Annotated in this window: 52 protein-coding genes (1 of these 52 running past the window's edge); 25 read left to right on the plus strand and 27 right to left on the minus strand. The window is 62.7% G+C overall.

Translation table 11 applies throughout. The features are described from left to right. The first annotated feature begins 162 nt into the window (after positions 1-162). From JHD64_RS12690 to JHD64_RS12700, 3 genes are read left to right on the plus strand one after another with little or no spacing between them, the layout of a single operon-like run. Positions 163-1,560, plus strand: a complete 1,398-nt coding sequence (locus JHD64_RS12690; RefSeq protein WP_199053454.1) for an MATE family efflux transporter — start codon at positions 163-165, stop codon at positions 1,558-1,560. Between the two features lie 2 nt (positions 1,561-1,562). Further along, positions 1,563-2,588 (plus strand): UDP-N-acetylmuramate dehydrogenase, encoded by a 1,026-nt coding sequence (gene murB, locus JHD64_RS12695; RefSeq protein WP_199053455.1) that lies wholly within the window; start codon positions 1,563-1,565, stop codon positions 2,586-2,588. Positions 2,589-2,615: 27 nt separating this feature from the next. Beyond that, on the plus strand, positions 2,616-3,245 hold the full coding sequence (locus JHD64_RS12700; protein WP_110313216.1) for an HAD family hydrolase: 630 nt from the start codon (positions 2,616-2,618) through the stop codon (positions 3,243-3,245). A gap of 13 nt (positions 3,246-3,258) precedes the next feature. On the opposite strand, the gene JHD64_RS12705 is transcribed toward JHD64_RS12700, so the two are convergent. Next, positions 3,259-3,639, minus strand: a complete 381-nt coding sequence (locus JHD64_RS12705; protein WP_059286572.1) for an MAPEG family protein — start codon at positions 3,637-3,639, stop codon at positions 3,259-3,261. 46 nt (positions 3,640-3,685) lie between these two features. Further along, on the minus strand, positions 3,686-4,357 hold the full coding sequence (locus JHD64_RS12710; protein WP_110313217.1) for an energy-coupling factor ABC transporter permease: 672 nt from the start codon (positions 4,355-4,357) through the stop codon (positions 3,686-3,688). A gap of 107 nt (positions 4,358-4,464) precedes the next feature. On the opposite strand from JHD64_RS12710, the gene nadC reads away from it, so the two are divergent. Beyond that, positions 4,465-5,304: a carboxylating nicotinate-nucleotide diphosphorylase gene (gene nadC / locus JHD64_RS12715; RefSeq protein WP_199053456.1), complete on the plus strand. Its 840-nt coding sequence runs from the start codon at positions 4,465-4,467 to the stop codon at positions 5,302-5,304. Positions 5,305-5,428: 124 nt separating this feature from the next. Beyond that, complete coding sequence (locus tag JHD64_RS12720; protein WP_199053457.1) at positions 5,429-7,297, plus strand: diguanylate cyclase domain-containing protein; 1,869 nt, start codon at positions 5,429-5,431, stop codon at positions 7,295-7,297. A gap of 3 nt (positions 7,298-7,300) precedes the next feature. Here the strand turns inward: JHD64_RS12720 and JHD64_RS12725 are convergent, their stop codons facing one another. The 8 genes from JHD64_RS12725 to JHD64_RS12760 all read right to left on the minus strand — a co-directional run bounded on the left by JHD64_RS12725 (position 7,301) and on the right by JHD64_RS12760 (position 15,956). Beyond that, positions 7,301-7,909, minus strand: coding sequence for a CoA pyrophosphatase (locus tag JHD64_RS12725; RefSeq protein ID WP_199053458.1), 609 nt, complete (start codon positions 7,907-7,909; stop codon positions 7,301-7,303). Between the two features lie 14 nt (positions 7,910-7,923). After that, positions 7,924-8,562 (minus strand): trimeric intracellular cation channel family protein, encoded by a 639-nt coding sequence (locus JHD64_RS12730; RefSeq protein WP_059287586.1) that lies wholly within the window; start codon positions 8,560-8,562, stop codon positions 7,924-7,926. A gap of 90 nt (positions 8,563-8,652) precedes the next feature. After that, the gene (gene rho / locus JHD64_RS12735; RefSeq protein WP_103522856.1) at positions 8,653-9,909 is read right to left on the minus strand and encodes a transcription termination factor Rho; all 1,257 of its coding nucleotides are present in this window, start codon (positions 9,907-9,909) and stop codon (positions 8,653-8,655) included. A gap of 122 nt (positions 9,910-10,031) precedes the next feature. After that, on the minus strand, positions 10,032-10,358 hold the full coding sequence (gene trxA, locus JHD64_RS12740) for a thioredoxin TrxA (RefSeq protein WP_045847065.1): 327 nt from the start codon (positions 10,356-10,358) through the stop codon (positions 10,032-10,034). Positions 10,359-10,515: 157 nt separating this feature from the next. After that, positions 10,516-12,087 carry an ABC transporter ATP-binding protein gene (locus JHD64_RS12745; RefSeq protein WP_199053459.1) on the minus strand — a complete coding sequence of 524 codons (1,572 nt, stop codon included), beginning with the start codon at positions 12,085-12,087 and terminating at the stop codon, positions 10,516-10,518. Between the two features lies 1 nt (position 12,088). Next, positions 12,089-13,120 carry an ABC transporter permease gene (locus tag JHD64_RS12750; protein WP_110313221.1) on the minus strand — a complete coding sequence of 344 codons (1,032 nt, stop codon included), beginning with the start codon at positions 13,118-13,120 and terminating at the stop codon, positions 12,089-12,091. Continuing rightward, positions 13,117-14,166, minus strand: a complete 1,050-nt coding sequence (locus JHD64_RS12755; protein WP_059284731.1) for a microcin C ABC transporter permease YejB — start codon at positions 14,164-14,166, stop codon at positions 13,117-13,119. Before JHD64_RS12755 ends, JHD64_RS12750 begins: the two co-directional genes overlap by 4 nt. A 2-nt stretch (positions 14,167-14,168) precedes the next feature. Next, positions 14,169-15,956, minus strand: a complete 1,788-nt coding sequence (locus JHD64_RS12760) for an extracellular solute-binding protein (RefSeq protein WP_199053460.1) — start codon at positions 15,954-15,956, stop codon at positions 14,169-14,171. A gap of 330 nt (positions 15,957-16,286) precedes the next feature. Between JHD64_RS12760 and fabI the strand changes: the two genes are divergently transcribed. From fabI to JHD64_RS12775, 3 genes are all read left to right on the plus strand, one after another. Further along, positions 16,287-17,075 carry an enoyl-ACP reductase FabI gene (gene fabI, locus JHD64_RS12765; RefSeq protein WP_059284729.1) on the plus strand — a complete coding sequence of 263 codons (789 nt, stop codon included), beginning with the start codon at positions 16,287-16,289 and terminating at the stop codon, positions 17,073-17,075. Between the two features lie 175 nt (positions 17,076-17,250). Further along, entirely contained in the window at positions 17,251-18,084 is an 834-nt protein-coding gene (locus JHD64_RS12770) for a MoaF C-terminal domain-containing protein (protein WP_199053461.1), read from the plus strand. Between the two features lie 9 nt (positions 18,085-18,093). Further along, on the plus strand, positions 18,094-18,873 hold the full coding sequence (locus JHD64_RS12775) for an SDR family oxidoreductase (protein WP_199053462.1): 780 nt from the start codon (positions 18,094-18,096) through the stop codon (positions 18,871-18,873). Between the two features lie 161 nt (positions 18,874-19,034). Here JHD64_RS12775 and JHD64_RS12780 read toward each other — a convergent pair whose 3' ends face one another. Continuing rightward, complete coding sequence (locus tag JHD64_RS12780) at positions 19,035-19,823, minus strand: SDR family NAD(P)-dependent oxidoreductase (RefSeq protein WP_199053463.1); 789 nt, start codon at positions 19,821-19,823, stop codon at positions 19,035-19,037. 128 nt (positions 19,824-19,951) lie between these two features. Here JHD64_RS12780 and hpaR point away from each other — a divergent pair, with 128 nt between their 5' ends. Beyond that, entirely contained in the window at positions 19,952-20,458 is a 507-nt protein-coding gene (hpaR, locus tag JHD64_RS12785) for a homoprotocatechuate degradation operon regulator HpaR (RefSeq protein ID WP_233170481.1), read from the plus strand. Here hpaR and JHD64_RS12790 read toward each other — a convergent pair. The 8 genes from JHD64_RS12790 to JHD64_RS12825 all read right to left on the minus strand — a co-directional run bounded on the left by JHD64_RS12790 (position 20,455) and on the right by JHD64_RS12825 (position 29,712). Then, positions 20,455-21,471, minus strand: coding sequence for a formylglycine-generating enzyme family protein (locus JHD64_RS12790; protein ID WP_199053464.1), 1,017 nt, complete (start codon positions 21,469-21,471; stop codon positions 20,455-20,457). The two genes, hpaR and JHD64_RS12790, sit on opposite strands and share 4 nt — an antisense overlap. A gap of 1 nt (position 21,472) precedes the next feature. Further along, a complete protein-coding gene (locus tag JHD64_RS12795) occupies positions 21,473-23,149 on the minus strand; it encodes an arylsulfatase (RefSeq protein WP_199053465.1) in 1,677 nt (558 codons plus the stop codon). A gap of 37 nt (positions 23,150-23,186) precedes the next feature. Further along, on the minus strand, positions 23,187-23,798 hold the full coding sequence (locus JHD64_RS12800) for a DUF3156 family protein (protein ID WP_199053466.1): 612 nt from the start codon (positions 23,796-23,798) through the stop codon (positions 23,187-23,189). After that, positions 23,779-25,290: an APC family permease gene (locus JHD64_RS12805; protein ID WP_199053467.1), complete on the minus strand. Its 1,512-nt coding sequence runs from the start codon at positions 25,288-25,290 to the stop codon at positions 23,779-23,781. The genes JHD64_RS12800 and JHD64_RS12805 overlap by 20 nt, the downstream gene beginning before the upstream one ends. Positions 25,291-25,409: 119 nt before the next feature. Then, positions 25,410-26,144: a helix-turn-helix transcriptional regulator gene (locus JHD64_RS12810; protein WP_199053468.1), complete on the minus strand. Its 735-nt coding sequence runs from the start codon at positions 26,142-26,144 to the stop codon at positions 25,410-25,412. A gap of 62 nt (positions 26,145-26,206) precedes the next feature. Beyond that, positions 26,207-27,538 (minus strand): aspartate aminotransferase family protein, encoded by a 1,332-nt coding sequence (locus tag JHD64_RS12815; RefSeq protein WP_059285035.1) that lies wholly within the window; start codon positions 27,536-27,538, stop codon positions 26,207-26,209. Between the two features lie 88 nt (positions 27,539-27,626). Further along, entirely contained in the window at positions 27,627-29,126 is a 1,500-nt protein-coding gene (locus tag JHD64_RS12820) for an aldehyde dehydrogenase family protein (protein WP_199053490.1), read from the minus strand. Between the two features lie 148 nt (positions 29,127-29,274). Beyond that, positions 29,275-29,712 (minus strand): hypothetical protein, encoded by a 438-nt coding sequence (locus JHD64_RS12825; RefSeq protein WP_199053469.1) that lies wholly within the window; start codon positions 29,710-29,712, stop codon positions 29,275-29,277. On the opposite strand from JHD64_RS12825, the gene JHD64_RS12830 reads away from it, so the two are divergent. Beyond that, complete coding sequence (locus tag JHD64_RS12830) at positions 29,671-30,621, plus strand: helix-turn-helix domain-containing protein (protein ID WP_199053470.1); 951 nt, start codon at positions 29,671-29,673, stop codon at positions 30,619-30,621. The two genes, JHD64_RS12825 and JHD64_RS12830, sit on opposite strands and share 42 nt — an antisense overlap. Before the next feature lie 7 nt (positions 30,622-30,628). Here the strand turns inward: JHD64_RS12830 and hpaA are convergent, their stop codons facing one another. After that, a complete protein-coding gene (gene hpaA, locus JHD64_RS12835; protein ID WP_199053471.1) occupies positions 30,629-31,516 on the minus strand; it encodes a 4-hydroxyphenylacetate catabolism regulatory protein HpaA in 888 nt (295 codons plus the stop codon). 357 nt (positions 31,517-31,873) lie between these two features. Here hpaA and JHD64_RS12840 point away from each other — a divergent pair, with 357 nt between their 5' ends. From JHD64_RS12840 to JHD64_RS12900, 13 genes are all read left to right on the plus strand, one after another. After that, positions 31,874-32,638: a fumarylacetoacetate hydrolase family protein gene (locus tag JHD64_RS12840; protein WP_199053472.1), complete on the plus strand. Its 765-nt coding sequence runs from the start codon at positions 31,874-31,876 to the stop codon at positions 32,636-32,638. After that, positions 32,635-33,414: a fumarylacetoacetate hydrolase family protein gene (locus JHD64_RS12845; RefSeq protein WP_199053473.1), complete on the plus strand. Its 780-nt coding sequence runs from the start codon at positions 32,635-32,637 to the stop codon at positions 33,412-33,414. The genes JHD64_RS12840 and JHD64_RS12845 overlap by 4 nt, the downstream gene beginning before the upstream one ends. A gap of 53 nt (positions 33,415-33,467) precedes the next feature. Further along, positions 33,468-34,928, plus strand: a complete 1,461-nt coding sequence (gene hpaE / locus JHD64_RS12850; protein WP_199053474.1) for a 5-carboxymethyl-2-hydroxymuconate semialdehyde dehydrogenase — start codon at positions 33,468-33,470, stop codon at positions 34,926-34,928. A gap of 109 nt (positions 34,929-35,037) precedes the next feature. Next, a complete protein-coding gene (hpaD, locus tag JHD64_RS12855; protein WP_103522833.1) occupies positions 35,038-35,886 on the plus strand; it encodes a 3,4-dihydroxyphenylacetate 2,3-dioxygenase in 849 nt (282 codons plus the stop codon). Positions 35,887-35,949: 63 nt separating this feature from the next. Beyond that, positions 35,950-36,330 carry a 5-carboxymethyl-2-hydroxymuconate Delta-isomerase gene (locus tag JHD64_RS12860; RefSeq protein WP_059285042.1) on the plus strand — a complete coding sequence of 127 codons (381 nt, stop codon included), beginning with the start codon at positions 35,950-35,952 and terminating at the stop codon, positions 36,328-36,330. 12 nt (positions 36,331-36,342) lie between these two features. Further along, on the plus strand, positions 36,343-37,536 hold the full coding sequence (locus tag JHD64_RS12865) for a Bcr/CflA family multidrug efflux MFS transporter (RefSeq protein ID WP_199053475.1): 1,194 nt from the start codon (positions 36,343-36,345) through the stop codon (positions 37,534-37,536). After that, entirely contained in the window at positions 37,533-38,990 is a 1,458-nt protein-coding gene (locus tag JHD64_RS12870) for an NAD-dependent succinate-semialdehyde dehydrogenase (RefSeq protein ID WP_199053476.1), read from the plus strand. Before JHD64_RS12865 ends, JHD64_RS12870 begins: the two co-directional genes overlap by 4 nt. 9 nt (positions 38,991-38,999) lie before the next feature. Next, complete coding sequence (hpaH, locus tag JHD64_RS12875) at positions 39,000-39,803, plus strand: 2-oxo-hept-4-ene-1,7-dioate hydratase (protein ID WP_199053477.1); 804 nt, start codon at positions 39,000-39,002, stop codon at positions 39,801-39,803. 177 nt (positions 39,804-39,980) lie between these two features. Next, complete coding sequence (hpaI, locus tag JHD64_RS12880; RefSeq protein ID WP_199053478.1) at positions 39,981-40,781, plus strand: 4-hydroxy-2-oxoheptanedioate aldolase; 801 nt, start codon at positions 39,981-39,983, stop codon at positions 40,779-40,781. Between the two features lie 208 nt (positions 40,782-40,989). After that, the gene (gene hpaX / locus JHD64_RS12885; protein ID WP_199053479.1) at positions 40,990-42,333 is read left to right on the plus strand and encodes a 4-hydroxyphenylacetate permease; all 1,344 of its coding nucleotides are present in this window, start codon (positions 40,990-40,992) and stop codon (positions 42,331-42,333) included. A 104-nt stretch (positions 42,334-42,437) separates the two neighbouring features. Continuing rightward, positions 42,438-43,616: a porin gene (locus tag JHD64_RS12890; protein ID WP_199053480.1), complete on the plus strand. Its 1,179-nt coding sequence runs from the start codon at positions 42,438-42,440 to the stop codon at positions 43,614-43,616. A gap of 313 nt (positions 43,617-43,929) precedes the next feature. Next, the gene (locus JHD64_RS12895; RefSeq protein WP_199053481.1) at positions 43,930-45,096 is read left to right on the plus strand and encodes a p-hydroxyphenylacetate 3-hydroxylase oxygenase component; all 1,167 of its coding nucleotides are present in this window, start codon (positions 43,930-43,932) and stop codon (positions 45,094-45,096) included. A gap of 36 nt (positions 45,097-45,132) precedes the next feature. Next, positions 45,133-46,071 carry a p-hydroxyphenylacetate 3-hydroxylase reductase component gene (locus JHD64_RS12900; protein WP_110313230.1) on the plus strand — a complete coding sequence of 313 codons (939 nt, stop codon included), beginning with the start codon at positions 45,133-45,135 and terminating at the stop codon, positions 46,069-46,071. Positions 46,072-46,136: 65 nt separating this feature from the next. Here JHD64_RS12900 and JHD64_RS12905 read toward each other — a convergent pair whose 3' ends face one another. Next, on the minus strand, positions 46,137-46,961 hold the full coding sequence (locus tag JHD64_RS12905) for a response regulator (protein ID WP_059285050.1): 825 nt from the start codon (positions 46,959-46,961) through the stop codon (positions 46,137-46,139). A 410-nt stretch (positions 46,962-47,371) separates the two neighbouring features. On the opposite strand from JHD64_RS12905, the gene JHD64_RS12910 reads away from it, so the two are divergent. Beyond that, the gene (locus tag JHD64_RS12910) at positions 47,372-48,505 is read left to right on the plus strand and encodes a M14 family metallopeptidase (RefSeq protein ID WP_059285051.1); all 1,134 of its coding nucleotides are present in this window, start codon (positions 47,372-47,374) and stop codon (positions 48,503-48,505) included. An 8-nt stretch (positions 48,506-48,513) separates the two neighbouring features. On the opposite strand, the gene JHD64_RS12915 is transcribed toward JHD64_RS12910, so the two are convergent. From JHD64_RS12915 to putA, 4 genes are all read right to left on the minus strand, one after another. Continuing rightward, positions 48,514-48,873 (minus strand): cysteine-rich CWC family protein, encoded by a 360-nt coding sequence (locus JHD64_RS12915; RefSeq protein WP_199053482.1) that lies wholly within the window; start codon positions 48,871-48,873, stop codon positions 48,514-48,516. 253 nt (positions 48,874-49,126) lie between these two features. Further along, entirely contained in the window at positions 49,127-49,870 is a 744-nt protein-coding gene (locus JHD64_RS12920) for a metallophosphoesterase (protein ID WP_199053483.1), read from the minus strand. Between the two features lie 137 nt (positions 49,871-50,007). Beyond that, positions 50,008-51,237 carry a branched-chain amino acid ABC transporter substrate-binding protein gene (locus JHD64_RS12925; protein ID WP_199053484.1) on the minus strand — a complete coding sequence of 410 codons (1,230 nt, stop codon included), beginning with the start codon at positions 51,235-51,237 and terminating at the stop codon, positions 50,008-50,010. Between the two features lie 203 nt (positions 51,238-51,440). Then, the gene (gene putA, locus JHD64_RS12930; RefSeq protein WP_199053485.1) at positions 51,441-55,037 is read right to left on the minus strand and encodes a trifunctional transcriptional regulator/proline dehydrogenase/L-glutamate gamma-semialdehyde dehydrogenase; all 3,597 of its coding nucleotides are present in this window, start codon (positions 55,035-55,037) and stop codon (positions 51,441-51,443) included. A gap of 289 nt (positions 55,038-55,326) precedes the next feature. Between putA and JHD64_RS12935 the strand changes: the two genes are divergently transcribed. Next, the gene (locus JHD64_RS12935; RefSeq protein WP_059287150.1) at positions 55,327-55,680 is read left to right on the plus strand and encodes a DsrE/DsrF/TusD sulfur relay family protein; all 354 of its coding nucleotides are present in this window, start codon (positions 55,327-55,329) and stop codon (positions 55,678-55,680) included. Positions 55,681-55,746: 66 nt separating this feature from the next. Here the strand turns inward: JHD64_RS12935 and JHD64_RS12940 are convergent, their stop codons facing one another. Both JHD64_RS12940 and JHD64_RS12945 read right to left on the minus strand, forming a co-directional pair. Continuing rightward, positions 55,747-56,148: a BON domain-containing protein gene (locus JHD64_RS12940; protein ID WP_199053486.1), complete on the minus strand. Its 402-nt coding sequence runs from the start codon at positions 56,146-56,148 to the stop codon at positions 55,747-55,749. Positions 56,149-56,316: 168 nt separating this feature from the next. Further along, on the minus strand, positions 56,317-56,840 hold the 3' end of the coding sequence (locus JHD64_RS12945; RefSeq protein ID WP_199053487.1) for a sigma 54-interacting transcriptional regulator. Its footprint extends 823 nt past the window's final position; the window shows 524 of its 1,347 coding nt (coding positions 824-1,347); its start codon lies beyond the right edge, outside the window — the gene reads right to left on this strand; the stop codon is at positions 56,317-56,319.

Here is a 56,840-nt window from a genome sequence, read left to right on the forward strand (position 1 = left end):
ACCCGTGCGTTTCTGAAGCAAAACCGGACACATTCCGGTCAGCCACTGGTCATGGCTGAGCCATAGCCAGTGCAACAGCGGTGTCGCCATTGCACAAGACAGGCCGGGCAGCCGCTCCTTATAATGGAGTGCTTGCCCACCCCGCCGAATTGACGCACCACCATGTTGCAGCAACTGAAAAGCGCCCCACCCGGTGCCATCAGCAGCGAAGCCCGCCAGATCAGCCGCCTCGCCTTGCCGATGATGATTGCCCAGATCGCCCAGGTGGCCACCGGCTTTGTCGATACCGTGATGGCCGGCCGGGTCAGCACCGACGATCTGGCCGCCGTCTCGCTGGGCGCCAGCATTTTCATTACCGTCTATGTCACGCTGATGGGCATGGTGACCGCGCTCAATCCGGTACTGTCCCACCAGCTGGGCGCAGGCCAGACCGAGCAGCTGGGTGAAACCGGCCGCCAGGGCATCTGGTTCGGCCTGTTCGTCGGCCTGCTGGGCGCCGCAGCCATGCTGCTGGCCGAACACCCCTTGCGGCTGTGGCTGCAATTGCCCACCGATGTCGAAGACAAGGTCATGCTGTTCATCACCGGCACCGCCGTCGGCATGCCGGCGGCCATGATGCACCGCGCCCTGCACGCCTATGCCTCCAGCCTGAACCGGCCACGCGTCATCATGGTGGTCAGCCTGATTGCGCTGGCGCTGAACATTCCGCTGAATTACGCGCTGATCCACGGCCTGTTCGGCCTGCCACGGCTGGGAGGCGCCGGCTGTGGCTGGGCCACCGGCATCGTGTTCTGGTTCAACTGCCTCACCCTGTTTGCCTATATCTGCTGGCACCGCCATTTCCGCCCCTATGGCCTGACCCGCCAGATGAGCTGGCCGGACTGGAAGCGCTACGGCGCCTTTCTCAAGCTGGGCCTGCCCATCGGCCTGTCCTTTTTTGTGGAAGTGAGCCTGTTTTCCTTTATCGCCCTGCTGATTGCCAAGCTGGGCATGACGGTGGTGGCCAGCCACCAGTCGGTGCTGAATTTCTCCAGCATCATCTACATGCTGCCGCAAAGCATCTCCACCGCCCTCACCGTGCGCGTGGGCCAGCGTGCCGGTGCCGGCGATTATCGCGGCGCCCGTTTCGTGGCCGGCGTGGGCTTGCTGGTGGGGCTGGTCACCGCCTTGTGCACCATGCTGCTGGTGCTGTGGCTGCGCCAGGACATCATGGCGGTTTACTCGCCAGACCCGCGGGTGATCGCCATGGGCTCGACCCTGCTGCTGTTCGCTGCGGTATTCCAGCTGACCGATGCCGCCCAGACCATCGCCTCCGGCGCACTGCGCGGCTACAAGCTGACCACGGTGCCGATGATCATTCACATCACCGCCTTCTGGGGCATCGGGCTGGGCCTGGGCATCACGCTGGGGCTGACCGACTGGCTGGTGCCGCCGATGGGCATCTACGGCTTCTGGCTGGCACTGGTCTTCAGCCTGAGCATTGCCGCCCTGCTGCTGGTCAGCTATCTGGCGCGTGAGAGCCACCGCCGCCTGCACCGTCAAACCCCACAAGAAAGCTGAAGATGACACTCGCCATTCAGTCGCATATCTCACTCAAGCCGCACAATACCTTTGGCATGGCCGTGCAGGCCGCCCACTTCTGCCAGCTGGATGACACGGCGCAGTTGCCGGCACTGCTGGCCAGCAGCGCCTATCAGGCCGGCCCGGTGTTGTGGCTGGGTGGTGGCAGCAACCTGCTGCTGACGCGCGATTACCCCGGACTGGTGGTCAGGATGGCGCTACGCGGCATCCACCTGCTGGAAGAAAGCGCGGACAGCGTGCTGGTGGAGGCCGCTGCCGGCGAGAACTGGCACGACTTCGTACGCTACAGCCTGCAACAGGGCTGGTACGGGCTGGAAAACCTCAGCCTGATTCCCGGCACCGTGGGAGCCTGCCCGGTACAGAACATCGGCGCTTATGGCGTGGAAGTGAAAGACCGCATCACACAGGTCGTCTGTGCCGATCTGCATGCCCAGGGTGCCAGTGTGGTGCTGGACAATGCCGACTGCCGCTTTGCCTATCGCGACAGCATTTTCAAGCACGAGGCTGCCGGGCGGCTGCTGGTGACTGCCGTGCGCTTTCAGCTATCCCGCCAGCCGCAATTGAAAACCGGCTACGGCGACATCCGCCAGGAGCTGGAAAAGCGCGGCATCAGCCACCCCACCCCGCTCGACGTCAGCGATGTGGTGATGGCCATCCGCGCCAGCAAACTGCCCGACCCGGCGGTGCTGGGCAATGCCGGCAGCTTCTTCAAGAACCCGGTGGTTGAGCAGGGCCAGGCCGATGCCCTGTTGCAGCGCTTCCCGGCCCTGCCGCATTACCCGGCCGGACCGGGCCGGGTGAAACTGGCGGCAGGCTGGCTGATCGAACAGGCCGGTCTGAAAGGCTATCGTCAGGGCGATGCCGGCGTGCATGCGCGCCAGGCCCTGGTGCTGGTCAACCACGGCCAGGCCAGCGGCAGCCAGATGTGGGCACTGGCGCGCCATGTGCAGGATGCGGTACGCCAGCGCTATGGCGTGGAACTGGAAGCCGAACCACTGGTCTGGTAAACCCCGACCCTGACAAAGCGAACCATCATGCAGCAGACACTGACACCGCAACACGCGCCGGTACTGGTCTTCGACCTGGGCGGCGTCCTGGTGGACTGGAACGGGATCGATCCGCTGATGGCCCTGTCGCAGGGCCGCCTCAGCCGTGAACAGGCCAGGCAATTCTGGCTGCACACCCCGGAAGTGGCCCTGCTGGACACCGGCCGGGCCACGCCCGGCGAATTTGCCGCCCTGATGGCGGACAAGCTGCAATTGGGCATCAGCAGCGCCGCCATGCTGCAGGCGCTGGACGACTGGCTGCAAGGGCCGTTTGCCGGCGTCCATGCCTTGCTGCAACAGCTGGGGCAACGCTATCGGCTGGCGGTGCTGAGCAATAACAATGCCCTGCACTGGGGCAAGATCGAGCGCGAATTCGATTTGCTGCAGCACTTCGAAGCCTGCTTTGCCTCCCACCAGATCGGCCTGCGCAAGCCGGATGCCGCCGCTTATCGCCATGTGCAAGATGCACTGCAAGTGGCCGCCGGACAAATCCTGTTTTTCGATGACAACATCGAATGTGTGCAGGCGGCCCGGCAAGCCGGCTGGCAGGCATTTCACACCGTGGGCCTGCCGGCAGTGCAACAGGCTTTGCAGGCGCAGGGCCTGCTGAGCACCTGATGTCGATCTGTGCTTAAAACACCCCGGCCGCACTGACAAACAGCAGCAGCACCATGGCCATGCCACCCAGCCAGCACAGCGAACGCAAGGTGGCCTGATCGGCGATATAACACAGGCCATGCCCCAGCCGCAGCAGCAGGTAGAGCCCGGCCAGCAGGTCCAGCCGGCCGGCCGGCACCTTCATCATCCAGGCCAGCAACATGGCCGCGGCATAGCTGGGGAAAGCCTCCCAGGCATTCTGCTGTGCCCAGTTGGCGCGTTGCCGCCAGCCGGTGGCCGCCGCCAGTCCGACACGCGGCTGGTGGTTGTCATACGGGATGCCCGCCTTGGCCAGCAAGGTCCACAACAGCGGCAACAAGGACACCAGCAAGATACTCCACAGGGCAAAAGGCATGACTGTTTCTCCTGAATAAAGGGTGATTCATCGGCCAGCAGCCGGCTCAGATTTCCGGGCCGCGCCCCAGATAGGCCGCATCATCGAAGCTGGCAACCCACTGCGGCCGGTAGACGATCAGAATGGCCATCACCAGGCCGCTGATGAAAGCCTCGGACCAGGACAGCAAAAAATAAAACGGCAGCGCTTCTTCCAGCAGGTAATCCGCAGCGTAGCCGCCGCTCAGCCCCAGTGCCAGCATGCCGGCAGCACCGCTCAGAAACAGGCTGAGTCCGCCGGCGACAAAGGCATTGAGGAAGACATAGACAAACAGCTGGGCCGGCAGATGTCGCCGTGCCAGCTGCAACAGCAGGCTGCTGAGCGCCACCGGCAGGGCCGCGGCCAGCAACCAGTTCAGCCCCAGCGCCAGCAAGTCGCCATGGCCACCGGCCACCAGTGCCAGCAACAGTAGCGCCATGGCCAGCAAGGCCAGCCAGGGCCCCATCAGCAAGGTGAGCACCGTGGCGCCCAGCATATGGAAGGACAAGCCGGGCTTGAGCCCGCCCTTCATCAGCCACAGCCCCAGCAGCAGCACCACCGCGCCCATCCAGGCATTGCAGGCAGCAGCATCCAGCTGGCGCCAGCGCACCCGGGTGGCAGCAAAACCCAGCACCAGCCCGGCCAGCGCCGCCGCCGCCCACAGCAGCCACAGGGGAAACAACACAGCAGGCAAATCCATGAATACTCCAGCCCGACAAGGTGTTGCGCATGATACCACCACGACGATTAGCCCCACAGCACCGGCATGGCTGGGTACAATAGCGCTTTTGCCATCAGGGTTCCGACATGAAGCAGCCAGCCCACCACCTTATCGCCCAGCAGGTCAGCATTGCGCTGGCCGAGGATATTGGTCAGGCCGACCGGACCGCGCAGCTGATCGGGCAGGCCGAGGAAGGCTGTGCCACCGTCGTGCTGCGCGAAGAGGCCGTACTGTGCGGCAAGGCGTGGTTTGAAGAGTGTTTCCGCCAGGTTGACGAACGCTGCAGCGTCCTCTGGCAAGTCCGCGAAGGCCGCAAGATTGCCGCTGGCAGCGTGCTGTGCGAAATCAGCGGCCCGGCCCGCGCCCTGCTGACCGCAGAGCGTTCGGCGCTCAACTTCCTGCAAACCCTGTCGGCCGTGGCCACCCAGACCCGGCGCTATGTGGATGTGGTGGCCGGCACCCGCGCCCGCATTCTGGACACCCGCAAAACCTTGCCCGGCCTGCGTCTGGCGCAGAAATACGCGGTGACCGTGGGCGGTGGCGACAACCAGCGCATCGGCCTGTACGACGGCATCCTGATCAAGGAAAACCACATCATGGCTGCCGGCGGCATCCGTCAGGCGCTGGAACAGGCTTTCCGCCTCATTCCACCGGGGGTGACACTGCAGATCGAAGTGGAAAACCTGGACGAGCTGCAACAGGCCCTGGATGGCGGTGCCCGGCTTATCCTGCTGGACAATATGTCGCTGGAAGACATGCGTGCCGCGGTGGCGCTGAGCGCCGGCCGCGCCTTGCTCGAAGCCTCCGGCGGCGTGGACATGCACAGCGTGCGTGCCATCGCCGAAACCGGGGTCGACCGCATTTCCATCGGCAAACTCACCAAGGATATCCAGGCCATCGACCTGTCCATGCGCTTTCAGCACTGAGGCCGGCACCGCACCGTGCGCAACGGAAAAGTGTCCATTTGCAGATTGACGGGGTATACCGGATAAAGCATGCCGGTCAGACGGCCATACAGGCCGCGAACAGCTAAACGGGGAAAAGCATATCTTGCGCAAGCAACAACAGGCGAAGGGCAAGCGCGCCAAATGGCTGGCGGCGATCTTTCTGGCCAGCACCTTGCTGGTGGTCGTGCTCGACCTGGCCGGAACCCGTCGTCAGGGTGAAAGCGAGGCACGCAACCAGGCAGCCGGCTTGTCCGAGCTACTGGAAGAGCGGCTATCGTCCGGCTTGCGCGAAACCAGCCTGATCCTGAAAAGCGCCAGCGACAGCACCCTGGTGCAGCTGCTGCTGAACAAGCACATGCTGTCGCAGGAACAGGAGCAGCGCATCGACCTGCAGATGCACGGCAAGCTGCGGCAAATGCCCTATCTGAAGCAGATCGACATTCTGGATAGCTCCTGCTACCTGCTGTATTCCAGCCAGAAGCACAGTCCCTCCTCCCAGCTGAAAACCGACTATTGCCGCTGGTATCACCGCAATGGTGCCCAGGACAGCAGCTTTACCTCCACCCGCCGCGAACAGGGCCAGGATGGCATCGTGCTGGTACAGAAGCTGCTGAACCAGGATGACGAGGCCATCGGCATGGTGGTGGGCGTGCTGGACCGGCATTTCTTTCAGGCTGAAGTCGCCAAGCTGCCGGTCGGCCGTTTCGGCGAAATCCTGGTGCTGGATCAGCGCCAGATGCTGCAAGCCAGCTGGCCTGCCCAGGCAGGCCGGATGGATCAGCCGCTGAACGAGCTGCAAAGCACCGAAGTGCTGGACCGCCACGATAATTACCTGCAGTTTCGCGCCCGCTCCATCCTGGACCAGGAAATGCGGCTTTACAGCTCGCGCCTGATGGAAGGCTTTCCCTTCCGCGTGGTGGTGGGCATTGCCGAACGCGATTTCACCCGCGCCTATAACGACAAGGCCACGCTGGCCGTTCTGGCCTGGCTGTTTACTGCCGGCCTGACCATGCTGACCCTGCGCAACCATCTGGCCAGCATCCGCCAGAACCGCTTGCTGTCCACCAGCGCCGCACGCATCCGCGAAAGCGAGGAGCTGGCCCGGCTCACCCTGGACACCGCGCCGGTGGCGCTGCTGCTGGTGGCGACCGACACCCTGCGCATCCTGCGGGCCAATGCCCCGGCACGCGAGATGCTGCAGCTGCCAGCCGCGCCGCAGCGTGCGGATGGCCAGACAGCGATGCTGGACCTGCCACTGCAGCTGGCCCCGGTCTGCGACTGGCTGCGCAGCGGCGAAATCGTTGCCAACCGCGAAGCCGAGCTGGAACGCGCCGACCAGAGCAAGCTGTGGGCCATCGTCTCGGTCGAGCTGATGCCGCAGCAGCAGATTCCGGCGGCACTGATTGCCCTCTACGACATTTCCGAACGCAAGGCCCTGGAAAACGAGCTGGAAGAAAAGAACCGCCTGCTAAACGAGATGGCCATTACCGACCCGCTGACCCGGCTAAGCAATCGCCGCCATGCCGACCAGACCCTCAAGGAAGAATTGCAGCGCTGCGAACGCTACAGCCAGCCGATGTCGGTGGCCGTGTTCGATATCGACCACTTCAAGCAGTTCAATGACAGCTTTGGCCACCAGGCTGGCGACAATGTGCTGCTGGCCGTGGCCAATGCCGCGGTGGACTGTACCCGCAGCACCGATGTCTGCGCCCGCATCGGTGGCGAAGAATTCCTGGTGATCTTCCCCTGCACCCGCCTGCGCGATGCGGAAAAAGTCATGGCACGGGTACAGCAGGTGCTGGCCGGCACGGTCTTTCCGTTTACCGACGAGAAAGTGACCTTCAGCGGAGGCATTACCGCCTGGCGCCCCGGCGACACGCCGTCCAGCATGCTCAGCCGCGCCGACAAATTGCTTTATCAGGCCAAGATGGCCGGACGCGACCTGATGCTGAGCGACGGCAACCCCGACTGAGTTTCAGCCGGTCGTCTCCAGCGCCTGTGACAGCAGGCGCAGCATGGCGGCCGTGGCCCCCCAGATGGTGAACTGCTGCCACTGCATGGCCAGATAATGCCCGGCCACCCCGTCGCGCACATAGCTGTGCTTTTCATACTGCCGGCCATCCAGCGCCAGTTGCAGCGGCAGTTCGAACACCTCGGCCACCTCGCCCGGTTCCGGACGCAGCTGCAAGGGCGGCTGCAGCATGGCCACCACCGGCGTCACCACAAAGCCGGTGATGGTCACGTACTGCGGCAAAGTGCCCAGCACCACCACCTGCTCTTCCGCCAGACCGATCTCCTCGCGCGCTTCGCGCAGGGCGGCGGCGATGACCGAACGGTCCTCGGCATCCACCTTGCCCCCCGGAAAACTCACCTGGCCGGCATGGGTCGACAAGGACTCGGTACGCCGGGTCAGCAGCACCGTGGGGCCGCTATCGTGCCAGACCAGCGGCACCAGCACGGCCGCCGGTCGCTGGCCCTCCTGCACGCCACGCCAGGGAATGTCACCGGCCTGTCCATCGAAGACAAAACCGGCCAGGCGCTGGCGTATCCAGTCCTGGGCTTTTTCTCTGTCCGCCGGCCACATGGCTGTCATCCTTCTTATTTGGTGTGCGGGCCTATCTTGGGCAGCGCCAGTTCGCTCCAGTGTGCAAACAGGCGCAGCGCCAGTCCACCCAGAAACAACAGCTGCAACAGCAAGGTGCTGACCCAGGTCAGCTGGTCCAGCACAAACAGTCCACCTGCTACCAGTATGGACACCGTTCCGTAAAAATCCTTGTGCAGGATGAAGGGAATGTCATTCACCATCATGTCGCGCACCACGCCGCCACCGACGGCGGTGATGAAACCCAGCAACACCACGCCGAAAGCGTTCAGGTCATACATCAGCCCGACCTGGGCACCGGTGATGCTGAAGGCCACCAGGCCCAGCGAATCGGCAATGATGAACAGCCGCTCCAGCGTGCGGCTTTGCCGCCGGTGCAGGCGCAGCAGCGCCGAAACCAGCAAGGTGGCGGCGATGATGGCCAGACTGGTGTAATCGAAAAACACCAGCGGCACCCTGGCCACCAGCACGTCGCGGATGATGCCGCCGCCGATGGCGGTGAGCAGGGCCACCACCACGATGCCCAGCAGGTCCAGTTGCTTGCGCACGCCGATCAGATAACCGGAAAAGGCAAAGGCAACGGTGCCCAGGGCGGAAAACACTTCCATCTGAAAAAAGCGGCTACTGATTTCCATCACAGACCATCATCAACAAAAACGCCAGACCTTGTCAGGCCCGGCGTCGGGTTTTGCTTATGCATTCCGCGGAATGCCGTTCTTGCCGCCTTAGCGGCGCATGGAATCGAAGAAGGCCAGATTGGACTTGGTGGCCTTGATCTTGTCCTGCAGGAATTCCATCGCCTCGATGTCATCCATCGGGTACAGCAGCTTGCGCAATACCCAGATGCGTTGCAGCTGGTCTTGCGGCACCAGCAGTTCTTCGCGACGGGTACCGGAACGGTTGATGTTGAGTGCCGGGAAGATGCGCTTTTCCGCCATGCGGCGATCCAGGTGGATTTCGCAGTTGCCGGTACCCTTGAATTCTTCGTAGATCACATCGTCCATGCGGCTGCCGGTATCGATCAGCGCGGTGGCGATGATGGTCAGGCTGCCGCCTTCTTCCACATTACGCGCAGCACCAAAGAAACGCTTGGGGCGCTGCAGGGCGTTGGCATCCACACCACCGGTCAGCACCTTGCCGGAGGCCGGCACCACGGTGTTGTAGGCGCGGGCCAGACGGGTCACCGAGTCCAGCAGGATGACCACGTCCTTCTTGTGCTCGACCAGGCGCTTGGCTTTTTCGATCACCATTTCAGCCACTTGCACGTGGCGGGTGGCCGGCTCGTCGAAGGTGGAGGAGACGACCTCGCCCTTTACCGAGCGCTGCATTTCGGTCACTTCTTCCGGACGCTCGTCAATCAGCAGCACAATCATCACCGCTTCCGGGTGATTGGTGGTGATGGCGTGTGCGATGTGCTGCAGCATGACCGTCTTGCCGGACTTCGGCGGTGCCACCAGCAAGGCGCGCTGGCCTTTGCCGATGGGGGCAATCAGGTCGATGATGCGGCTGGTGATGTTTTCCTCGCTGCGGATGTCGCGTTCGAGCTTGAACTGCTCGGTCGGGAACAGCGGCGTGAGGTTTTCAAACAGGATCTTGTGCTTGGAGTTTTCCGGCGGCTCGCCGTTGACCTTGTCCACCTTCACCAGGGCGAAGTAGCGTTCGCCATCCTTGGGCGTGCGGATCTCGCCTTCGATGGAGTCCCCGGTGTGCAGATTGAAGCGGCGAATCTGCGACGGGCTGACATAGATGTCATCCGGGCCAGCCAGATACGAGGTATCCGGGCTGCGCAGGAAACCGAAACCGTCCGGCAGCACTTCCAGGGTGCCCTCGCCGAAGATGCTTTCGCCTTTTTTGGCCTGGTTTTTCAGAAGCGCAAAAATGAGGTCTTGTTTGCGCAGGCGGTTCGCGCCCTCGATCTCGTTGGAAATAGCCATTTCCACGAGCTGGGATACATGAAGGTGTTTGAGATCAGATAAATGCATAGCGGCCGTTGGTCGACTCGTAAAGATTGAGCAGAACGCTGTTTGTGGGGTGTAGATGCGGATACGAAACAGGCGGCTGATGTGCCGCCTGCTTGAAGAATGTTCAGATGAGAATAGACGCTTTAGATGTGGCTGTCAATGAAGGCGGCGAGCTGGCTCTTGGCCAGTGCGCCCACCTTGGTGGCGGCAACCTGGCCGTCCTTGAAAATCATCAGCGTCGGGATGCCGCGAATGCCGAATTTCGGCGGGGTCAGCTCGTTCTGGTCGATGTTGAGCTTGGCCACTTTCAGGCGACCGGCGTATTCCTTGGCCACTTCGTCCAGGATGGGGGCGATCATCTTGCACGGACCGCACCATTCCGCCCAGTAGTCGACCAGTACCGGCACATCGGCCTTCAGGACGTCTTGTTCAAAGGAGTCGTCGGTTACGTGCAGGATAAGATCGCTCATGGCTTCCTCTAGTATTCGGGGTGGTTTGCAGTGTCGTTGACCGCTGATGTTAACAATTGGCTGCCTGCGGGGCAACCGCGGCTTTGCCGCCCTGCCGGCCTGCGCAGTGCGGTCAGCCACGGCCATCCATAGACAATGGGAGCGGCAACGGCGCTTTTCAAGAGTCCGCCAAGGCCGCTGCCAGCAATTGGCGGGTATAGGCCTGCCGTGGCGCCGCGAACAACTGGCCGGCCGCCCCCTGCTCCACCACCCGTCCGCCCTGCAATACCAGCACCTGATGCGCCACCGCGCGGATCACCGCCAGATCATGGCTGATGAACAGATAACTGAGGCCGTATTTGCGCTGCAGGCTGCGCAACAGCTGCAGCACCTGTTTTTGCAAGGTGGCATCCAGCGCACTGGTCGGTTCGTCCAGCAGCAGGAGCTTGGGCTTGAGAATCAATGCCCGGGCAATGGCAATGCGCTGGCGCTGACCGCCGGAGAATTCATGCGGATAGCGCTCCATGCATTCATGATGCAGGCCCACTTCGGCCAGGGTGGCCACCACCTGCTGGCGGATTTCGGCGTGGCTGAGCTGCGGCTGGTGCCGTTCCAGCCCTTCGGCCACGATCTGCCCCACCGTCATGCGTGGCGACAGCGCGGCGAACGGGTCCTGGAATACCACCTGGAAATCCTTGCGTGCCCGGCGCAGTGCGCCGCCGCGCAAGCCCTGCAGATCGACATCATCCAGGCTGATCTCGCCGCGGCACGGCAACAGCCGCAGCAGGGCCAGGCCCAGCGTGGTCTTGCCCGAGCCCGATTCCCCGACAATGCCCAGCGTCCGCCCGGCGGGCACGCTGAGTGACACATCCTGCAACACCGTCTGCTCGCGCCGGCGCAGCAGGCCGCTTTTCTGGACATAGCTGACCGCCAGATTGCGCGCCAGCAGACGCGGCGGCATGACAGGGGCGGCTTCCTCGTCCAGCACATCCGGCCGGCTGGCCAGCAATTCGGCGGTATACGGGTGGGCGGGCTGGCGGAACACCTGTGCCACCTTGCCACTTTCCACCACCAGGCCGCCGCGCATCACCACCACCTTGTCGGCAAAGCGCCGCACCAGGTTGAGGTCGTGGGTGATGAACAGCACCGCCATGCCCAGTTCCTGCTGCAATTCGTCCAGCAGTTGCAGGATTTGCGCCTGCACCGTCACATCCAGTGCCGTGGTGGGCTCATCGGCAATGAGCAAACGCGGCTGGCAGGCCAGCGCCATGGCAATCATCGCGCGCTGGCGCTGGCCGCCGGACAGCTGGAAGGGGTAGCTGTCTATCTTGTCAGCCGCCTCGCTGATGCCGGTACGCAGCAACAGGCGGATGGCCTCGGCCCGCGCTTCACGGGCGGTCAGCCCCAGGTGCAGGGTGAGGGTTTCGCCGATTTGCCGGCCAATGGTGAACAAGGGATTCAGCGCATGCATCGGCTCCTGGAAAATCATCGCGATATCGCGGCCACGTATCTGGCGCAGGCGCTTTTCACCGGCTCCCAGCAGCTCCTCACCGGCCAGGCGAATGGAGCCGCTGAGCCGGACATCGGGATTGAGCTGCAGCAGGGCCTGGGCGGTCACGGTTTTGCCGGAGCCGGATTCACCCACCAGCGCCACCTTTTCGCCGGCGGCCACGCTGAAGCCCACCGAGGACAACACTTGCTGGCGGCCAAAGTGGGCATTGAGCGCGGCAACGGTCAACAGGGTTTCCATCTCAGCCTTTCCGGGTATCCATGGCGGCACGCAGCCCTTCGCCGATGAAGATCAGCAATAGCAGGGTGGTGGTGAGAACGGCGAAGGTGGGCAGGGCAATCCACCAGGCGTCCAGATTGTCCTTGCCCTGTGCCAGCAGCTCGCCCAGGCTGGGCGTGCTGGATGGCACCCCCAGACCGAGAAAATCCAGGCTGGTGAGTGCCAGAATCGCCCCGCTCACCCGGAAGGGCAGAAAGGCCAGCACCGGTGTCAGGCTGTTGGGCAGCAAATGCCGCCACATGATCTGCAGGCTGTTCAGCCCCAGCGCGCGCGCCGCCAGCACATATTCCAGCTGGCGGTTACGCAGGAACTCGGCACGCACATAATCGGCCAGCCCCATCCAGCCGAATACCGTCAGCAGCAATAACAGCAGCAGCAGGCTGGGCTTGAACAGCGAGGCCAGGATGATCAGCAGGTAAAGCTCGGGCAGGCTGCCCCAGATTTCCAGCAGTCTTTGCAGCACAAGATCGAACTTGCCGCCGAAAAAACCCTGCAGCGAGCCGAACAGCACCCCCAGCAGCGTGCCGGACACGGTCAGTGCCAGTGCAAACAGCACCGACACCCGAAAGCCGTAGATCAGCCGTGCCAGCACGTCCCGCCCGCGATCATCGGTGCCCAGCACATTGTCAGCCGACGGCGCCGCCGGGTTGGGGTTGTCGGCAAAATAATTCACCGTGTTGTAGCTGTAGGGATTGGGCGCATAGACGGCAAAGTTGCCCGGCCGGGCAAACTGGTCCTGGATGAAGGGGTCGAGATAATCGGTGGCGGTGTCGAAATCGCCGCCGAATGTGGTTTCCTGGTAATCGAACAGCAGGGGGAAATACAGCTGGTCGTGATAGCGCACCACCAGCGGGCGGTCGTTGGAGAGCAGCTCGGCCCCCAGCGACAGTGCAAACAGCAGCAGGAACAGCCACAGGCTGTAAAAGCCGCGCTTGTGCTGGCAAAAACGCCGCCAGGCGCGCTGACCGGGAGTGAGACCGGGCACATGGCTCATCGCTCACCTCCCTCGAAGCTGACACGCGGGTCCACCAGCACATAGCTCAGATCGGACAACAGCTTGGCCAGCAAGCCCAGCAGGGTGAACACATACAGGCTGCCCATCACCACCGGGTAATCGCGGCGCATCACCGACTCGTAAGACAGCAGGCCCAGCCCGTCCAGCGAGAACAGGGTTTCGATCAGCAGGCTGCCGGTAAAGAAGGCGCCGATAAAGGCCGCCGGAAAGCCGGTAATCAGCGGGATCAGCGCATTGCGGAAGACATGGCGGTACAGGATGGCGCGTTCCGACAAACCCTTGGCGCGCGCGGTGTAGACATACTGGCGGCGGATTTCTTCCAGAAACACATTCTTGGTGAGCATGGTCATCACCGCCAGATTCCCCACCACCGAGGCGGTCACTGGCAGCACGATGTGCCACAGGTAATCCAGCAGCTTGTCGATGAAACTGAGGCTGGACCAGTTGTCGCTGACCAGGCCGCGCAGCGGGAACAGCTGCCAGAAACTGCCACCACCGAACAGCACCAGCAAGGCCACCCCCAGCACAAAACCGGGAATGGCATAGCCGACCAGAATCAGCGTGCTGCTGGCCAGATCGAACAGGCTGCCGTCACGCACCGCCTTGGCGATGCCCAGTGGAATGCACAGCAGATAGGTGATGAAAAAGGTCCACAGGCCGATGCTCATCGACACCGGCAGCTTGGACAGGATCAGCTGCGCCACCGACTGGTGATGGAAAAAACTCTCGCCCAGATCAAAGCGGGCAAAACCGGCCAGCATGTGGCCAAAGCGCTGCAAGGGCGGCTGGTCAAAGCCATACAGCTTGCGCAGTGCCTGCAGCTCCTCTGGCTGCAGGCCACCACGGCTCTGATACGGGCTGCCGCTGCTGACCGTCTCGCCGGCCACACCGCTGTGGCCCAGTTGCTGCACCATCTGCTCCACCGGTCCGCCCGGCACCAGCTGGATGATGGCAAAGGTGAGCGCCAGCACGCCGATCAGGGTGGGAATCATCAGTAACAGGCGTTTGAGGATATAGCGCCACATGCTCATTTTTTCTCCCACCAGGTTTCGATGGCCCACATGGTCGGGCTGTAATACAAAGGCAGCTTGGCGGGCTGGCCAAAGCGGTTCCACCAGGCCATGCGGTAATAAGGCAGATACCAATTGGGCAGCAGGTAATAGCCGGCACGCAAGACCCGGTCCAGCGCGCGGCTGGCCGCCTGCAACTGGCGACGGTCGGCAAACTGCTGGAAATCGGGCAGCAGGGCCTCTACCGCCGGATCGCACAGCCCGGCCCAGTTTTGCGAACCGGGGGTCTGCGCTGCCTGACAGCTGTGGTAGTCCAGTTGCTCGTTGCCCGGACTGTTGCTGGCGCCATACACCACCACCGTCATGTCGTAGTCGAAATCATTCAGCCGGCGCTGGTAGATGGCCGGGTCCACCAAGCGCACCGTCAGGGTGATGCCCAGCTTGGCCAGATTCTGCTGCCAGCCGCTGGCCACCCGGTCGTATACCTTGGAATAGGTCAGAAACTCGATGCGCAGCGGGCGGCCGCGATGGTCGACCAGCAAACCGCCCTCGTAGCGCCAGCCCGCCTCGAACAACAGCTGGCGCGCCTGGCGCAGATTGCGGCGGATGCCATAGCGGCCATCGGTAAACGGTGGTTCCACCGGCAGGCCGAACACCACCGGGTCCAGCTTGTCCTTGATCGGATTGAGCAGCTTCAGCTCGTCCGGCCCCGGCAGACCGCTGGCGGCCAGATCGCTATTGGTGAAAAAGCTGTTGCTGCGCCGGTACTGGCCATAAAACAGGTTACGGTTGGCCCATTCGAAATCAAAGGCCAGGCTGATGGCCTGGCGCAAGCGCTTATCGGCAAACTGCTGCCGCCGCAGATTGAACACAAAGCCCTGCATGCCGGCACTGAGCTGGTGCGGCAGGGCTTTCTTGATGATGCGGCCATCGTCAAACTTGGGGCCGACATAGCCGCGCGCCCATTGCTTGGCCATGTTCTCGGCCGACACATCGAACTCGCCGGCCTTGAAGGCTTCCAGCCGGGCGGTTTCGTCCTGGTAATAGCGGTAGCTGATACGGTCGAAATTGAACATGCCCCGGCGAACCGGCAGCCTGGCTGCCCAGTATTGCGGATTGCGCTTGAAGCTGATGTTCTTGCCCAGGTCATAGCGCTCCAGCACATAGGGGCCGGAGCCGACGGGTGGTTGCAGGGCCACATCGGCCAGCGATTTGCCGGCAGCAATCCATTGCCGGGAAAACACCGGCAGCTGGCACAGCGTCATGTGCAGCTCGGAATTCCGGCGCTTGAAGTCAAAGCGCACGGTGGCGGCATCCACCGCTACCGCCTGTTGCACATCGGCCCAGTAGACGCGGTATAGCGGCGTGGCCGCCGGGTCGCGCGTCAGGGTATTGAAGGAGGCCACCACATCGGCTGCCTGCACCGGGCGGCCATTGGCAAAGCGCGCCAGCGGGTTCAGGTGAAAGCGTACCGACAACTTGTCGGCAGCCAGCTGCATGTCGTCGGCCAGCAGGCCATAGCAGCTATAGGGTTCGTCCTCGCTGGACACGCCCAGCGTATCCAGCAACAGCGCCTGCACGCCATCAGCCTTGTCCCCTTTCAGGGTGAAAGGATTCAGCGTGTCGAAACTGCCCTGCGCCGGCAATACCAGCTGCCCGCCCTTGGGCGCTTGCGGCTCGACATAGTCAAAATGTGTAAAACCGGCGGCGTATTTCGGGGTATAGCCCATGGCCTGAGCCGGAGCAGCCATCCCCCTGGCAGCCCACAGCAGCAGCAAAACCCCTAGCCAATGTTGTTGTTTCATATTGTTGTGACTGCTTACGCATTAATCATGACTAGCTTATCATTGCGGTTTTCCGTTTTGCGGCTGCCGGCGACAGTCTGCCGCCCAGCCCGGGCAGAACGGGATAATCATGCATTGTGGACAGGATAGCCTGTTTCCGGCTGGCGGCGGAACGCTCCAGCCCGTGGCGCACGGCCTGTTACCACGATATAAACCTTTTTCCGACCGTCTGCCGGACGCGCGATTCGCGGCCTTGCCGCCTCGTGCACGACGGCTGTCGGACAATCCCCACGACAGCGTAGTGCAGGCTTGGGTATAATGCCCCCCTGTTTCTACCAAGAAGGACTCCAAATGGGCTTTCTGCAAGGCAAAAAAATTCTGATTACCGGCATGATCTCCAACCGCTCCATCGCCTATGGCATCGCCCAGGCGTGCCACAAGCAAGGCGCGGAGCTGGCTTTCACCTATGTGGTGGACAAGCTGGAAGACCGTGTACGTGAAATGGCCAAGGATTTCGGCAGCGAGCTGGTTTTCCGCTGCGATGTGCAGAGCGATGATGAAATCAACCAGCTGTTTGTCGATCTGGGCAAGCAGTGGGATGGTCTGGACGGCCTGGTGCATGCCATTGCCTTCGCCCCGCGCGAATCGCTGGAAGGCGACTTCCTGGACGCACTGACCCGCGAAGCCTTCCACACCGCGCACGATGTTTCCGCTTACAGCTTCCCGGCGCTGGCCAAGGCAGCACGCCCGATGATGCAAGGCCGCAATGCCGCCCTGCTGACCCTGTCCTATCTGGGTGCCATCCGCGCCATCCCGAACTACAACGTGATGGGTCTGGCCAAGGCCAGCCTGGAATCGTCGGTACGCTTCATGGCCGCCAGCCTGGGCAAGGACAATATCCGTGTCAACGGCCTGTCCGCCGGTCCGATCAAGACCCTGGCCGCTGCCGGCATTTCCGGCTTCTCCAAGCTGCTGTCGATTGCTGCCGGCCAGTCCTGTCTGCGCCGCAACGTCACCACCGAGGAAGTGGGCAACACCGCAGCCTTCCTGCTGTCGGACCTGGCCTCCGGCATTACCGGTGAAATCACCTATGTTGATGCCGGCTTCAGCATCAACTCGATGAACGTACCGGACGCTTGAGTCATCCCGGCCTAGCCGGCTGCACTGCTGACAGGTCCGCCACGGGGCGGCTTCCTTGACTGGAAGCCGCCCCGTTTTGCTGTGCCCGCCCCGCCGGGTTCAACCAAATGGTGGATGGTGCCGCCAGCGCCGCTCTCGCACACTGATCGGGCCATTACCCAATCAGGAGAACAGCATGAGCAGCCAACCCGTATTCATTCCCGTCGGCGATCTGGCCGATGGTTTCGCGCCGGACAGCCACATCCTTCCCGGCACAGCAGTCCTGCAAGGGCGACAGTTTGTGCTGCACTTTGCCGATGGCAGCAGCGCCAGCCTGCAGGTGGGCGAGCAGGAGTGCCAGCTGACAAGCCTGGGCCAGGGCAGCGCAGAGGGCTTTGTCGGCCAGGGCGCTTACCGCGCCAGCAGCCTGCGCCCCGGCATCGTGCTGCTGGACTTCATCCCGCGCCAGGCACATGGCCATTCGCTCAGCCTGGTACTGGATCTGAGCGCTGCGCTGTTTACCGCGGTGGCCGGCCAGCTGCCCAGCGCACAGGAAGTGGCGCAGTCCGCCTTCAGCCGCGTCAATCAGGGCCAGGAACTCACCGCAGTGCGCTGCCAGTTTGCCCATGGCAGCCTTGATCAGCCGCTTGCGGCCAATACCCCCCTGCACCATGTCACCGATGAGTTGCTCGGCCTGCGCAACCTGTACCGCTACAGCCCCACCGAGTGTTACGAGCATATCTATCTGAACAGCCACTTTTATACCTGGCAGTGCCTGCAAGGGGTGGAACAGGGGCTGGCCGATGTAGACCGCTGCCACTACTTCAAGCTGGACCACGAGCTCTACCTGTTTGTCTGGCGCGAGAAAATCATCCCCACACTGGGCGTGGTGCTGATCGACCTACAGCAACTGAAAACCGATGGCAAGATTTTCGGCTATCAGGGCAATGACTTCAGCGCCGTTGCCAATTTCCCGGTAGGTGCCAGGACACAGATCCTCAACCGCACCAGCCACCCGCTGCACGACTGAGGAGCGGCCATGCCCAACCCCGACTTTGCCGGCAAGGTGGTGCTGGTGACCGGCGGCGCGCAAGGCATAGGCGCCGCCATCTGCCAGCTGTTTGCCCGCCATGCCGCCACGGTGGTGGTGGCGGACTTGCAGGGCGAACTGGCCCAGGCCACGGCCGCAGCCTTGCGGGCGCAAGGGCTGCAGGCCAGCGCCTGCCAGTGCGATCTGGCCGAGCCAGAACAGGCTGCCGCACTGGTAGGCCGCGTGCTGGAACAACAGGGCCGGCTGGATGTGCTGATCCACAATGCCGCCTATTTCCCGCTGACGGCGTTTGCCGACATCCGCCCGCCCCTGCTGCAACGCACCCTGGCCGTCAACCTGCAGGCGCTGTTCTGGCTGAGTCAGGCCGCACAAGCGGCCATGCGTCGCCAGGGGGGCGGACGCATCATCGCCACCTCATCGGTAACCGGCCCGCGGGTTGCCTATCCGGGGCTGGCGCATTACGCGGCGTCCAAGGCCGGGGTCAACGGCTTTATCCGTGCCGCCGCACTGGAACTGGCGGCGGATCGCATCACCGTCAACGGGGTGGAGCCGGGGATGATACGCACACCAGCCATGGATAATCTGGGCGATGCCGACGTGAATGCGGCCATTGCCCGCGGCATCCCGCTGGGCCGGCTGGGCGAGCCGGGCGATATCGCGGCAGCCATGCTGTTTCTCGCCTCCGACGCGGCTGCCTACATCACCGGCCAGACCATCGTAGTGGATGGCGGTGCCACCTTGCCGGAGAGCAGCGCCGTCATGCCCTGATCGGCTATGGCGCAGCCAGTTGGCAGCAGTTAACAGCGCGGCCAGGCGCGCAGCTGCCGACAGCACCTGCAGTCGAGCCAGGAGGCTCAAGGCCGCAGCAGCGGTTTTATTCCCGGCACGCAACAAGACCGCCACCCGGCGGTCTTGTTGCTGGCATGCTGTCACAGCTGACTGTAAGCCAGCGTCGGCACATCGACGATGCTGGAGCCGCCATCCGCCACAATGGCGGCGCCGGTGATGATGCTGGCCTGCTCCGACAGCAAAAAGCGGCATACCGCGGCGATTTCCTCCGCAGCCGCGGCGCGGCGCAAGGGCACGTCGGCCGTCACCCGGGCATAGGCTTGCTGCAGGCTGTCGCCATAGCGCTGCATCAGCGGCTGCATTTCCTCGTCGGCCATCGGCGTCTTTACCCAGCCGGGGCAGACCGCATTCACCCTCACCCCTTGCGGGCCATAATCGCGCGCCAGCGAACGGGTCAGGCCGATCAGCGCATGCTTGGCCGTGGTATAGCCACAGACTTCCGGACCGGCGGCCAGCGAGGCAATCGATGCCAGCAACACCACAGCCCCCCGGCTATTGATCAGGGCCGGCAGGCAGGCGCGCGTGCTGACAAAGGCCGAATCCAGATTGGCACGCATGGCCGCCTGCCATGCCGCATCGTCGGTAGCCAGCGCACTGCCCATACCCAGACCACCGGCGCAGCACAACAGGCCGTCAATCCGCCCGTAACGCTGCATGATCCGGGCCAGCAATGCCTGCCAGTCGCTGCTGCTGGCGGCATCGCCCACCAGGGCCAGCGCGCCGCAATCCTGTGCCACTGCCTGCAAGGGCGCAGCGCGGCGGCCGATCAATACCAGGGTGTGGCCATCGGCAGCCAGCAGCCGGGCGCAGGCGGCCCCGATGCCGCTGCCGGCTCCGGTAATGACGATGGTTCTGGCGTGTTCGCTCATGTCTTGCTCCTGTTGGTGGACAAGGGCCCAGTCTAGGCCGCGGCACGACAGCCCCCCATCCATCAAATGGTGGACAGCCACCTGCACAAACAGCGAGGTACTTGGGTTGCAGGAAACTGAATGTTAAGATGTTAAAAACATTGCCCATCCTGCGCCCCATGTCCAAACAGAGTCCCCAACACCAGCACCGCCTCCCCCAGCATTTGTTGCGCGCCCGCGAAGCGGTGATGGCCTACTTCCGTCCCCTGCTCAACAGCGTGGGTCTGACCGAGCAGCAATGGCGCATCTTGCGGCTGCTGGATGATCGCGGCGAAATGGAAGCCGGCATGATTGCCGACCTGGCCTGCATCCTGTCGCCCAGCCTGACCGGCATTCTGGTACGCATGGAAAAGGCCGGCCTGGTGCAGCGCAGCCGCGACAAGGTGGACAGCCGCCGGCTGATCGTGTCCTTGTCCAAGGAAGGTCGCCGCCTCACCCGCCAGGTGGCGCCGCTGTCCACCGCCTGCTACGAGCAGATCGAAGCCCATTTCGGCGAGGAAAAACTGGAGCTGCTGATCAGCCTGCTGAACGAGCTGGAACAGCTGCCCGCCCCCCAGCCCGGCGTACTGCTGGGCAGCACGCTGGAGGAAGCTTAAGGTCCTGCCGGGCCGGGTGCGTGCGCTACGGTACGAAAACCGATATGACTGCTGCCCAGGCTCAATTCCTGGGCATGACGGGCGCTGGGCCGGTAACGCTGGCAATACAGCGGCGAACACAGGAAGGACCCCCCCTTGATGGTGCCAAGCTGGCGGCCACGCGCCTGCAATGACAGGGCAGCTTCCAGATTCAGCGCCGGCTGTGCCGTGGCAGCGGGCAGCGGCGTACTCCAGTCATCTGCCGTCCATTCCCACACATTGCCGATCAGGTCGAACAGGCCATAGCCATTGGCGGCAAAACAGCCCACCGGGGCGGTAGCGGCAAAGCCATCTTCAGTATTGTTCTTGAAGGGGAAAGGCCCCTGCCAGGTATTGGCCATCTGCCGGCCTTGCCGCTGCAGGCTGTCTCCCCAGGGAAAACGGCTGGCGACAGCGCCACGCGCGGCATATTCGAACTCGGCCTCGGTAGGCAGGCTGCGCCCGGCCCAGCGCGCATAGGCCATGGCATCCTCGCGGGCGATATGCACCACCGGGTGGTTTTCCCGGCCGCGCCAGCTGCTGCCCGGCCCTTCCGGCTGCCGCCAGTTGGCGCCGGGAACAAAGTGCCACCAGTTGACTTGGTCCGGGTCCAGCCGGCTGGGCATGATGAACACCATGGAGCCGGGCTGGCGCAGCCTGGCTGGCACATCAGGGTAGTGCCGGCCATCCAGCCCGCGCTCGGCCAGGGTGCGATAGCCGGTGGCGCGCACAAAGCGGGCAAACTGGGCATTGCTCACTTCGTGTCTATCCATCCAGAAGCCTTTGAGCTGGACCTCGCGCGCCGGTGCTTCTTCCGGATAGGCATCATCCGCCCCCATGATGAAGCGCCCGCCCGGCACCCAGCCTTGTGCCGCCGCCTGCGTGCCGGGCAGCCCGTCGTAGCGGCGACAGGCTGCGGCACTGCCCAGCAGCGGGGCCGCTGCTGCCGCCAGGCTGAGGCATAGCCATCCCCCAGCGATCAAGCCACGCAGCATGTCATTCGTCTCCCGTCAGCGGATAGCTGGTATCACGCGTGCCGAGGCGCACATTATTGCGCTGCACATACTGCGCCCATTCCGTCAGCAACTCGTCGAGCTTGGCCGGATGGCGGCTGGCAACATCATGCTGTTCGCCCGGATCCTGTTGCAGATCGTACAGCGCCCAGCGGCCGTGACTACGCCCCTGGTACTGGTAGACGATTTTCCAGTGCCCCTTGCGCAATGCCTGCCGCCCCATCAGCTCGGTGGCCCATACATAATCGGGATTGTGCACGGCGGCACGGCCTTGCAGATAGGGCAGCATCGACATGCCCTGCATGGGTAATACCGTGTGGCCCTGCCACAGCAGGCCCGGATGCCGTGCACCCGCCAGTTCGAGCAGGGTGGGCATCACGTCCATGGCGGTCAGCAGTTGCGTGCTGCGCCCGGCGGGAATGCTGGCGGGAAAGCGGATGAAGGACGCCGAGCGCACCCCGCCCTCATAGGTGTAAGCCTTGAAATAGCGGAAAGGCTGGGCGCTGACCTGGCCCCAGGCCGGTCCCTGGAAGGCAAAGGAATCGGGACGGCCGATATTCTCCAGCCGGTTGTCAAAATTGGCCGGTATCCAGCTTTTGTTCCCGGCATCGGCGGCCCAGTCATTGCCTTCCGGGCCGTTGTCGGACACAAAGAGGATGACGGTCTGCTCAAACTGGCCGCGCTGCTTCAGATACGCCACCAGCCGGCCCACTTCGGCATCCAGCGCACTCAGCATGGCGGCATAGGCTTCCATATCGCGGGCGGAACGGGCCTGCTCGGCCGGGCTGAGGCTGGCCCAGGGCCGGACGCCGGGCGGCATGGGTACAGGCTTAAGCTGCGGACCGATCAGCCCCAGCCGCTGCATGCGGGCAATGCGCTGGCGGGCGACTTCCTCGTAGCCGGCGGCATAGCGGCCACGATATTGCTGCAAGAAGCGGTCGGGCGCCTGCAAGGGCAGATGCGGTGCGGTGTAAGCCAGATAGGCGAAGAAAGGCTGGCCATCGGCAGGCTGCTGATCCAGATAGCTGATCAGCTTGTCGGTAAAGAATGTGCTGGAGTAGAAATCGGCGGGCAAGGCAACAATGCGGCCATCTTCGCGATAGGTCGGCGCTGGCGTGCCGGCCACGATCTGTTGCGGGGCCGACTGGTTGAAATGCGCCGCACCGCCATTCATCAGGGCAAAGGAGCGTTCGAAGCCGCGGCTCTCCGGCCGTTGACCATCCGCCATGCCCAGATGCCACTTGCCACTCAGATAAGTGTGATAGCCGGCCTCGCGCAGCAGCTGCGGCAGCGCCACCACCCGGCTGGCCAGATAGCCTTCGTAACCGGCCTGCCCCAGCTGATGCGGCGTCAGCGTGGGCGTCATCATCTCGGCCATATTGCCGACCCCAGCCAGGTGATTGTCCATGCCGGACAGCAGCATGGCGCGGGTGGGCGAGCAGGTGGGGGCCACCAGCATGCTGGACAGCAGCCGGCCTTCACGCAGCAAGGCATCCAGGTGAGGGGTGTCGATTTCGCCCCCCATGGCACCCAGATCGGAATAGCCCATGTCGTCCACCACCAGCAGCACGATATTGGGCCGTGGTGCCGGCCCGGCGGCCTGCACCGCCGTGGCCAGCCAGAGAAGCGCGCCGCCAAGTGCCAGTCTGCTGTGCCGCATGTCCATCCTCCCGGGCAGGCTGGCGTCGCAGCTGCCCTCAGTCTTGTGTCAGGGGAGGGCCATCTTGCGCCAAAAGCAGGCGGCGCAATGCTGCCATAGCGGCCAGCACTGCCAGTTTCTGGGTGTTGATCAGACGGATATAGCGGCGAAATGGCGGAAATCTGCCAACCACTTCGCTGGCGGCGAAGGGTTCTATCTCCACGCGCCAGCCTGCGGCATCGCCCAGCAGTTCGCAGCGTTTGAAATCCAGCGGCATCAGCGCGGTGTGCAGGTCGGCATCCTGCACCAGCCGCTGCCGCAAGACGGCCAGTTCCTCGGCATCACCACGCAGCAGACGACAGGCAATGCCGCTGCGCCGCCAGCTGCCACGATGGTTGAAAGCCAGCCGGCATGGCCGGGCCGGGCCGGCTAGCGGCAGCTGCAGGCTGAAGCGGCAGCTGACGGTATGCAGCAGCAGCTGGCTGTCCACCACTTCGCTCACCAGCACGCTCCAGTTGCTGCCGGGCAGTGCATAGCGGCGGCAGCCCCCCTCCTCGCCCAGATAATCCAGGCCGCTCAGGTCGCGCTGCAGCCGTGCCAGGGTCTCCCCCGGCCGGTAGCCCTGGGGCAGCCGGGGGCGCAGGGCAAAATCAAGCGCTCGTTGCCACACGCTTCAGCTCCTCGTCGATCAGCGAGGCATGGCCCCCAACCTTGCCGAACTCGGCCGTGAGAATGTCCTCCAGCGCCACGGCACGGAAGGGATGCACTTTCTGTACCAGCACCGTCCACAGCAGCGCATACAGCGCGGTCAGGCCCAGCATGATGCCGAAAGGCAGGTAGATGTCACGCGGATGCATGCCGGGCGGGGTGATGTACCAGATGGCGATCAGAATGCCCACCGAGGAGATGATCTGCGGCAGCGGAAACCACGGCGAGCGATAGGCGCGGGGAAAGTCCGGCCGGGTGAAGCGCAAGCGCGCCACCGCCAGGTTCACCAGCAGATAAGCCACACCCCAGGCACAGACGGCCGCCAGCACCAGCGGCATGATGCGGTCCAGATCCCCCTGGATCAGCCAGGCATGGCTGCAGGGAATGATCACTGCCACCAGGATGCCCAGCAGCGGGGTCTTGAAACGCGGGTGCAGGTAGGTGAAAGCCTTGGGCAGCGCGCCATCGATGGCCATGCCGTACAGGATGCGTGGCAGCGCGGCAATCAGGGTGTTGATGGTGGCGGCCCCGGCAAACAGCAGGCCGATGCCCAGCCAGATCTTGCCGAACGGCCCCATCACCTGCTCGGCAAAGGCCGGAATCGCCATCGGCGTATCCAGCAGATGCGGGCCGGCAGGATTTTTCGGGTCCATCGCCACATTGGCCACCTGGTGTACCATGGCCGCGCCATAAATGGCCATGGTCACGGCCACGCCGGTCAGGCCCAGCCGGGCGGCACGCGGAATGTTGCGGCCGGCATTTTTCAGCTCCGGGGCCAGCGGGGTGACCAGTTCGAAGCCGACAAACATGAACATGGCCATGCCGATCAGGCTGAGCACCCCGCTGGGGTCGGACAGATCCAGCGGACTGCCAAACCAGCCCTGCAGCGACACCGCCGGTGCCTTGATCAGACCAATGACGCCAAACACGGTCAGCGTGGCCCACATCACGAAGGTGAGGATGATTTCCGCCTTGCCGAAAATAGTGATGCCCAGCGCATTGAGAATGCCGAACAGCACTACCAGCCCCACCCCCACCATCCACGAAGTACCGCTGTGTTCCAGCATGGTGTTGAGGTGTTCAAAGTTCACCAGCGCCATGATGCCGGACAGGATGGTTTCTGCCGTACCGGCAAACACATGCACCAGCAGATAGGCGGAAATGGTGCCGGTAATCGCCCAGAAGCGCCCCAGACCTGCGGAAATATAATCGTAGACGGCGCCCGAGGTGGGCAGCATGGATGCCGCCTCGGCAAAGGTGGTGGCCTGCGCCTGCATCATGATGAAGGCAATCAGCATGGCCAGGGCAAAGGTACTGCCGGCCATGCCAAAACCGCTGGTCACGGTCAGGATGACCGGGCTGGCCATCACCACGCCGACCGAACTGGCCAGCGCCACCGGAAAGCCCACCACCCCTTGCTGCAGGTGCTGGGTCAGTTTCTTCTCTATCGACATCTGGTTTCTCCTCCTGAAGATACGCTAACGATGGGAGAGCCGGCAGGGCAGCGGGCGGCTGGCCCGTCTGTGGCGCACCACTGCCGTCTTTCCCATGCAAAAACCGGAAATCCTTGTTGTTATGGATGACTTCCGGCACTGTCCTGGCTGGCTGGGCCCGGTGCTGCCGCTTGCTGCTGTGCAAACAGGGCGCAGGCCAGTTCGGTACGATTGGATACGGCAAACTTGCGAAACAGGTGCAGCAAATGGGTCTTGACCGTGGCCAGACCGATGTCCAGCTCACGGGCCATGCTCTTGTTGCAGGCACCGGCACACAGCAGGCGGGCAATCTCGGCCTCGCGCCCGGTCAGTGGCACCGGCGTGCGCGACGGGTAGCCTGACTGCAGACAGGGCTCCAGCGCCATATCCAGCAGGCTGTAAACCTGCTGCAGCAACTGCAGCTCCTCGGCGGCAAAACCATGCATGCGCCCCTGGCGCAGCAAGGAGATACCAGCCACCACCCGCCCGCCACGACGCAGCAGGATTTCCACCACGTCCACCACCCGGCTGCTGGCCAGGAAAGGGGCGTAGCGCGAGGCCGGCTGCATTGGCGCGGCCAGCACCTCGCGCAAGGCCACCACATTGCGTGGCTGCACTGCCAGCCGCGCCGGATGCAAGGGGTCGTGCTGCATGTAACGGCTGACATAGCGCTGGTGCACCGCATCCGGCATGCTGCGCAGCAAAAAGTCGTGCGGCTGTTGCTGCCGGTTGACCCGATAAAAGGCACAGGCGCTCAAGGGCAGCAAATCGTGCAGCACGTCCAGGCTGCGTTGCAACTGCTGTTCCGCTGCGGCGGAGGCGACAAGGGTGTGCATGGCAAGGCCCCATCAGCAGGCAGAGGGCGCCGCGACAGGCGCGCCCCCTGCCATCAGACAACTCAGGCGGCGTCGAAACCGGCGGCCAGCGCTGCCACGATGGCATCGCACTCGGCCTGACCGATCACCAGCGGCGGCGACAGGATGATCTTGGTGCCCACCGGGCGCACCAGCACGCCGTTTTCACGCGCGATCTCCGCCACCTTGTTGGCATAACCGCCCATCGGGTCGATCGGCTCGCGGGTGTGTTTGTCCTGCACCAGGTCCAGCGCAATCATCAGGCCCTTGCCACGCACCTCGCCCACCGCCGCGTATTTGTCGGCAAACGGCTTGAGCTGGCCCAGCAGGTATTCACCCTGGGCGGCCGCCTGGGCCGGCAGGTTTTCCTCGCGCACGATCTTGAGGTTGGCAATGGCGGCGGCGCAGGCCACCGGGTGGCCGGCATAGGTGTAGCCATGCATCACCACCCCACCGAAGTCCTGGTTTTGGGCAAAGGCATCGGCAATACGCTGATTGACCACGGTGGCACCCAAAGGCACATAGCCGGAGGAAATGCCCTTGGCCAGACACATGATGTCCGGCTTCACCCCCCACAGCCGGCTGCCGAACATGGAGCCGGAGCGGCCAAAGCCGGTGACGATTTCATCGGCAATCAGCAGCACACCGTACTTGTCACACACGGCGCGGATCAGCGGCCAGTAGCTGGCCGGCGGCACGATCACGCCACCGGCACCCTGGATGGGCTCGGCAATGAAGGCGGCCACGGTGTCCGGGCTCTGGAACTGGATTTCCCGCTCCAGCATCTGCGCGCACATCTGCGCCAGTTCTTCCGGATCATCGGTAAACGGGTTGCGGTACAGCCACGGCGTTTCCACATGGAAGCAACCCGGCAGCAAGGGTTCGTAATTGCGGCGGAACACGGTATTGCCGTTAACCGAGGCACCACCAAAATGCACGCCGTGATAGCCCTGCTTGAGCGAGATGAACTTGGTGCGGTCCGGCTGGCCACAGACCCGCCAATACTGGCGGGCCAGCTTGAGCGCGGTTTCCACCGCATCCGAACCACCGGAACTGAAGCTGACGCGCGCCATGTCCTCTTGCTTCAGCATGTCGATGATGGTGGCGGACAGCTCTTCGGCGCGCGGGTGGGAGATGCCGTCAAACAGCTGGAAATATTCCAGCTCATCCAGCTGGGACACGATGGCCTGCTTGATTTCCGGGCGGTTGTGGCCGACGTTGACATTCCACAGCCCGGCCACGCCATCCACCAGCTTGCGGCCCTGGTCATCAAATACATGGCAGCCTTCGCCACGCACGATACGGATGGGCTCGCGCCGCTGCATTTCATTGGGGTGCAGCATGGGGTGCCAGAAACGGGACTTGTCGTAAGACATGGGTTACTCCTTTGCAGACAAATATGCGACCGGTGACGGCCAACAAAACCTCGCAAAACCCCGGGTCATCAGGGGGCTTGTCAGTGACTCAGTAGGCGATGCACACCGACTTGGTCTCGGTAAAATTCTCCACCGCGCCGCGGCCAAACTCGCGGCCGATGCCGGATTGCTTGAAGCCGCCAAACGGCAGGCTGGGGTCGAGCGGAATATGGCTGTTGACCCACACCGTGCCTGCCTGGATTTGCGGCACGATGTGCATGGCGGCCGACAGATCGTTGGTCCACAGGCTGGCAGCCAGGCCATAGCGCGAGTCATTGGCCATGGCGATGGCTTCGTCGATGCTGTCGAAAGGCAGCGCCACCAGCACCGGGCCGAATACCTCTTCCTGCACGATGGTGCTGTGCTGCGCCGCATTGATCATGATGGTGGGCTTGACAAAGTAACCGGGCAGATCGGCCGCGCCGCCACCGGCCAGAATGCTGGCGCCTTCGCTACGGCCCGCCTCTATCAGCCGGCATACCGACTGCTGCTGCCGTGCCGACACCAGCGGGTTGACCTGGGCGTTCAGGTCCAGCCCGCTGCCCAGCGTCATGCTGTTGGCGGCGGCAGCCAGCCCTTCGACCACCTGGTGGAATTTGCTGCGATGGATGTACAGGCGCGAAGCCGCGGCACACACCTGGCCCTGATTGAGAAAGCCGCCCATCAAGGCCCCCTGGATGGCTTTGTCGACATCGATGTCGCCCAGCATGATCATCGGATTCTTGCCGCCCAGTTCCAGCGAGAAACGGGTCATGTTGTCGATGGCGGCATGGCCGACGGTCTTGCCGATTTCGGTAGAGCCGGTAAAGGAAATCTTGCTGATCAGCGGGTGCGCCGCCAGCGCCTGGCCGGCGCGGGAGCCACGGCCGGTCAGCACATTCACCACGCCGGGCGGGATGCCGGCTTCCAGCGCCAGTTCGCCCAGGCGCAGGGCGGTGAGCGGGGTTTCGGTGGAAGGCTTCAGCACCACGGTACAACCGGCGGCCAGCGCCGGCACCATCTTCCAGATGGCAATCATCAGCGGGAAATTCCACGGCACGATGCCGGCCACCACGCCGATGGGCTCGCGGCGGGTGTAGGCGGTATAGCGGCTGCCCGGCGGTACCGGAATCGACACATCCATGGTTTCGCCGCCCAGCTTGGTGGCCCAGCCGGCCATATAGCGGACAAACTCGATGGCCGCGCCCACTTCGATGGCACGCGAAATATGGATGGACTTGCCCTGGTTCAGCGTTTCCAGCTGGGCCAGTTCCTCGGCATGCGCCTCCAGCACATCGGCCAGCTTGAGCAAAATGCGCTCGCGGTCGGCCGGCCGCAGACCGGACCATACCCCGGAGCGAAAGGCACGATGGGCACTTTGCACCAGGGCATCAACGTCTTGCTCGTTGCCATCGGCCACGCTGGCAATCACCTGGCCGGTGGCCGGATTGCGCACCTCGCTGCGCTGGCCGGACAAGGCGGCCACTGCACGACCGTCGATCAACAGGCCATGTTCCTTCTGCACGAATGCCGTGACTTGCGGCAGCACGGCCACCAGGTTTTGATCCATCACGCTTAACTCCTCAGTAGATGTGCCAGTCGCAGCGGCCAGACCCGCGCTTGCGGCAATATGTTCTGATCCCCCTGGCGCTGCCCTAGCAGGCGGCCGGTACGGGGGCCTTGTTGCAGGTCAATATACGCGGCACTTTTTCGCCGGCTTATCCCAAATCGGCAAAGCCTGCAGCTGCGTCGGCCAAAAGACAGGCCGGGTGGACGAGCCGGAAAAACCACGGCCATGTTGCAAGGATGAAACAGCCAGCAGCGCGCCACAGCCCTTGCCAGGCAAGGCTTGCGCCCAGCGTCTGCCAATGGCTGCCCGGCCCAATTAGATAACATGTTAAGTATTTTTTGCAGCCAGAAGACAAATCGCTGAAGATACGAAGGCAGGCCGGATATGCTTTAAGCTGTCCGGCATGCCACACCGGCAGGAGCGACACCCAGATGCCGCCCGCCATGTCCGCCCAACGGTCAGCCATCACCCAAAACGCCAAAAGAGAAATAAAGTGGCCGGGCCTGCCCTGCCGCCAGAGAGACAACGCATCAGGAGGTCCACCATGCTGGCCGAAATCCGTCATTTCAACGACGCGCAGCACCATGCCGCCCATCTGCGCAGCTGGCAACAGGTTTACGACCAGATCAGCAGCGGCCGCTTTTGCAGCTCGCTATCACGGCTGAACACCGGCCAGCTGGAAGTGTTTCGCGAAGTGCTCAACCAGCGCGTGGTGCAATATGGCCGCGCACCGGCCGACATGGTGCACTTTGCCATTCCCATCCACGCCCCGCTGCCGCTCACCCTGCAAGGCCGCTCGGTAGGCAGCCATGCCATCACCGCCTTGCGCAGCAATGAAGAATTCATCATGCATGTGCCACCGGAGGTGGACTCCATCCAGTTGTCGGTGCGCAATGAAGACCTGGCCGCGCTGGCGCCGGAGTTCTACCAGCAGCTATCCGGCCAACGCCATTGGCAGCCGGTGATACAAGTGCGGCCGGAGCAGCTGGCCAGCACCCGCAGCACCTTGCTGGGCGTGTTCGAACAGGCGCTGGAAAACCCCGACCTGCTGGAATTTGCCGGCAGCCAGAAACTGGTGCAGCACCAGTTGATCAGCCTGCTGCTGGACATGCTGCATGACAGTGTGCCGGAGCAGCGGCTGAACCTGACCTATGCCACCCACAGCGATATTGTCCGGCGCAGCCAGGCCATCGTGATGGATAGCAGCGACGAACCGGTCACCGTGCTCGACCTGTGCCAGCAATTGCGCGTGAGCCGGCGTACCCTGCAAAACAGTTTCCAGCTGATTGCCAACACCACGCCGGTGGACTACCTGCGTTCGATCCGGCTCAATGCGGTACGGCGCATGCTGCTGTCGCCCGCACACGCCGCCCGCGGCATACGTGAAGCGGCAGCCTACTGGGGCTTTTACCATCTGGGGCATTTCGCCCGCGATTACCGCAAGCTGTTTTGCGAGCTGCCGTCGGACACCCGCAGCCGCGGCTTGTTGCAATAGCCGGGCATCAGCTGTTGCGGCGGCGGTAGTCACTGGGCTTGAGCCCGGTTTCACGCAGGAAGAAACGCGAGAAATAAGCCGGGTCCTTGAAGCCGAGGTGATAGGCAATCTCATTGACCGAGCTGGCGGAAAAAATCAGCAGCCGCCGGGCCTCCTGCAGCAGGCGGTCGTGAATCAGCCGCTTGGACGGCAGGTCGGCCATGCGCCGGCAAATATCGTTCAGCCGCGACTCGGTCACCCCCATGGCCTCGCCATAGCGCCATAGCGACCAGTGCTCGCGGTAATGTGCCTCGATCAGCGCATTGAAGCGATGGAAGATCTGCAGGTCTTCGCGGCGAAAATGCGCGGTAGGCCCGGCATGCTGCGACAGTCGCAAGGCAGCGACCAGAATCAGCTGGGTCAGACCCTGCATGGCCGCCTCCCTTCCCCGCCCCTCCCCCATGAACTCCTCGCTTAACAGCCCCAGCAGCAAGGGCAGGCGCCGGGCTGCCGGATCATCCTGCAGCTCGACACAGGCCGGCTGCATCAGCCACGGCTCCAGCTGCGGCGCCGGCAGGGTGTGCAAAAGCTGGCGCACCAGTTCCTGCCTGACCGTCAGCACAAAACCTTCGGCATCCGCCTCGGTAATGAAGGCATGCGGCACGGTGGGCGGGGTAAAAAAGAACAGCGGTGCCTGTGCCAGGTATTGCTGCTCCTCCAGATACAGGCGGATCTGCCCGCTGGCCAGATAGTGCAGCTGAAAGAAACGGTCATGCCGATGCACCGGCATATTGCGGCCAAAGAATTCCGCCAGTTTGCCAAAGGCTTCGATATTGATGTCCGACTCGCCATAGCGGCTGTCATACACCTTGCCGATGTTGATATTGGGTATTGGTGTAGGTCTGTTCTGCGCCATGGCCGCTCCTGTGCATCGCTGTGCTGAAAATACTACAGCCCGCCGACAATGTCAGCTTTTGTACAGCCACCTTTTTCCGCCGGCAAAGCCATCATTTTCAAATCCATTATTTTCATAGACTTAGCATGATTTTTCTCCATCAGCCTGCACAAAACCGGCAGCCACCAGCAGCTGCAACCCCATGAAAAGTACAGTTAATCGTACAGAAAGTACTGCCACACTGCCGGCATAGTGGCAGTCGGCCCGCTGGCTGGCCGGATGGCTGCGTTGACAAATCCTTTGCCCCAACCGTATAAAGTTAACATATTAAATAAATGGTCAGCCCCGCTGTCCACCACCACAACAAGGAAGAGACCGATGAAGCAAGGCCGCATCGTGCTGAACCAGCAAGCCCGCCAGGTAACACCACTGGCCGATGGCAAGCTGCTGCTGGACAACGGCAATCCACTGGCGGACCAGCCGCAATGGCTGGCCCCCGTCACCGGCACCGTCTATGGCGTGGCGCTGAACCACCGCAGCCTGCTGGAGCAGCTGGAAGCCGAATTCCAGCAGCCTCCCTACCAGAAAGCCCCGGCCACGCCGGTGCTGTTCATCAAGCCGCGCAATACCCACGCTGGCCACGGCAGCACCATTGCCCTGCCGACACAAGCTGGCAAGGTGTTTGCCGGTGGTGCGCTGGGCGTGGTGATTGGCAAGACGGCTAGCAAGCTGACTGAACAACAGGCGCTGGCTGTGGTTGCAGGCTACACCGTGGTGAATGAAATCAGCCTGGAAGAAAGCAGCTTCTACCGCCCGGCCGTCAAGGCCAAATGTCGTGACGGTTTCTGCCCGATGGGCCCGTGGCTGGTGGATGCTGCCGCCCTCGACCCGCTGAACGTGGAAATCCGCAGCTACCTGAACGGTGAGCTGGCCGAAACCAACCACAGCCGCGACTGGCTGCGCAGTGTGCCGCAGCTGATTGCCGCCCTCAGCCAGTTCATGACCTTGCAGCCGGGCGACCTGATCATCCCCGCCACCCCGCTGCGCCAGCTGGAAATCCGCCCCGGCGACACCGTAGCCGTGGAGATAGCCGGCATTGGCCGCCTGGAAAACCGTTTGATCGCCGAGGAGAGCGCCCAATGAAACACGCCCGCATCCGCCTGCCCGGTGAGGCAGACATCCACGCCGTGCTGGTAAATGACGACCATTCGGTACAGCTGGCCGATGGCCGCCGCCTGGCGGAAGACGCCGTCGAATGGCTGCCACCAGCCGAAGGCACGGTATTCGCGCTGGGGCTGAACTATGCCGACCACGCCGCCGAACTGGCCTTCAAGGCTCCCACCGAGCCCTTGGTATTTCTGAAATCGCCCGCCACCCTCTCCGGCCATCGTCAGGTATCGGTACGGCCCGACAATCTGCTGTACATGCACTACGAGTGCGAGCTGGTGGTGATCATCGGCAAGACCGCCAAAAACGTGAAACGCGAACAGGCGATGGACTACGTGGCCGGCTACAGCGTGTGCAATGACTACGCGGTGCGCGACTACCTGGAAAACTACTACCGGCCGAATCTGCGGGTGAAAAACCGCGACACCCTCACCCCGATCGGTCCGTGGTGGGTAGACCGTGACGACGTGGCCAACCCGGCTGCGCTCACCTTGCGTACCTGGGTGAATGGCGAGCTGCGCCAACAGGGCAACACCAGCGACATGGTGTTCGACATTCCCTTCCTTATCGAATACCTCAGCAGCTTCATGACCCTGTCCCCCGGCGACATGATCGCCACCGGCACGCCGGAAGGGCTGGCCGATGTGGTGCCGGGCGATGAGGTGATTGTCGAGGTGGAAGGGGTGGGCCGTCTGGTGAACCACATTGTCAGCGAGGCGCAATACGCAGCCCGCCAGGCACAAACCGTGTGAAACATTATCCGGCGCGGCCCGGTAGACGGCGCGCCTGCACAGGAGAACACAAGATGATCAAGCACTGGATCAATGGCCGCGAGGTCGAGAGCAAGCAAGTCTTTGAAACCGTCAATCCGGCGACTGGCGAGGTGATTACCGAAGTCGCCTCCGGCGGTGCCGACGAAATCAACGCCGCCGTGGCCGCCGCCAAGGAAGCCTTCCCCAAGTGGGCGGGCACCCCGGCCAAAGAGCGCGCCAAAATCATGCGTCGTCTGGGCGAGCTGATCGACCAGAACGTGCCGATGCTGGCCGAACTGGAAACACTGGACACCGGCCTGCCCATCCACCAGACCAAAAACGTGCTGATTCCGCGCGCCTCGCACAACTTCGACTTCTTCGCCGAAGTGTGCACCCGCATGAACGGCCACAGCTACCCGGTGGACGACAGCATGCTCAACTACACGCTGTATCAGCCGGTAGGTGTGTGTGGCCTGGTGTCGCCGTGGAATGTCCCGTTCATGACCGCCACCTGGAAAACCGCGCCTTGCCTGGCGCTGGGCAACACCGCAGTGCTGAAGATGTCCGAGCTGTCGCCGCTCACGGCAAACGAGCTGGGCCGTCTGGCGCTGGAAGCCGGCGTGCCGCCAGGCGTGTTTAACGTGGTGCAGGGCTATGGCGCCACCGCAGGGGATGCGCTGGTGCGCCACCCGGATGTGCGCGCGGTGTCGTTTACCGGCGGTACCGCCACCGGCCAGCGCATCATGCAGAATGCCGGGCTGAAGAAGTTTTCCATGGAGCTGGGCGGCAAGTCGCCGGTGCTGATTTTTGCCGATGCCGATCTGGATCGCGCGCTGGATGCCGCGCTGTTCACCATCTTCTCGCTCAATGGCGAACGCTGCACCGCTGGCAGCCGCATCTTCATCCAGCGCCCGGTGTACGACAAGTTTGTCGAGGAATTCGCCGCCCGCGCCAAGCGCCTGCGGGTTGGTGATCCGCAAGACCCGACCACCCAGGTCGGCTCCATGATCACCCCGCAGCACTACGACAAGGTCACCGGTTACATCCGCATCGGCATGGAAGAAGGTGCCCGGCTGGTGGCTGGCGGTCTGGAACGCCCGGCTGGCCTGCCCGCCCATCTGGCGCGTGGCAACTTCATCCAGCCCACGGTGTTTGCCGATGTGGACAACCGCATGCGCATTGCCCAGGAAGAAATCTTCGGCCCGGTCGTCTGCCTGATGCCGTTTGACGACGAAGCAGACGCGCTGCGCCTGGCTAACGATGTGGAATACGGCCTGGCGTCCTATATCTGGACCCAGGACATCGGCAAGGCCCACCGTCTGGCACGTGGCATCGAGGCCGGCATGGTGTTCATCAACAGCCAGAACGTGCGCGACCTGCGCCAACCGTTTGGTGGCGTGAAAGCCTCCGGCACCGGGCGCGAAGGTGGCGAGTACAGCTTCGAGGTGTTTGCCGAAATCAAGAACGTCTGCATCTCGATGGGCAGTCACCATATTCCGCGCTGGGGCGTGTAAACAGCAGCACAACAGCGCTGGAGGCAGGACAGGCTGACGCAGAGCAGCCGTCCTGCAGGCACAACACACATCCGCCCCACCGCCCTCACGACTACACAGGAGACACACCATGGGACAACTCGCCCTGGCGGCCAAGATCACGCACGTGCCGTCGATGTATTTATCCGAATTGCCCGGCCAGCATCAGGGCTGCCGTCAGGCCGCCATCGATGGCCACAAGGAAATCGGCCGCCGCTGCCGTGAACTGGGCGTGGACACCATTGTGGTGTTCGACACCCACTGGCTGGTGAATTCCGGCTACCACGTCAATTGCGCCCCGGCATTTGAAGGGGTCTACACCTCCAACGAACTGCCGCACTTCATCAAGAACCTGCCCTATGCCTACCCCGGTAATCCGGCGCTGGGTCAGTTGCTGGCCGATGCCGCCACCAAGGCCGGCGTGCATACCCGCGCCCATGACGCCACCACGCTGGCACTGGAATACGGCACGCTGGTGCCGATGCGCTATATGAATCCCGACCAGCATTTCAAGGTGGTGTCGGTGTCCGCCATGTGCACGGTACACAGTCTGGCCGACAGCGCCCGCCTGGGCATGGCCATGCGTCAGGCGGTGGAAGAACAGTACGAGGGCAAGGTGGCGTTTCTGGCCAGCGGTTCGCTATCGCACCGCTTTGCCCAGAACGGCGTGGCCGAGCAATACCTGCACAAGGTATGGAGCCCCTTCCTGGAAAGCTTCGACCACGATGTGGTGGCCATGTGGCAGCGCGGCGACTGGAAAACCTTCTGCGCCATGCTGCCGGAGTATGCGGAAAAGTGCCATGGCGAAGGCTTCATGCACGACACCGCCATGCTGCTGGGCGCACTGGGCTGGGACGAATACCAGGGCAAGGCCGAGGTGATCACGCCTTACTTTGGCAGCTCCGGCACCGGCCAGATCAACGTGGTACTGCCGGTCTGATCCAGCCATCCCGCACGGCCAGCCCTGCCCCGGCAGGCTGGCTGTTTTTCCCCGGAGGATTCCATGCCGCACTTTATCGTCGAATGTACCGACAACATCCGCGAGCAGGCCGACCTGCCCGGTCTGTTCGAAAAAGCCCATGCCTACCTGATTGGCACCGGTCTGTATCCGGTGGCCGGCATCCGCAGCCGCGCCATCTGGCTGGACACCTGGCGCATGGCCGATGGCGAAGCCGACTACGCCTTTGTCCACATGAGCCTGAAAATCGGCCATGGCCGCACTTTTGAAGAACGGGAGCGCACCGCCCAGGGCCTGTTTGCACTGATCAAGGAACACTTCGCCCCCTTGTTTGATGCGCGCTATCTGGCACTGACCTTCGAGCTGAGCGAACTGGACGCCAAGCTCAGCTACAAGCACAACAATGTGCATCAGCGCTTCAGATAGGCCGCCTGTTTCATGCAAGCAGTACGCAATCCACAGCAACAGGCCCGGCTGATCGTGCTACTCGGTGTGCTGGTGGCCTTTGGTCCGCTGTCCATCGACATGTATCTGCCTGCCCTGCCCAGCATCGCGACAGACCTGGCCGCGCCGGTGGCCCGCATCCAGCTGACCATCGGCGGTTTTCTGACCGGTTTCTGTGGCGGCATGCTGCTGTACGGCCCGCTGTCCGACCGCTATGGCCGCCGCCCGGTATTGCTGACCGGCCTCAGCCTGTATCTGGCCGCCAGCCTGGCTTGCGCTGCGGCGCAAACGGCAGAACAGCTGATCGCCCTGCGCGTGCTGCAGGCCATGGGCGGTGGCGCCGCTACGGTGATGGCACGCGCCATCGTGCGCGATGCCTTTCCGCTGAGCGAGGCCAGCCATGTGCTGACGCTGATGCAGCAGATCACCATGATCGCGCCCTTGCTGGCCCCGCTGCTGGGTGGCTGGCTGTTGCTGCTGGCCGGCTGGCGCAGCCTGTTTTTGCTGCTGGCGCTGATTGGCGCCATCTGCCTTGGCGTGGTGGCGCTGCGCCTGCCGGAAAGCCATCCGCCCAGTGGCCGCAACGACATCACGCTGGGCAAAGCCTTCCGCGCTTATGGCCACCTGCTGCTGGACCTGCCCACCATGGGCTACAGCCTGGCGCTGGGCCTGAGTTTTGGCGCGATGTTCGCCTACATCACCGGCTCGCCCTTTGTTTACATCCAGCACTTTGGCGTGGCACCCCAGCATTACGGCTATCTGTTCGGGTTGAATATCGTCGCCATCGTGCTGTTCAGCCTGCTCAACCGCCGCCTGCTGCCCAGCTTTGGCATCGACACCCTGTTGCAATGGCAATGCGGCGTGGTAGCGGTGGCCGGGCTGGCACTGTGGCTGCTGGGCGGGCACAGCCTGTGGCTGACTGTGCTGCCCTTGCTGTTCAGCGTGGGCATGACCGGCAGCATCGGCCCCAATGCCATGGCGCGGCTGCTGCAACTGCACGCCGACCGTGCCGGTGCGGTGATGGCGCTGGCGGTATCCGGCCAGTTTGGCTGCGGCATGCTGGCCAGTGCGCTGGTGGCCAGCCTGTTTGACGGCAGCCCGCGTGCCATGTGTCTGCTGGTGATGGCCTGCGGCGTGTCCGCCTGGCTGAGTCTGCAATTGATCCGTTTTTCCCGGAAAGCCTCATGAACACTCTTTCTCACTCCTCCCTGCTGCGCGAACAGGCTTATATCAATGGCCAGTGGCTATCCGGCGCACAACAGTTTGCCGTGCATAACCCGGCCAGCGGCGCACTGCTGGCCCAGGTGGCCGATCTGGGCGCAGCAGAAACCCGTGCCGCCATTGCCGCCGCCCATGCCGCCCTGCCGGCCTGGCAAAAGCTGACGGCCAAACAGCGTGCCGCCATGCTGCAGCGCTGGCATGCGCTGATCCTGCAACACCAGCAGGAACTGGCCGACCTGATCAGCCAGGAACAAGGCAAGCCACCCGCCGAGAGCCTGGGTGAAATCGCCTACGGTGCCAGTTATATCGAGTGGTTTGCCGAGGAAGGCAAACGGGTGTATGGCGAGGTGATTCCAAGCCCCTTTGCCGACAAGCGCCTGGTCACCCTCCGTCAGGGTGTGGGTGTGGTGGCCGCCATCACACCGTGGAATTTCCCGCACGCCATGATTACCCGCAAGGTAGCCCCGGCGCTGGCGGCAGGCTGCACGGTGGTGCTGAAACCGGCCGCAGAAACGCCCTTGTCCGCACTGGCACTGGCGGCGCTGGCCGAGCAGGCTGGCCTGCCACCCGGTGTATTCAATGTGGTGACCGGCAGCGACGCCGTGACTATCGGCGCTGAACTGACCAGCAGCCCGCTGGTGCGCGCGCTCAGCTTCACCGGCTCCACTGCCGTGGGCAAATTGCTGATGCGCCAATGCGCCGACACGGTAAAAAAACTGGGGCTGGAGCTGGGCGGCAACGCCCCCTTCATCGTGTTTGACGATGCCGATCTGGATGCCGCCGTGCAGGGCGCGCTGTTTGCCAAATTCCGCAACAGCGGCCAGACCTGCGTCTGTGCCAACCGCTTGCTGGTGCAGGACGGCATCTACCACGCCTTTGCCGCCAAACTCGCCGCTGCCGTGGCCGCGCTGCAGGTTGGCCCGGCCAGCGAAGCCGGCATGCAGCAAGGCCCGCTGATCAGCCCCGCGGCCGTGGCCAAGGTGCAGCGCCACATCGCCAATGCGGTCAGCCTGGGGGCGACGGTACTCACCGGCGGCGCAGCGCATGCACGCGGCGGCAACTTCTTCCAGCCCACCGTACTGGCCGGTGTCACCGAACAGATGCTGGTGGCGCAGGAAGAAACCTTTGGCCCGCTGGCTCCGCTGATCCGCTTTCACGACGAGGCCGACGCCATCCGTCTGGCCAATAACGGCGAATCCGGCCTGGCCGCCTACTTCTACAGCCGCGATATCGGCCGCTGCTGGCGCGTGGCAGAAGCCATCGAGGCGGGCATGGTCGGCATCAACGAAGGCGCCATTTCCACCGAAGTGGCCCCGTTTGGTGGCATCAAGCAATCCGGGCTGGGCCGCGAAGGCGGACGTGCCGGGCTGGAAGAATTCATCGAAACCAAATACCTGTGCTTTGGCGGCATCGCCAACTGAGGAGACCACATGCTGACGCAAGACATCATCCAGGACACCGCCCGCCGCCTGCATCAGGCCGAGCAGCAACGCGAGCAGATCCGCCAGATTTCACTGGACTACCCGGACATCACCATCGAGGACGCCTATGCCATCCAGCGCTGCTGGGTGGAGATGAAGCTGGCCGAAGGCCGGACGATCAAGGGCCACAAGATCGGCCTGACCTCGCGCGCCATGCAGATGTCCTCGCAAATCAACGAGCCGGACTACGGCACGCTGCTGGACGACATGTTCTTCCAGGATGGCAGTGACATCCCCACCAGCCGCTTCATCGTGCCGCGGGTGGAAGTGGAGCTGGCCTTCATTCTGGGCAAGGAGCTGAAAGGCCCGGACATCACCCTGTTTGATGTCTATCAGGCCACCGATTTTGTCATTCCGGCACTGGAAATCATCGATGCGCGCAGCCAGTCCATCGACCCCGCTTCCGGCCGCCCGCGCAAGGTGTTCGACACCATTTCCGACAATGCCGCCAATGCCGGGGTGGTGATGGGCGGCCGCCCGGTCAAGCCTTCCGAACTGGACCTGCGCTGGGTCTCCGCGCTGATGTACCGCAACGGGGTGATCGAGGAATCCGGCGTGGCCGCAGCAGTGCTGAACCATCCGGCCAATGGCGTGGCCTGGCTGGCCAACAAGCTGGCACCGTTTGATGTCAGCCTCCAGCCCGGTCAGGTGATTCTGGGCGGCTCCTTCACCCGCCCGGTGCCGGCGCGTGCTGGCGATACCTTCCATGTGGACTATGGCCCGCTGGGTGCCATCAGCTGCCGCTTTGTTTAGGCCCGCTAACAAAACCCCCGCTCCAGCGTTGCGCCGCCTTGCCGTACGCCAGGTACTGTCTGCGGCGGCGCGCCTTGGCCCGGGTTCGCTACGCGGTTTTGTTAGCGGTTACTGGACAGATTGCATAACTAGCCCAGCGGCGCTGCGCCGTTGTTAGCCGCTATCAAGGAGAATCTCATGCAAAACCCACCCAACCGCTTCAAGGCGGCGCTGAAAAACGGCGAAGTACAAATCGGCCTGTGGCTGAGCTTGGCCAGCCCCTATAGCGCCGAGCTGCTGGCCGGTGCCGGTTTCGACTGGCTGTTGATCGACGGCGAACACGCGCCCAATGAATTGAATGACATGCTGGGCCAGCTGCAGGCCATCGCCCCCTATCCCAGCCAGCCGGTGGTACGGCCGGTATGGAACGACCCGGTACGCATCAAGCAGATTCTGGACATCGGCGCGCAAACCCTGCTGCTGCCCATGGTGCAGAGCGCCGAGGAAGCCGCACTGGCGGTGGCCGCCACCCGTTACCCGCCGCATGGCATTCGCGGTGTGGGCAGCGCCATTGCCCGCGCCTCGCGCTGGAACCGCATCGAGGGCTACCTCAAACAGGCTGAACAAGAGCTGTGCGTGCTGGTGCAGATCGAAACCCGCCAGGGCCTGGCCAATCTGGATGCCATTGCCGCCACCCCCGGCGTGGATGGTGTGTTTATCGGCCCGGCGGATTTGTCTGCCGACATGGGCTATCTCGGCCAGCCTGCCCACCCGGAGGTGCAGGCTGCCATCGAACAGGCCATTGCCCGCATCCGCACCCAGGGCAAGGCGGCTGGCATCCTGATGGCCGACGAAAAACTGGCCCGCCACTACATTGAACTGGGCGCGCAGTTTGTCGCCGTGGGCGTGGACAGCACGGTGCTGGCACGCAGTGCCGAAGCATTGGCCGGTCGCTTCAAGAGCGGCGGCCAGCAGGCCGGCGCAAGTGGGGTGTACTGACCCCACACCGGACGGCCCAGCAGGTCGTCCGCTGACGCTGCCTGCAGCGACCCAATAATTAACATATTCAATTAACCACTACCAAAAGGACCACACCGCCACATAACACAACGCAGCAAGGCAACAAGGTGATCTGCCAGCAAGAGCAGGCACCACGACAAAGGACAACACGCCGGAACGCTCCCGGCACGATAAAGAGGAGATGTGCATGAGTCTGGACAAAACCACGACCTGCCAAACCGCGCCCGCCATTGCAGAGCAGGCGCTTGATCATGATACGCAACAAGAACAGCGGGTGATCCGCAAAGTCTCCGGACGCCTGATCTGGTTTCTGTTCATCCTGTTTGTATTTTCCTTTCTGGACCGCATCAATATCGGCTTTGCCGGCCTCACCATGGCCAAAAGCCTGAACCTGACGGCCACCATGTTCGGCTTTGCCGCCACCGTTTTCTACATCACCTATGTGCTGTGCGGCATTCCCAGCAATATCATGCTCAGCCGCATTGGCGCGCGGCGCTGGATGGCCGGCATCATGGTGGCCTGGGGCTTTGCCTCCACCGCCACCATGTTTGCCCATGACGCCACCAGCCTGTACATCCTGCGCGCGCTGGTGGGGATTACCGAGGCGGGCTTTCTGCCCGGCATGCTGGTCTACCTCACGCTGTGGTTTCCGCGTGTTTATCGCGCCCGTGCCAATGCGCTGTTCATGATTGCCATGCCGGTCACGGCCGCGCTGGGTTCGGTGGTATCCGGCTATCTGCTGGAAATGGACGGCATCTGGCAACTGGCTGGCTGGCAATGGCTGTTTCTGGTGGAGGGCCTGCCTTCAGCCGTGCTGGGCGTGGTGGTGTGGTTTTATCTGGACGACTCCCCCGCCAAGGCAAAATGGCTCAGCCCGGAAGAAAAGCGCTGCCTGCAAAACATGCTGGACGCCGAGGCACACCAGCCGGCCCAGCAACATTCCGGCGTAATGCACGAGCTGCTGCAACCGACGGTGCTGAAATTCGCCTTTGCCTATTTCTGCCTGGTCAACACCCTGAGCATGGTGAATATCTGGGTGCCGCAAATCGTCAAAAGCTTCAATGCAGGCAGCAGCAATGTCACCATCGGCATCCTGGCCGCCATTCCGCAACTGGGCACCATTTTGCTGATGCTGTGGTGGGGTGCGCGTTCCGACCGCACCCAGGAGCGCAGATGGCATACCGTGCTGCCCATGCTGTTTGCCGCCGCCGGCTGGCTGCTCACCGCCTATGCCGGTGACCCGGTAGTACGGCTGGCTGGCATCGTGATGGCCTCGGCCGGTTCCTTTACCGCCATGACCATATTCTGGACCACCCCCGACACCACCCTGTCCAACAAGGCCAAGGCGGTGGGCATTGCCCTGATCAACGCCACCGGCAATATCGGCTCGGCCCTCAGCTCCTTTGTGGTGGGCTGGCTGAAAGACATGTCGCACAGCTTCACCAGCGGCTTGTTGTATGCGGTAGCCGCCTTGCTGATCGGTGCCCTGGTGTTTCTGCTGATTCCGCTGCAAAAGCCGGCACGCAACTAAAACATTAACCCTTCCCTACCTGCACGGTGTCCGGCCTGATGGCCGCACACCGCGACGGCCTGCGCCTGACAATTGGCAACGCAGGCCCAAACCGGAGCCATATCATGCAATTCAAATATATTTGGGCAGCCCTGTTCCTGCTGCCGCTGCTGGCCCACGCCGACGTCACCCTGTACGGCACGCTGGACGAAACCATCGAATCCGTAGGCACCCGTGGTGCTGCCAACGGACAGCCCGGCAGCAGCGTGCGCCGTATCAGTTCGGACAGTTCGCTGCTCGGCTTCAAAGGCCGGGAAGAGCTGGGCAACGGCCTCAGCGCCTATTGGCAAGTGGAAAGCAATCTGTGGCTGGACAGCGCGCCGTCCTATGCCACCTTCGGCACCCGCGACAGCTTTGTCGGCCTGGCCACGCCCGCCGGCAGCGTACAGGCCGGCCTGATCAGCCCGCCCACCCGCGTGGTGGCCGGCATGCTGGATGTCAATCAGGGCAATACCGGCATTGGCATGTCCGGCGCGCTGCTGGGCAAGCTGGGCAATGTCCTGTCCGCTGACGGCCTGCTGAAGAGCTATGGCAGCGCCACCCCGGCCGACGGCAATGGCAACACCCTGGTACGCACCAGCCCTTTCGACACCCGCCGCAAGAATGCCGTGCAGTACACCAGCCCCAGCTGGCAGGGACTGACGGCAACCGTGGGCTATGACGCGGTGGAAACGCGCGCCACAGGTGCCAGTCATACCGCCAGCGTGTTTGACCTGGGCCTGACTTATCGTGGCGGGCCGTGGCTCTTGACCTCGGCTTACGAACGCATCGACACCGGTGTGGATGATGCTGCCAGCAGCACAACCCAGTTCCGCCAGGTATGGAACCTGCGCGCGGGCGGCTATTACCGTTTTGGTGAGGTCAGCCGTATCGGCCTGCTGCTTGACCACACCGATGGCCAGCTCACCCCTACTGCCGCAGCCAGTTATCAGGGCAGCAGCCTCAGCCAGAATGTGTGGTATGCCCAGATGGTGATCGGTACTGGCGACCATGGACGGCTGATCAGCCAGTATGGCGAGTCCGGCAAGCTGCAAGGCAGCACGGCCAGCGATAGCGGGCGCGCACGCCATGCCGAACTGGGCTACGAATACGACCTGTCGCGTCACACCACGCTGAAAGCCATTTACTCGCAAATCTGGAACCATGGCAGTGCCGCCTATGATTTCGGCTTCAGCAGTATTGGCACAGTGCCCGCAGGCAGTACGGTACACGGCCTGGCCATGGGGCTGCGCCACAGCTTCTGAATCCAAACCGCTCCCGATGGGCAGATTCTCCTTTCAGCTGCACCATCCTTGTCAGCCGCTCCTTGTCGAGCGGCTGTTTTTTTGCCGCCATCTGCCTTTTGGTGCGGGGCTGAACAAACCCATGAAAAGTACAGTAATCAACCTGAAACTTGTATTTCATGACTGTTGGATGGGCTACATAATGCAGTCAGCACGTCGCGCTTTTACGCTCGTCAGACGATAACAACAGCAAGTGCCAGCTGGCTGCCGTATTTCATTGCTCACGGCACAAATACTTAACTTGTTAATTAAATACATGCAACAGGAGACATTCATGAGTGAGAACACACTGCTGACCCGGCTGCAGCACATCCTGCCGGAAATCGCCGCCAACGCCAATCAGGCCGAAACCATGCGCCAGGTGCCGGAACAAAACATCCGCCTGCTGAAAAGCATTGGCATGCACCGCGCCTTCCAGCCGAAAAAATACGGCGGTCTGGAAATCTCCCTGCCAGAATTTGCCGACTGCGTGGCCGCGCTGGCCGGGGCCTGTGGCGGCACCGCCTGGGCCTTCAGTCTGCTGTGTACCCACAGCCATCAGCTGGCCATGTTCTCGCAGCAGCTGCAAGACGAGGTATGGGGCAGCAATCCGGATGCCACCGCCAGCAGCAGCATTGCCCCCTTCAGCCAGATCGAGGAAGCAGAAGGCGGGGTGTACCTGAGCGGCGAAATGGGCTGGAGCAGCGGTTGTGATCACGCCGAATGGGCCATTGTCGGCATGCGCCGCAAGAATGCCGCAGGCGAACTGGTCTACAGCTTTGGCGTGCTGCCGCGCAGTGACTATGAAATCCGCGACAACTGGTTTGCCATGGGCATGAAGGGCAGCGGCTCCAAGACCCTGGTAATCCGCAATGCCTTCATCCCCAACCACCGTATCGAAGCCGCCAAGGACATGATGGAAGGCCGCTCCAGCGGCTTTGGCCTCTATCCGGACAGCGACATCTTTTACACCCCGTATCGCCCCTATTTTGCCAGCGGCTTTGCCGCCATCAGCCTGGGCATTGCCGAACGCATGCTGCAGGCTTTCAAGGAAAAAACCGCCAACCGCGTACGCGCCTACACCGGCGTCAATGTCGGCACCGCCACCCCGGCGCTGATGCGCCTGGCCGAATCCACCCATCAGGTGGCCGCTGCCCGTGCCTTTCTGGAAAAAACCTGGCAGGACCACGCCGAACACGGCCGCCGTCATGCCTACCCCAGCCGGGAAACACTGGCCTTCTGGCGCACCAATCAGGCCTACGCGGTCAAGATGTGCATCGAGGCAGTGGACCGCCTGTTCAGCGCCGCCGGTGCCACCAGCTGGATGGAAGGCAACGAGCTGCAACGGCTGTTCCGTGACTCCCACATGACCGGCGCCCACGCTTATACCGATTACGATGTCTGCGCCCAGATCCTTGGCCGCGAACTGATGGGGCTGGAACCCGACCCGAGCATGGTCTGACGCCACCCCACAACCAGCCAAAACAAGGAGACAAGGATGACAGACCAAGCATCAGGCGGAGTGGGAGACCCACGCCTGTTCCGCCGTGCGCTGGGCAATTTTGCCACCGGCGTCACCGTGATGACCGCCTGCGGCCCGGACGGGCAGCAGGTTGGCGTCACCGCCAACAGCTTCAATTCGGTTTCGCTCGACCCGCCGCTCATTCTGTGGAGCATAGACAAGCGCTCCGGCAGCTACCCGGTGTTTCGCGACGCCAGTCATTTTGCCGTGAATATCCTGGCAGCCGACCAGATCGAACTGTCCAACCGCTTTGCCCGGCCGGCCGAGGACAAATTTGCCGGCCTGACCTTGCAGAGCGGGGCCGGCGCGGCGCCGCTGCTGGAAGGCTGTGCCGCACGCTTTGTCTGCGAGCGCCATGCCCTGCATGAGGGAGGCGACCACTGGATCGTGATCGGCAAGGTGGTGGCACTGGATGATTTTGGCCGCGCCCCGCTGCTGTATCACCAAGGCAGCTATGCCATGGCCTTTCCCCACAGCCTGCAGCAGAAAAAGGATGCACCGCCACCGGCCAGCGATTCGCTGCAGCGGCGGCTGAACGACAATATCTATTACCTGCTGACCCAGGCGGTACGGGCCTACCAGCACCACTATCAGCCACGCCAGATGGCAACCGGCCTGCGCATCAGCGAGGCGCGCATGCTGCTGGTGCTGGAACACGGGCTGGAGGCAGCGGCCTTGCATGGCGAGGTCAACATGCCGGAGCGCGAAGTGGAACAGGCCATGGAAATGCTGCAACGCAAGGGGCTGATCTGCCGGCAACAGCAGCAGTACCAGCTGACCGCGCAAGGCATGCACCAGGCCGAGGCGCTGCACGATCTGGCCGAACAACAGCAAAGGGAAATGCTGGCAGGTTTCAGCGAACAGGAAGTGGCGGCACTCAAGAATATCCTGCGCGCCATCATCCGCCAGCGCTAAGCCCGCCGCGGCAAACCACGACAAGGGCAGGACGCCAGGCGCCCTGCCCTTGTTGCATTGCCTGCCTACACCATGCGCTGCAAACGCTGGGCCAGTTCCTGCAGGCGGCCGGCCAGGTCCTGCAGCAGGATGTCGATCTGCTCCAGATTACCCGCCTTGCAGGCTTTCTCCAGCTGCTCGCAGTTCCGCCCCACTTGCTGGGCATCGATCAGCCTGGCCGCACCCTTGATCTTGTGCAGCACATGCGCCAGCTCGGCCAGTTGCCGCTCGTGGAACAAGGACTGCGCCTCGGCCAGATCCTGCTCATTGCTGGCCAGCAGCTTGGTGACAAACTTGCGCATCAGCAGCGCATCGCCATCAAACAAGGCGGACAGGCTGCTACCGGCATACACCGGCAGCCGCTGCATGCTGCTGCCCAGGCTGAAACGCAGCAAGGTGGTGTGCAAGGTAGGCAGCGCCACCGGCTTGGTCAGCAGTATGTTGAAGCCGACCGCCATCGCCCGCTGCTGGTCCTGTTCGCTGGGATCGGCAGAAATGCCGATTACCGGCCGCTGATCACCGGCGCTGCGCAGTTGCTGCACCAGGCAGAAGCCATCCAGCTGGGGCATGCCCAGATCGGTCAGCAGACAGTCGAACTGCCCCTGCCGCCATTGTTCCAGCGCATCCTGCCCGTTACTCACGGCCACCACCTTGCAGCCCAGCCGCTGCAACTGGCTGTTGAGCAGGAAAAGATTGGCCAGATTATCCTCGGCCACCAGGACATGCGGCTGCAAACCCTCGGCCCACAGCGCGCCTTCTGGCACATTTTGCGACTCGGCCTGATGACCGTAGCCAGCAGGTCCGGATTCCGACACCCCGGCCAGCGGTTTGCTGGCGAGGACCTGTCTCATCGAAAGCATTTGATTGTTTGACATGACACTGACACCTGTTTTCTGATTATCCAGACACTCCCGCCTCCGGCAAGCTTCAGATCATGTAACGGCCTGCCCGCTTGTACTACACGGCCACACAGCAGCCTGTTTAAGCTTAGAAAGGGGAACGGCATCACTATCCGGGTTATTTCTTAACAAACAATAGGAAGTTTCTGATCATTACGCCGCGCCAGCCGGTGGCGGCAAAATAGTGCCGGCACCGGTCAGTACTGTGGCAAACCTGCCTCAGCCCAAGGCCACGGCCCACGGTCGCTGCGCACGTTCAGCGTGCCGACAAGCACCGATGCAGACAGCTGCGAGACAAAGCGCTACATTGCTGACTGATGGCCACCAGGCCAGCACATTATTGCGGCAAACACGGAGCAAGCATGATTCACCACCAGCATCCCCTGACATCCAGCTGCCTGGGCACGCAGCGTCAGCTATCCAGCTTCCACTTTGGCCAGCCAGGCAGCAGCGCCGGCAAAGCCTATATCCAGGCCTCGCTGCATGCCGACGAACTACCCGGCATGCTGACTGCCTGGGAACTGAAACAGGCACTGCGCGCACTGGAGGAACAGGGGAAAATTGTCGGGGAAATCATCCTGGTGCCGCAGGCCAATCCGATTGGTCATGCGCAGTCGATTCAGGGCTACCAGATGGGTCGTTTCGACCTGGCCAGCGGACAAAATTTCAACCGCCACTATCCGCAATTGACCACGGCAGTCTATGCCGCCGTGAAAGAACAACTGGGCGCGGATGCCAAGGCCAATACCCGCCTGATCCGCGCCGCCATCCGCCAGCATCTGCAACAACTGGCGGAGCCGACCGAGCTGGTCAGCCTGCGCAAAAACCTGATGCTGCTGGCTGCCGACGCCGACATCGTGCTCGACCTGCATTGCGACTGCAACGCCGCCCTGCACGTATACACCGGCACCCCGCTATGGGAACAATGCGAACCGCTGGCGCGCTATCTGCAGTCGCATGCGCAACTGCTGGCCACCGAATCCGGCGATTATCCTTTCGATGAAGCCTGCAGCCAGACCTGGTGGGAACTGCAAGCGCTGTGCCGTCAGGATGGGCTGGAGCTGCCCATCGAAATGGCCTGTCTGTCGGTCACGGTGGAGCTGCGCGGTCAGCATCAGGTCAGCCAGCAGCTGGCACGGCAGGATGCCGCGGCCATTCTGGACTTCCTGCGTTTTCGCGGCCTGATCGCCGCCGACAGCCTGCCAGCACAGCCGGCATTGCCTTATCCGGCCACGCCACTGGCGGGCTCGGAAAACCTGGTGGCGCCCCACCCGGGGGTGGTGAGTTTTCTGGTGGCGCCTGGCCATGTGGTGGCCGCCGGACAGCCGGTGGCGGAAATCATCGACCCCTTGCAGGACAAGGTCAGCATACTCAGCTCGGCGCATGGCGGCATGCTGTACGCCCATGAGCTGCATCCCTATGCCACGGCCGGCATGACGGTGGCCAAGGTGGCCACGGCACAAGCCTTCAAGTCGGGCAAGCTGCTGTCCGCCTGAAAACGCGGCTAGCCTTGCCCGTCGGCGGCGGGCGGCTGGCTGGCGATCGCCTGCAGCAGACAGGCCGGACACAGGCAGTCGCTGCCCTCGGGCAGCAGCGGCATGATGTGCGGCAGCCGGGCACACCAGCACTCCTCTGCCGCAGCGCCGGCACGACAGCTAAAACTGTCGCCACAGGCCGGGCACTGCTTGCACTGCCCCTGGGGCGGCAAGGCCAGCAGGCGCTTCCACACGGCTTTTTTCTCGAAATCGCTGAAGCCGGGCCAGCCGGCAATTTCCTTGAGGGTACGGCGGCAGCTCAGGCAGCTCTCGCCAGCATCATCCAGCTGGCAGCGCTGCTGGCAGGGAGAAGGAATGGTGTCGCTCATGCCATCACCCCGCTGTCGTGCGGTGGCAGCATGCCAGCCGGCCAGTGCAGGCAGGATGAGGGGAAGGCGGCCTGACTACAGGCGGGGACCGGCATGGCAAGGCCGGAAACACGGGAAGAGAAACGCATGGAGACACAATCTGTAACAAGGGGAACAGCACTAACCCGTCACGCGGGACCAGGCACCCGAAATACAGACGACATGATAACAACGGCATGGCATGACATGGTGATTTAAACCGGTCAATCTGCACTCAGCCATTCAGCTCAGCGCTGGAATAGCCCTTGTTCGCCACCGGCATGCTGTGTATCTGCAAGCTATCCAGCTGCAACAGGCTCAGGCTGCAGCCATACACACCACCGGTGTCCAGATAGCGCACATTGTCGATGCTGCGTACTTCCCGCTGTGGAGTATGTCCGACGCACAGCATGCAGACCCCCTTCACCGGCTGCCGTGGCGTGCCGCGGGCGCGCAGCCGGCACCACATGATCTGTCGCAATAGCCGGCCGCCCTCCTCTCCCCAGGGCTGGGGCAGGGACAGCTGCTTGCGCAGCGCATTCCAGTCGTCCTGCGGACAATCAGCATGCAGCAAGCCGATCAGCCCATGCGGGCTGGGCAGCTCCATGGCCAGTGGCAATTTGCCGAAGGCGGCGCGGTAAGCCTGCTTGTCGGCCTCGTCCAGGCAGATAAACCAGCCGCCGCCGTTGTGCAGATAGCGTTCGCAGGCATCGGTATCGGCCAGATCAAAATCCAGCGCCATCTGCTCGTGATTGCCACGCACGGCGTGAAACCACGGTCTGGCCAGCCATTCCAGCACCTGGGGCGACTCCGGGCCGCGATCCACCAGATCGCCCACCGACAACAGGCGGTCACGGCTGCCGTCAAACACCACCTGCTCCAGCAAGGCGCGCAATTCGCTAAAGCAACCGTGGACATCGCCCACGACAAAATCCCTGCCCTGCTGATTGGCCGGCAGGCTGACAAACAACTCACTCATGCGAAATCACACCGATCGGATGGCTATACGGCATCCATTATGCCCGGCTCGCCGGCTGTTGCGGGAAGGAGTCTGGCGTTAGCGGCAATAAAAAACGGCGCCGAGTCGGCGCCGTTGCGATTGCGATATACCGCGAATTACTGGGCTGCGGAAGCGGCCGCCGGTGCAGCTGCGCCGCCACCGATGGTTTGCATGACCTTCCACTGACCGCCTTCCACCTTGTACACGGTGATGCCGCCGTCTTTCAGGTCGCCCTTGTCGTCGTAAGTCCAGTTGGAGGAAGTCACACCGGAGTACTTGATCTTGGCCAGTACCGGCAGGTAAGCCTTGGGATCGGTGGAGTTGGCATCCTTCATGGCCTGGATCAGGGCGCGGGTGGCGTCATAGCCGTACGGCGAGTAGGTGGCTACGTCGGTCTTGAAGCGTGCCTTGTACTTGTCGGCGTATTCCTTGCCCTTGGGCATTTGTTCCAGCGGCAGGCCGGCCAGCGAAGCGATGGAGCCTTCGGCGTCCTTGCCAGCCAGTTGCAGGAAGTTCGGGGTCTTGGTCATTTCGCCGGAAATCAGCGGAGCCTTCAGGCCCAGACGCTTCATCTGCTTGGCCATCGGGGCGGACTGGGCATCAGCACCACCGTAGAACACCACATCCGGGTTCACGCCCTTGATGGAGGTCAGGATGGCCGCAAAGTCGGTTGCCTTGTCATTGGTGAATTCGCGCTTGGCTACATCGCCACCGGAAGCTTTGACGGCTTTTTCGAATTCGTCGGCCAGGCCCTGGCCGTAAGCGGTACGGTCGTCAACGATGACGATTTTCTTGGCCTTCAGGGTATCCACCACGAATTTGCCCATCACGCTACCCTGCTGGGTGTCGGAGGTCATGGAGCGGAAGGTGTTCTTGAAGCCTTGTGCGGTGAACACCGGCGAGGTCGCCATGGCGATCATCGGGATGCCGGCATCGGAGTAGATCTTGGAGGCCGGGATGGCGCAACCGGAGTTGAAGTGACCGATGATGCCGGAAACTTTGTCGTCCACCAGCTTCTGGGCCAGTTGGGTAGCGGTTTTCGGATCGGCCTGGTCATCCTGGGCGCTCAGTTCGAAGGTCACCGGCTTGCCACCGATGGTCGGCTTCTCGGCGTTGGCATCTTCGATGGCCAGGGTCACGCCGTTCTTGTATTCCTCACCGTAGTGAGCTTGCGGGCCGGTCAGCGGCGCGGCAAAGCCGATTTTCACAGTGTCGCCACCAGCAGCGGCAGCAGCCGGAGCGGATGCGCCAGCCGGAGCGGCGGCATCATCTTTTTTGCCACATGCAGACAGTGCCAGAGCAGCTGCGACAGCGATGGTAACGGTAGTCAGCTTGGTGAATTGCATCTTGAATCCTCTATCTTTCGGTCTCTCCTGTCCGCTTGTGGCGGACAGATCTCATGCAGCGAGCTTGTTGTAAGTTGAAACGCTGGCGGCATTATTCCAATGCCGACAGCACATGACAAGTGGCGTTTGACAGATTGTCATCATCCCTCCCGCTTTGTGACCAATCTCGCCAAACCACGGCGCGGTCGCGGGAGGGTGAATCATCAGTCACCGATACTCATCAGGCTGGCATTACCCCCTGCCGCCGTGGTGTTGACGCTGACCGCGCGTTCCACCACCAGACGATGCAGGTTGTAGCCTTCTTCACCGGCCAGCAGCAGGGGAATCAGCGCGCCATCGCGTTGCGCCAGTTGCTGGCGCGCCTTGGCGGCGGCATCCCCCTCGTACAGCACGGCGTCCAGCTCGGCGGCCAGCACGTCTTGCACCAGCTCGACGTGGCCGGCCAGCGCGCTGGCCAGTTGGCGATTGGCCGGCGAATCCGCCAGCACTGCCAGATTACCGGTGGCCATGACGGCCACCAGTTGCTCGGCCAGCGTCGCACTGCTGCTGGCCACGCACCCTACCTTGCCGCGGGCGGCAAAACAGAGCGTGTTCTTTTCCCCGGTCGGGCCGGGCAGGCTGACCTGATGGTTCAGCGGCGAGGCACGGCGAGCGGCCGCGATACGCGCATCCAGGCCATTCACGCCCAGGCTGGTGGCCAGGCCGGCCAGCTTGTCCAGGCCGGCCAGATCGGCGCTCGCCGGCTGCAAGGCCAGCTTGGGCTGCCAGCGGGCACGGGTCAGGCGATACAGGTAGAACGGGCCGCCAGCCTTGGGACCGGTGCCGGACTTGCCTTCGCCACCAAAGGGCTGCACGCCCACCACGGCACCCACGATATTGCGGTTGACGTAGACATTGCCCACCTTGATCTTGCGGACGATGTCGTTGATGGTTTCGTCGATGCGGCTGTGAATGCCGTGGGTCAGGCCGTAACCGGTGCTGTTGATTTCGGCCACGACCTTGTCCAGCTCATTGGCTTCAAAGCGCAGCACATGCAGTACCGGGCCGAACACTTCACGGGTGAGATCAGACAGGTTGTCGATTTCAAACAGCGTCGGCGGCACAAACGTCCCTTGCTGGCATTGCTCGGTCAGCGGGGTCTGGTAGTACCAGCGCGCACGCTGCTTCATCTTGTCGATATGTGCCAGCAGGCCGGCCTGGGCTTCGGCATCGATTACCGGGCCGACATCGGTACTGAGCTTGGCCGGGTTGCCCACGGTGAGTTCGGCCATGGCGCCCTTGATCATGGCGATCACCTTGTCGGCGATATCGCTTTGCAGATACAGCACGCGCAAGGCGGAGCAACGCTGACCGGCAGAATCGAAGGCCGAGCTCAGTACATCGGTCACCACCTGCTCCGGCAGTGCCGAGCTGTCGACGATCATGGCGTTCTGGCCGCCGGTTTCGGCTACCAGTACCACGTCCTCGCCACGCTTGGCCAGGGTACGGTTGATGATTTGCGCCACTTCGGTGGAGCCGGTAAAGATCACGCCCTGGATGCGCGGATCGCTGGTCAGCGCAGCACCGACAATCTCGCCACGGCCCGGCAGCAGTTGCAGCACATCGCGCGGCACGCCGGCTTCGTGCAGCAGACGCACGGCATAGGCGGCAATCAGGTTGGTCTGCTCGGCCGGCTTGGCCAGCACCGGGTTACCGGCGGCCAGCGAGGCGGTCACTTCGCCAATAAAGATGGCCAGCGGGAAGTTCCACGGGCTGATGCACACCACCGGACCCAGTGGCTGGTGGGTGGCATTGTCGAAATTGGCAACGATCTGCGCGGCATAGTAGCGGCAGAAGTCCACCGCTTCGCGCACTTCGGCAATGGCATTGCTCAGGGTCTTGCCGGCTTCACGCACCGCCAGGCCCATCAGTGCCGGCATGTGGTCTTCCATCAGGTCGGCCATGCGGTTCAAGCAGGCCGCACGGTCGGCAACCGGGGTATTAGCCCAGCGGGCGGCGGCGGCTTCAGCCAGTTGCAAGGCGCGTTCCACATGTTCCGGCGTGGCTTCGATCACCTGGCCGACGATGTCGGCATGATCGGCCGGATTACGTACCGGCTGGCTGTCGCCTGCGCTGACATCGGCATCACCCAGCAGCGGGAAGGCTGTCCATTGCTGTTGCTCGGAGCCTTGCAGGCCCATTTGCAGCGCGGCCAATACGTGTTCGCTGGACAGATCCAGACCCTTGGAATTCTGGCGTTCACTGCCATACAGGGAAACCGGCAGGGCAATCTTGTGATGCGGCTGACCGGCATGGCTGGCGGCTTCCGCTACCTGGTCGGTCACCAGTTCGTCGATGGAGACATTCTCGTCGACGATGCGGTTGACGAAGGAGCTGTTGGCACCGTTTTCCAGCAGGCGGCGCACCAGATAAGCCAGCAGGGTTTCGTGCGAACCCACCGGCGCGTAAATACGGCAGGCCTTGCCCAGATTGTCCTTGCCCACCACCTGGTCGTACAGGGTTTCACCCATACCGTGCAGGCACTGGAATTCGTAATCCAGGCCCTGACCCAGCTGATAAATGGCCGACAGGCTGTAGGCGTTGTGGGTGGCAAACTGCGGGTAGATGGCATCCTGCGCCGCCAGCAAACGCTTGGCACAGGCCAGATAGGAAATGTCGGTATACACCTTGCGGGTATACACCGGGTAGCCCGGCAGGCCATCCACCTGGGCGCGCTTGATTTCGGCATCCCAATAGGCACCCTTCACCAGGCGCACCATGAAGCGGTGACCGGAACGGCGTGCCAGATCCACCAGATAATCAATAATGAAGGGACAGCGCTTCTGGTAAGCCTGCACCACCAGACCAATACCGTTCCAGCCAGCCAGGTCCGGGTCGAAGGCCAGCTGTTCCAGCAGGTCCAGCGACAGCTCCATGCGGTCGGCTTCTTCGGCATCGATATTCAGGCCGATATTGTATTGCTTGGCCAGAACCAGCAGTTCCTTCAGGCGGGCATACAGCTCGGTCATCACCCGTTCACGCTTGGCGCGGCTGTAACGCGGGTGAATGGCCGACAGCTTCACCGAAATACCAGGGCCATCGTAAATGCCACGGCCGGCAGACTCCTTGCCGATGGCGTGAATCGCCATCACGTAGTCCTTCATGTAACGCTGGGCATCGTCCTCGGTCATGGCGGCTTCACCCAGCATGTCGTAGGAGAAGCGATAACCGCGTGCTTCGCGCTCACGGCCGTTTTCCAGTGCCTGTTCGATGGTTTCGCCAGTGACAAACTGCTTGCCCAGCATGCGCATGGACATGTCCACACCCTTGCGGATCAAGGGCTCGCCACCCTTGGCGATCAGCCGGGTCATGGCGGCAGACAGGCCTTGCTCGCTGTGCGAGGAAACCAGCTTGCCAGTCACCACCAGCCCCCAGGCGGCAGCATTGACGAACAGCGAAGAGCTGTTGCCCAGGTGGGCTTTCCAGTCGCCGCGGGAGATCTTGTCGCGGATCAGCTTGTCGGCGGTTTCCTTGTCCGGAATACGCAGCAGTGCTTCGGCCAGACACATCAGGGCAATGCCTTCGGCACTGTCCAGCGAGAATTCATGCATCAGGGCATCCACCCCGCTGGAGCGGGTACGCTCATGCCGCACCTGGCTGACCAGACGACGCGCCAGCGCCTGGGTGGCAGTGACCTGGGCCGGCTGCAAGGCAGCTTGCGGCAACAAGGCTTGCACACATTCCTGTTCGTCACGGCGGTATGCGGATGTAATGGCATCGCGCAAAGCGCTCTGGTTTAGGGCAAACACCTCGAATTGCATGGAAAACTCCCGATTTTGTTCGCAGCCCGGTTTGTACCGGTTAAGATTTGCCTATTGTATACAATTGCATTTTTCTTTGTTCGACAATATAAAATATTCTTGTAGCGACATCGCCAGTGACTGGCCGCAGATCAAGGAAAATCAAGCTGCTTGTCCTATTATCGACAGCAGACCGCGCATGCCGCTTTGTTGCATGACCACAACGTCAGCTCCCCATGCCGGTCAGAAAACGGCCCAGCACCACAGCCACCCGCCCCTGCAAGTGTTTTAGTCGATTACAGGAAGCCCCATGCAAACCATTTTATTGACCGTCAATGCCAGCCCCTACGGCAGCGAGCGCCTGCTCAGCGCCTTGCGGCTGACCCTTGCCCTGCTAAGCCAGCCCGGGGCAGCCCAAGTCCGGCTGTTTTTGCTGTCCGATGCCGTCAGCACTGCCATCAACCAGCAGACAGTGGCCACACCACCCAATCTGGGAGAAATGTTGAGCGAGGCCATGGCGCTGGGTGCCACGGTACACGTTTGCCGCAGCTGCGCCGATGCGCGCGGCCTGAAGGCAGAACGCTTGTTGCCCGGCGTGCAGATTGGCAGCATGCCCGAACTGGCTGAGTGGACGCTGGCCGCCGACAAGGTGCTCAGCTTCTGATAAAAAAAGGCCTGCCTCTCGGGGGGAAGGCAGGCCAAAGGGCAGTTCACTTCAAGCAACAAGGATTCAGATCGGACGTATCAGCATTTCGGAGCGGACTTCGCGCACGCCCGGCACATTGGCGGCCACTTCCAGCAGATGACGCACGGTATCGCGGCTGGGGCTGGAGCCTAGCAATTTCACCATCCCCGCCTTGACCTGCGGTCGGACCACCGAGCCCGAGCCATCGGCCAGCGGTTTCAGCACTTCATTCAATTCCCAGGCAATTTTTTCATCCGCTGAAATATTCGACACCGCCACATGCTCGGCCACCGGATCAATGGACAACATGTCCATGGCCCGAACCGGATTGATCGGCAACAGCGCCAACAGCATTAATCCAAGATGATTTACTTTCATTGCCATGACTCCCGACAGGTCTGTTCGCCAGTATGTATTGCAAGCATCATGCCAGCGCAATAAAACCATTAATAATCAATCAGTTGAAACAAACTTGCAGAACAACAGGCCAGCCAGATCCGCCAATCTGTCGCCAACTGGCGACAACAAGTGACCCATTGCGCGCCAAGTGGCTGATTTGTATGAAAAAACCCCTGTCGCTGATTGGCGACAGGGGTTGGATGAGACTCTGCCGGTTCAGAAGTCCTTGAAGGCGGCAGCGACCAGATCATGCTTTTGCAGCAGGCGATAAAACTCGGTGCGATTACGATCGGCAATGCGGGCCGCCACACTGACATTACCGGCGCTGACCCGTAGCAGTTTTTCCAGATAATCCCGCTCAAACTGCCGTCTCGCCTCGGCCAGCGTGGCAATGCTGGCCATGCCGTCGGAAACCGCCTTCTGCACGGCAGTCAGCGGAATCAGCCCTGAAGTGTTCAACACACAGCATTGTTCAACCGCATTGGCCAACTGCCGCACATTGCCAGACCAGCGCAGGCTGCACAGATACTCCATGGCATCCGGGGCAAAACCGGCCACCTCCTTGCCATAGCGCTCTGCCAGTTGCGTCAGGAAATGCTGTGCCAGCAGGGGGATATCCTCCCGTCGCTCGCTCAGCGGCGGCAGATGCAGGGCCACCACATTCAGCCGGTAAAACAGATCCTCGCGGAACAGGCCGTCGCTGATCAGCGCCTCGAGATCGCGATGGGTGGCTGAAATCA

Origin of the sequence: Aquitalea sp. ASV15, assembly GCF_016429115.1 — a bacterium.
Taxonomy (GTDB): domain Bacteria; phylum Pseudomonadota; class Gammaproteobacteria; order Burkholderiales; family Chromobacteriaceae; genus Aquitalea; species Aquitalea magnusonii.

Excerpts from the sequence above, each read along its gene's own strand:
- JHD64_RS12905 (WP_059285050.1), bottom strand. The coding sequence starts at position 46,961 with ATGAGACAGGTCCTCGCCAGCAAACCGCTGGCCGGGGTGTCGGAATCC.
- JHD64_RS12915 (WP_199053482.1), bottom strand. The coding sequence starts at position 48,873 with ATGAGCGACACCATTCCTTCTCCCTGCCAGCAGCGCTGCCAGCTGGAT.
- JHD64_RS12940 (WP_199053486.1), bottom strand. The coding sequence starts at position 56,148 with ATGGTTTTATTGCGCTGGCATGATGCTTGCAATACATACTGGCGAACA.
- JHD64_RS12755 (WP_059284731.1), bottom strand. The coding sequence starts at position 14,166 with ATGTGGCGCTATATCCTCAAACGCCTGTTACTGATGATTCCCACCCTG.
- JHD64_RS12805 (WP_199053467.1), bottom strand. The coding sequence starts at position 25,290 with ATGTCGATAGAGAAGAAACTGACCCAGCACCTGCAGCAAGGGGTGGTG.
- JHD64_RS12745 (WP_199053459.1), bottom strand. The coding sequence starts at position 12,087 with ATGGAAACCCTGTTGACCGTTGCCGCGCTCAATGCCCACTTTGGCCGC.
- JHD64_RS12910 (WP_059285051.1), top strand. The coding sequence starts at position 47,372 with ATGATTCACCACCAGCATCCCCTGACATCCAGCTGCCTGGGCACGCAG.
- hpaR (WP_233170481.1), top strand. The coding sequence starts at position 19,952 with ATGTTAAAAACATTGCCCATCCTGCGCCCCATGTCCAAACAGAGTCCC.
- JHD64_RS12895 (WP_199053481.1), top strand. The coding sequence starts at position 43,930 with ATGAGTGAGAACACACTGCTGACCCGGCTGCAGCACATCCTGCCGGAA.
- JHD64_RS12820 (WP_199053490.1), bottom strand. The coding sequence starts at position 29,126 with ATGGATCAAAACCTGGTGGCCGTGCTGCCGCAAGTCACGGCATTCGTG.
- hpaD (WP_103522833.1), top strand. The coding sequence starts at position 35,038 with ATGGGACAACTCGCCCTGGCGGCCAAGATCACGCACGTGCCGTCGATG.
- JHD64_RS12690 (WP_199053454.1), top strand. The coding sequence starts at position 163 with ATGTTGCAGCAACTGAAAAGCGCCCCACCCGGTGCCATCAGCAGCGAA.
- rho (WP_103522856.1), bottom strand. The coding sequence starts at position 9,909 with ATGCATTTATCTGATCTCAAACACCTTCATGTATCCCAGCTCGTGGAA.
- JHD64_RS12790 (WP_199053464.1), bottom strand. The coding sequence starts at position 21,471 with ATGCTGCGTGGCTTGATCGCTGGGGGATGGCTATGCCTCAGCCTGGCG.
- JHD64_RS12870 (WP_199053476.1), top strand. The coding sequence starts at position 37,533 with ATGAACACTCTTTCTCACTCCTCCCTGCTGCGCGAACAGGCTTATATC.
- JHD64_RS12770 (WP_199053461.1), top strand. The coding sequence starts at position 17,251 with ATGAGCAGCCAACCCGTATTCATTCCCGTCGGCGATCTGGCCGATGGT.
- JHD64_RS12775 (WP_199053462.1), top strand. The coding sequence starts at position 18,094 with ATGCCCAACCCCGACTTTGCCGGCAAGGTGGTGCTGGTGACCGGCGGC.
- trxA (WP_045847065.1), bottom strand. The coding sequence starts at position 10,358 with ATGAGCGATCTTATCCTGCACGTAACCGACGACTCCTTTGAACAAGAC.
- JHD64_RS12725 (WP_199053458.1), bottom strand. The coding sequence starts at position 7,909 with ATGTGGCCGGCGGACAGAGAAAAAGCCCAGGACTGGATACGCCAGCGC.
- JHD64_RS12900 (WP_110313230.1), top strand. The coding sequence starts at position 45,133 with ATGACAGACCAAGCATCAGGCGGAGTGGGAGACCCACGCCTGTTCCGC.
- fabI (WP_059284729.1), top strand. The coding sequence starts at position 16,287 with ATGGGCTTTCTGCAAGGCAAAAAAATTCTGATTACCGGCATGATCTCC.
- JHD64_RS12840 (WP_199053472.1), top strand. The coding sequence starts at position 31,874 with ATGAAGCAAGGCCGCATCGTGCTGAACCAGCAAGCCCGCCAGGTAACA.
- JHD64_RS12730 (WP_059287586.1), bottom strand. The coding sequence starts at position 8,562 with ATGGAAATCAGTAGCCGCTTTTTTCAGATGGAAGTGTTTTCCGCCCTG.
- JHD64_RS12830 (WP_199053470.1), top strand. The coding sequence starts at position 29,671 with ATGCTGGCCGAAATCCGTCATTTCAACGACGCGCAGCACCATGCCGCC.
- murB (WP_199053455.1), top strand. The coding sequence starts at position 1,563 with ATGACACTCGCCATTCAGTCGCATATCTCACTCAAGCCGCACAATACC.
- JHD64_RS12860 (WP_059285042.1), top strand. The coding sequence starts at position 35,950 with ATGCCGCACTTTATCGTCGAATGTACCGACAACATCCGCGAGCAGGCC.
- hpaX (WP_199053479.1), top strand. The coding sequence starts at position 40,990 with ATGAGTCTGGACAAAACCACGACCTGCCAAACCGCGCCCGCCATTGCA.
- nadC (WP_199053456.1), top strand. The coding sequence starts at position 4,465 with ATGAAGCAGCCAGCCCACCACCTTATCGCCCAGCAGGTCAGCATTGCG.
- JHD64_RS12810 (WP_199053468.1), bottom strand. The coding sequence starts at position 26,144 with ATGCACACCCTTGTCGCCTCCGCCGCAGCGGAACAGCAGTTGCAACGC.
- JHD64_RS12750 (WP_110313221.1), bottom strand. The coding sequence starts at position 13,120 with ATGAGCCATGTGCCCGGTCTCACTCCCGGTCAGCGCGCCTGGCGGCGT.
- JHD64_RS12935 (WP_059287150.1), top strand. The coding sequence starts at position 55,327 with ATGCAAACCATTTTATTGACCGTCAATGCCAGCCCCTACGGCAGCGAG.
- JHD64_RS12780 (WP_199053463.1), bottom strand. The coding sequence starts at position 19,823 with ATGAGCGAACACGCCAGAACCATCGTCATTACCGGAGCCGGCAGCGGC.
- hpaA (WP_199053471.1), bottom strand. The coding sequence starts at position 31,516 with ATGGCGCAGAACAGACCTACACCAATACCCAATATCAACATCGGCAAG.
- JHD64_RS12865 (WP_199053475.1), top strand. The coding sequence starts at position 36,343 with ATGCAAGCAGTACGCAATCCACAGCAACAGGCCCGGCTGATCGTGCTA.
- JHD64_RS12890 (WP_199053480.1), top strand. The coding sequence starts at position 42,438 with ATGCAATTCAAATATATTTGGGCAGCCCTGTTCCTGCTGCCGCTGCTG.
- JHD64_RS12825 (WP_199053469.1), bottom strand. The coding sequence starts at position 29,712 with ATGGTGCTGCGCGTCGTTGAAATGACGGATTTCGGCCAGCATGGTGGA.
- JHD64_RS12705 (WP_059286572.1), bottom strand. The coding sequence starts at position 3,639 with ATGCCTTTTGCCCTGTGGAGTATCTTGCTGGTGTCCTTGTTGCCGCTG.
- hpaH (WP_199053477.1), top strand. The coding sequence starts at position 39,000 with ATGCTGACGCAAGACATCATCCAGGACACCGCCCGCCGCCTGCATCAG.
- JHD64_RS12845 (WP_199053473.1), top strand. The coding sequence starts at position 32,635 with ATGAAACACGCCCGCATCCGCCTGCCCGGTGAGGCAGACATCCACGCC.
- putA (WP_199053485.1), bottom strand. The coding sequence starts at position 55,037 with ATGCAATTCGAGGTGTTTGCCCTAAACCAGAGCGCTTTGCGCGATGCC.
- JHD64_RS12795 (WP_199053465.1), bottom strand. The coding sequence starts at position 23,149 with ATGCGGCACAGCAGACTGGCACTTGGCGGCGCGCTTCTCTGGCTGGCC.
- hpaI (WP_199053478.1), top strand. The coding sequence starts at position 39,981 with ATGCAAAACCCACCCAACCGCTTCAAGGCGGCGCTGAAAAACGGCGAA.
- JHD64_RS12710 (WP_110313217.1), bottom strand. The coding sequence starts at position 4,357 with ATGGATTTGCCTGCTGTGTTGTTTCCCCTGTGGCTGCTGTGGGCGGCG.
- JHD64_RS12700 (WP_110313216.1), top strand. The coding sequence starts at position 2,616 with ATGCAGCAGACACTGACACCGCAACACGCGCCGGTACTGGTCTTCGAC.
- JHD64_RS12920 (WP_199053483.1), bottom strand. The coding sequence starts at position 49,870 with ATGAGTGAGTTGTTTGTCAGCCTGCCGGCCAATCAGCAGGGCAGGGAT.
- JHD64_RS12760 (WP_199053460.1), bottom strand. The coding sequence starts at position 15,956 with ATGAAACAACAACATTGGCTAGGGGTTTTGCTGCTGCTGTGGGCTGCC.
- JHD64_RS12925 (WP_199053484.1), bottom strand. The coding sequence starts at position 51,237 with ATGCAATTCACCAAGCTGACTACCGTTACCATCGCTGTCGCAGCTGCT.
- JHD64_RS12815 (WP_059285035.1), bottom strand. The coding sequence starts at position 27,538 with ATGTCTTACGACAAGTCCCGTTTCTGGCACCCCATGCTGCACCCCAAT.
- hpaE (WP_199053474.1), top strand. The coding sequence starts at position 33,468 with ATGATCAAGCACTGGATCAATGGCCGCGAGGTCGAGAGCAAGCAAGTC.